We start from the raw sequence: 57,671 nt of genomic DNA, 5'->3' as shown, positions 1-57,671 counted from the left end.
CCCTATCAAGCAGACAGTTTTATTATTTCTTCTGTCTACCTAATAGGGAGCATATCAAGGAAGCATAGGGCTTTTCTGTTTTGCATTTGGGGGCGGCGGAGAATTTTATCGCCGGATACTGCTTCTCGTAAAGCTCTTTGAGATTTTCAGCCATGGAGCATTCCAAGCGGCATTGATGCTGCTGTTGGAATCTTTCCGCGTAGGGGAGCCAGCCGATGATATCGCCCAGGGTACCTACGGGGAACTTGATCAGTACCGGCTTGTTCTTCAGGTCCAGCAGATGGTCGAGTACCGGCTTGTCCAGATTTTTCTTGTCCCAGACACGCAGACGGAAGGGGACGAAATATTTCTTGCTGCTGATGGCCCAGCCTTCCTGTGCGTCGCAGGCAAAGAGGATATTGCCGGAATCTTCATCTTCAATCTGCACATGCCAGTCGCCCTTTGGCAGCTTGATCCGCGCCCCGTCGTTGAAGTCAAAGCGGATGCCTCGCGGCCCTTTCTGTGTAGGCTCTGCCGGTGGCGGGATAAAGAACGGATCAGGGGCTGGCGCAGATGTGTTCTCTGGCGCAGTATTTTCTGCTGGCGCTGAGCCAGCGGTAGTTTTCGCTTCGTTTTCCAATAGAAAGCCTCCGTTTTCACAAATAAATTTAGTCCTATAATATTTCTTTAATTCGTGATGGCAGAAAACAAATCCTGTTCGGGGGGATTTTTTTTGAAAAAAGGGGCCTGCAGGCAAGATGTTATTTGTCAGCAAGGCAAATATCTGCTATAATGATTTTATTTGATTTATGAAGTCAAACTGTGTGTTATAAGACGGAGAACATGACGCGTTATTAGATAATGAAAGGGTTGGTTTTATGGCACAGACATTTACAATGGACGATTTAAAGCAGCGTTTGCAGGCGCGGCAGCATAAGATGACGCCGCAGCGGCAGACGGTGCTGCAGGTGTTTCTGGACCACCCTGGCGAACACCTTTCGGCAGAAGATGTCCACGGCATCCTGCGGCAGGACAAATCGGAAATTGGTCTGGCTACGGTTTATCGCAGCTTGGAGCTGCTGTCGGAATTGGAAATTCTGCAGAAGATGGAGTTCGGGGACGGCTGTAGCCGTTATGAGGTAAATACCACCGATCCGTCGGAACATCATCATCATCATTTGATTTGCACCACCTGTGGCAAGGTCACGGAGTTCGAAGACGACCTTCTGGACGACCTGGAAAGCGATATCCAGAAGAAGATGGGCTTCCATGTGCTGAATCATCAGGTGAAATTCTTCGGTACATGCAAGGAGTGCCAGCAGGAAAATTGAAGGTAAGAACTTTTACCCTGAACTCAAAAAAAGAAATCATCTCCAAGATCACCCGGGAAGTGCTGACGCTCTTCAAGGTGGAAATCGTGGGGAAAGAAGGCACGGCAGATCTTGCCCAGCTTTCCGTGGTCAATCACCGTTTGCCTGTGGAGGGCGAGCTACGTGAAGGGGCTAAGGTCTGCATGGAGACCACGTTGATGCTCTTTGGCGAGGATGGCGGGCTTAGAAGCTTTACCCGCAGGGAAAGCGGCAAGGAAGATGAGCTGGAGCGGGCGGCTGTCAACCGCACGATCAAGCTCAATCTCTACCGTATCTTCTGCGAGGAACTCGGCTATGAGCCAGCGCCCTGGGGCATTCTCCATGGCGTGCGGCCAACCAAGATCGTCCATCGCTGGATTGAATACGGCATGGACGAGGAGGGCATAGTCGCGCGCTTGATGCGGGACTTTGCCTGCAGCGAGGAAAAAGCGCGGATCATCACGCCGATGGCTTTCCGCCAGTTGCCATTCCTCAGGACTTCGGATGAAAAGACCATCAGCATCTATGTGGGCATCCCGTTCTGCCTGACGCGCTGCCTCTATTGCTCGTTCCCGGCCAATGTCCTGCCGGGGGCGAAGAAGCTTGCGGAGTTTATGACGGTGCTTCATAAGGATATCGAGGGGGCCAAAGCGGCAGTGGAGGCCCATGGGCTCAAAGTCCAGAATATCTATGTGGGCGGCGGTACGCCGACGGCTTTGCCGGACGATGAGTTCCGCACGATGCTGGGCTGGGTTTGCGAGGCTTTCTATCACGATGGCTTAGCTGAGTTCACCGTGGAGGCCGGACGCCCCGATAGCATTACGCCGGGAAAGATTGCGGCCATGCGTGACTACAAGGTCACGCGTGTCAGCGTCAATCCCCAGACCATGCAGCAGCGGACGCTCAAGGTCATTGGCCGCCAGCATACGCCGGAGGCCGTGGCCGAGATGTACCACGCTCTGCGCGAAGCCGGCATTCCCGAAATCAATATGGATTTGATTCTCGGCCTGCCCGGCGAGACGGCGGCGGATGTGGATGATACGCTGGCTAAGGTTACGGCTTTGCAGCCGGATGATATCACCCTGCATGCGTTGGCATTGAAGCGTGGTTCAAGGCTCAAGCTCATCATGGAAGAGCGCCATGTGGACCTGCCTGGGGCAGAAGTTACCCGTCAGATGGCCGAGGTGGCTATGGGCTATATGAAAAAATACGGCTATGAACCGTACTATCTCTACCGTCAGGGGTATATGGCGGGGGATTTGGAAAATATCGGCTGCTGCCGTAAAGGTGCCGAGGGGATGTACAACATCCAGATCATGGAGGAACATCAGACCATCATCGGCATTGGCGGCGCCGCCACCAGCAAGGTGGTTGATTTCAAGAACAAGCGCATGAAGTCATCGTTCAATGCCAAGGATTTGGTGACGTATCTGCGCGATATTGATATTTACATCGAAAAACGGCGGGCCTTGCTTGACGAAGCCTGCCAGGCTTAGGGGGAGTAAAACGAATGTTGACCAATGCCCCAAGAGGGACAAAGGATATATTGCCCGATACCGTCGGACAATGGACCTATGTGGAAGAAAAAATCCGTGACCTGTGTGCCCGTTATGGCTACAAGGAAATCCGTACGCCGATGTTCGAGCATACGGAACTGTTCCATCGCGGCATCGGCGAAGGTACCGATGTGGTGGACAAGGAAATGTATACCTTCACCGACCGCGGTGACCGCAGCATCACGCTGCGCCCGGAAAACACGGCTTCGGCTGTGCGTGCCTACCTGCAGAACAAGCTCTATGGCGACAACAGCCTGACGAAACTGTTCTACATCGGCTCCATGTTCCGCTATGACCGTCCTCAGGCCGGTCGTATGCGTGAATTCCATCAGTTCGGCGTAGAGGCTCTGGGTGAATCCAATCCGGCGGTGGATGCCGAAATCATTATGCTGGCTATGGATCTTTTGGGCGGTTTGGGCCTTAAGGATCTCAAGCTGTCCCTGAACTCCGTGGGCTGTCCGAAATGCCGTCCGGTTTACCGCAAGGTCCTGCAGGACTATTTCCGGGATAAGCTCGATGACCTCTGTGAGGACTGCCAGGACCGCTTTGAGCGCAGCCCGCTGCGTATCCTCGACTGCAAGGCCGATGCGGATAAGCCCTATATGGCCGATGCACCGAAGATCACGGATTGCCTCTGTGAGGAATGTCAGGAGCACTTCCACAAGGTACAGCATTTCCTGACGGAAGCTGGTGTGGAATTCGAACTCGATGCCCGCCTGGTGCGCGGTCTCGATTATTACACCAAGACGGCCTTTGAGATCAAATATCCTCCGCTGGGGGCTCAGAGTGCCGTAGCTGGCGGTGGCCGCTATGATGGTCTGATTGAGGAAATCGGCGGCAATCCGACGCCGGCCGTGGGTTTTGCCACCGGTTTGGAACGTGTCCTGCTGGCACTGGAGAAACAGAATCTCCTGCCGGAAATGGATAACAAGACCGATGCCTTCGTGGTCGCTTTGGGCGAAGAGGCTCAGGGTGCAGCCTTCAAGCTCTTGACGCAGCTGCGTCAGGCAGGGCTCAAGGCCAGCATGGACTATGCCGGTCGGAGCATGAAGGCCCAGATGAAGCAGGCAAACAAGGCCAATGCCCGTTTTGCGCTGATCATCGGTGAAGATGAAGTCAAGGAAGCATGTGTGCAGCTCAAGGATATGGAAAAGAGCGAGCAGCAGAAAGTTTCTTTTGATAATATTGTAAATACGCTATGTGCTGAGGTGAAAGGTTAATGGAAACATTACAAGGTATGAAGCGCGACCATCATTGTGGCGAGCTTCGTAAGGCAGACGAAGGACAGCAGGTTGTCCTCTGCGGCTGGGTGGCCCGCCGCCGTGACCACGGTGGTCTGATTTTCGTGGATATGCGTGACCGTTCCGGTTTCGTGCAGGTGGTATTTGACGAGGCTTCCATGGCGGAAGGTACGTTCCACAAGGCAGAATCCCTGCGCAACGAGTTCTGCATCGCTGTGCGCGGTACTGTGCGCGCCCGCAGCGAAGAGACGGTGAACAACAACATCGAGACCGGTGAAATCGAAGTGGTCTGCGAAGAGCTGCGCATCCTGAACAAGGCCAACACGCCTCCCTTCTACATTCAGGATGGAGTGGATGTTGACGAGAAGATTCGTCTGAAGTACCGTTATCTGGACCTGCGCCGTCCGGAGATGCAGAAGAACATCATCCTGCGTCATCGCGTGACGAAGATCATGCGCGACTACTTTGACCGCAACGGCTTCCTCGAGATCGAGACGCCGATGCTCTGCAAGAGCACGCCGGAAGGCGCACGTGACTTCCTCGTGCCGAGCCGCGTGAATCCGGGCGAGTTCTACGCTCTGCCGCAGTCCCCGCAGATTTTCAAGCAGATCCTGCAGGTGGCTGGCTTTGAAAAATACTTCCAGATTGTCCGCTGCTTCCGCGACGAAGACCTGCGTGCTGACCGTCAGCCGGAATTCACCCAGCTGGATATCGAGATGTCCTTCAAGGATCAGGACGAAATCCTGACGATCATGGAAGAGATGATCAAGGAACTCTTCGAAAAATCCATCGGTGCCAAGGTGGAAACGCCGTTCGAACGCATGGATTGGGATACGGCTATGGACAAATACGGTTCCGATAAGCCGGACCTCCGCTTCGATATGCCGCTCATGGACATCTCCGAATACGTCAAGGGTTCGGACTTCAAGGTGTTCAATGCCGTTATCGAAAACGGCGGCATGGTCAAGTGCATCAAGGTAGACGGCTATGCTGACATTCCCCGCCGCCGCCTGGATGAACTCGTCAAGTTCGTACAGATTTACGGTGCCAAAGGTCTGGCTTGGATCCAGTACAGCGAAGAAGGCATCAAGAGCCCGTTCAAGAAGTTCTATACGGATGAAACCTTCGCGAAGATTGCCGAAGCTACGGGCGCCAAGACTGGCGACCTGCTGCTCGTTGTGGCTGACAAGCGCCTCGTGGTTGACACGGCTCTGGGCCAGCTCCGCCTCGAAATGGGCAAGGAACGCGGCCTCATCGATCCGGACAAGCTCCGCTTCCTCTGGGTTGTTGACTTCCCGATGTACGAATGGAGCGACGAAGAGAAACGCTGGAAGGCCATGCACCATCCGTTCACGGCTCCGCGTGACGAAGATATCGAATTCCTGGGCACTGATCCGGGCCGCGTAAAGGCTAACGCTTACGACATGGTCCTCAACGGTGTCGAAATTGGCGGCGGTTCCCTGCGTATTTACAACGCAGAACTGCAGGAGAAGGTATTCGAATCTCTGGGCCTCACCTATGAAGAAGCTCATGAGAAGTTCGGCTTCATGATGGATGCCTTCCAGTACGGCACGCCTCCTCATGGCGGCCTGGCTTTCGGTCTGGACCGTCTGGTCATGATCATGGCTAAGCGTTCTTCCATCCGCGATGTCATCGCCTTCCCGAAGAACCAGAGCGCCCGCGACGTAATGTCCAATGCTCCTTCCAACGTCGAGGAAAAACAGCTCCGCGAGCTGTCCATCCGTACGGCTGTGAAGAAAAAAGAAGCCAAGCCGGAAGAAAACGCGTAAGATTATTTTTCCATAAAAAGCCATTATGCCTATTGACATGATAGGTGTAATGGTGTAACATAAGGTCATCGTTGCAAGACGAATGAACTGACTGGATAACCAGAGGTTCTGTGCAAGGGTAAATCCCTGCGCAGAACCTCTTTTTTGTATTTGTGATGAAAGGACGGTAGCGATTATGAAATGTGATTGTTGTAATATTGGCAAGATTCTTTTGAAACACGAACGAATGTGGATTTAACAGGAGGGATTTTTCATGATTGCCGCTCAGGAAAGTATGACTGCGAAACTGTGCTCCTTTGCCCGGGCTTATCATTCCATGCTGGGGAAGAACAAGATTTTCGATGACTATCTGGCCTATGACATCATCGGCAAGGATGCGTATGACGAAATCGGCGGCTTGCTCCGCGGACAGGCGGAAGCGGCCGGGCAATTGCCCCGTTATGGTTTTGAGAGCCTGCTGGTCTTTGAGGAGATGGATCATTATTTCTCGCCCATTGCCCTGTCACGGATTGCCTTTGCGGAGCGGGCCTTGTACCGTTTTGCCCGGAATCGTGCCAGCTGCCAGTATGTGATCTGCGGGGCGGGGATGGATACCTTCGCTTTCCGCAATACGGATGAAGCCGTGCAGATCTTCGAGCTGGATCATCCGGATACGCAGGCATACAAACTGCGGCGGATTCATGAACTTCGCTGGGAGATTCCTGCAAATACCCATTATGCGGCGATTGATTTTGAACGCGACGACCTGGGGAAAGTCCTGCTGCACAGCGGCTTTCAGACTTATGAGCCATCGTTCTTCTCGCTGCTGGGTGTGTCCTATTATCTGACACCGGAGGCCTTTCAGGAATTTGTGCGCAGCGTGAGTTCTTTGGCGTCGCCGGGCAGCCAGTTCGTGCTGGATTTTCCGGATGAATCCACCTTCGAACCGGATTCCAATTCCCGGGTGCGGCGGCTCGCGGAAATCACCGAGCAGCTGGGTGAGCCAATGCGGCATGGTTTCTCGTTGGCAGAGATGCGGGAAATCCTTTCCCGGGAAGGTTTTGTGATTCGCAATCATGAGTCCCCGGCAGACATTCAGCGGCATTTCTTCGATGAGCGCACGGACCATCAGCAGGCTATGGAAAACGTGCATTTTATCCTGGCGGAGAAGAAGCAGTATTGAGATAAACAAGGGAAGAAGATGATACTATGTGCAAATTTACGACGAAATTGATTCATGGCGGCATTGATGGGGATACGAAAACCGGCGCTGTGAATGTGCCGATTTACCAGACATCGACCTTCAAGCAGGATGGGCTGGGAGAATTGCGGGAGGGAACCTGGGAGTATGCCCGGACGGGCAATCCCACCCGGGCGGCACTTGAAAAATTGATTGCTGAGCTGGAAGGCGGCGAAGCGGGCTTTGCCTTTGCCTCGGGCATGGCGGCCATCACGGCGGTGCTGAGCCTTTTCCAGAGCAATGTCAAGGTGCTTCTGTCCAGCAATGTCTACGGCGGTACTTTCCGGGTGCTCGACAAGGTGTTCAGCCGTTTCAATCTGACCTATGCGCTGGAGGATACCACGGATCTGGAGAATTTGGAGAAGCAGTTCACGCCCAATGTCAAGGCCATCATCATTGAAAGCCCGGCCAATCCCCTGCTGACCATCACGGACATCCGGACTGTGGCGGAAATCGCCCATCGCCATGGGGCGCTGGTGATTGTCGATAACACCTTTATGACGCCGTACCTGCAGCAGCCATTGGCTCTGGGTGCAGATGTGGTCATCCATAGTGCCACGAAGTACCTGGGCGGCCATAGCGACCTGGTGGCTGGCCTGGCCGTGGTCAAGACCAAGGATTTGGCCGAGAAGTTAGCCTTTGTACAGAATTCCACCGGCGGGGTGCTCGGCCCGCAGGATGCCTTCCTGCTGATCAGAGGTATCAAGACCTTGGCGGTGCGCCTGGACCGTCATGTAGAAAATGCTGAGTATCTGGCCGACTGGTTGGCAGGCAATCTGGAAGTGGAGAAAATCTACTATCCGGGACTTACGAGCCATATCGGCTACGAAATCAACCAGCAGCAGGCGAAGAACGGCGGCGCCATGATATCCTTCGAGCTGACAGCCGATCACGATATCCGCAAGTTCTTCAAGTCCTTGCAGCTGATATCCCTGGCCGAAAGCCTGGGGGGCGTGGAAAGTCTCGTCTGCCATCCGGCAACCATGACGCACGCGGCCATTCCCAAGGAAACGCGCGAGAAAATCGGCATAACGGATAACCTCATCCGCCTGTCGGTGGGCATTGAGGACAAGGCAGATCTGCTGGCAGATATCAAGCAGGCCATTGAGGCCAGCCGCATTTAACAACGAAAAGGGAGCGAAGAACATGCACTATTATAAATCCATGCAGGAGCTCATCGGGCATACGCCGCTCGTTGAGCTGACACATTTCGATTTGCCGGAGGGCGTCCGGCTCTTTGCCAAGCTGGAGTTATGGAACCCCGGCGGCAGTGCCAAGGACCGTGTGGGCCGTCAGATGATTGCGGCGGCAGAACAAAGCGGTCAGCTGCAGCCCGGCGGCACCATAATCGAAGCTACGGCAGGCAACACAGGACTGGGGATAGCCTATGCTGCGCTGAATAAAGGGTATCGGATCATCTTCGTGGTGCCGGAGAAATTTTCGGCGGAGAAGCAGACGTTGATGAAATCTTTGGGGGCGGAACTGGTGCATACGCCCCGGGCTGGGGGGATGCTGGAGGCGGCGGCCAAAGCGGAGGAATTGCGTCAGAAGATTCCCGGGGCCATCACGCTGAAGCAGTTTGAGAATCCTGCCAATCCGCAGGCCCATTACGAAACCACCGGACCAGAGATTTATGCGGATTTGGATGGGCAGATTGATTATTTCGTTTCTGGTGCGGGCAGCGGCGGCACCTTTTCGGGGATTATGCGTTACTTGAAAGAACAGAATGCCGCCATTCAGGGGGTACTTGCCGATCCTTATGGCTCGATTATCGGCGGCGGGGAGCATGGTGATTATGAGATTGAAGGCATTGGCAATGATTTTATTGCCCAGACGATGGATACATCGTTTATCGATCAGGTCTATAAGATTAAAGATGAGGAAGCGTTTGCTGGCGTAAGGCAGCTGGCGGCAAAAGAGGGAATCTTTGCCGGTTCTTCCAGTGGTGCCTCCTTTGCCGCAGCGCTGAAACTGGCCCATTCCGGGGTTAAAGGCAATATCGTTCTGGCGGTCATCGACCGGGCAGAGCGGTATTTCAGCAAACATATTTTGGATTAGGAGTGATTCTATGGCATATCGGATTGCGGCAGCCTCCAGTGATGGCATCCATATTGACCGTCATTTCGGCGCCGCCGATGGCTTTGTGATCGTGGAAGTGGCTGATGACGGCACTTTTGCGGAAGTGGAACGGCGGCAGGCTAAATCGCCCTGCCAGCACGGCTATCATGATGAAGGTGCCATGCTGGCGGCGGTGCAGGCTTTGTCCGACTGCCGTTATGTGGTGGCCGAGGCCATTGGCCCGGGCGCACAGAAGGCTTTGGAGCGGCAGGATATCCTGCCCTTGGAGATTGAAGGGGAAACGGTGGCAGCGGCGCTGCCGAAAATCCATACCTATGAGGTAAATAAGCGCCGGGCAAGTGTTGCTTACTGATGGACTGTGTTAGGAGAGAAAGGGGCCATACCAATGGACGAACAGCGTGTCCGGGAGCTCCACCCGTGCTTTGGAGCAAAGCAGAACAGGGGGCGTATCCATTTGCCGGTATGCCCCGGGTGTAATCTGGAGTGCCGGTTCTGTGACCGGAAAATCAACGATGTGGAAAATCGGCCGGGGGTGACTTCGGCGGTCATCCGGCCGGAGGAGGCGGTAAGTTATGTGGAGCGGGCGCTGAAGTTCTGCCCGGAACTCAGCGTGGTGGGCATTGCCGGGCCGGGAGATACCCTGGCTTCGGACAGAGCTCTGCAGACCTTCCGCTTTATCGGCAATAAGTTCCCGCAATTATTGAAGTGCATGAGCACCAATGGCCTGCTGCTGAATGAGCGGGCCCAGGAGGTAATCGATGTGGGCATCGACACCCTGACGGTGACGGTGAATGCCGTAGATCCGGCCATTGAGGCCAGGATGATCAACGGACTTATCTATCATGGCAAGCGCTATACCGGTGAGGAAGCCGGAGCGATTATCATAAAGAATCAGTTGGAGGGCATCCGCAAGGTGGCGGCTGCCGGTGTGGTGGTCAAGGTCAATACGGTGCTGGTCAATGAGATCAACCGCTTCCATATTGGCGCCATCGCCAAAGCGGTCAAGGAAGCAGGGGCAACGATTTACAACATCATCCCGCTGATTCCCCAGCATGACCTCAAGGATTGCGAGGCCCCCAGCTGCGTGGATCTGGCGGTGGCCCGGAAAGAGGCGGGCAAACATATCGATGTGTTCCGCCACTGCCAGCACTGCCGGGCAGATGCGGTTGGTATCCCGGGGAAAAATAACTTCAGTCAGGAAGTTTACAAGGGGCTCCTGCAGGCGAAGGAAACTTTTTCCCACGGTTGATATATAAAAAGTGTTAGAAGGGGAGTTTTTTTATGGCAAAAGAAGGCTTACGACAAATTGCAATTTACGGTAAGGGCGGTATCGGCAAATCCACCACCACCCAGAATCTGACGGCGGGGCTCGCAGAACTGGGCAAGCAGGTCATGGTGGTGGGCTGCGATCCCAAAGCAGATTCCACCCGCCTGCTGCTGGGCGGTCTGGCCCAGAAAACCGTTTTGGATACCTTGCGTGACGAAGGGGAGGACGTGGAGCTCGACAGCATCTTAAAGACCGGTTATGGCGAGACTCGCTGCGTGGAATCCGGCGGTCCGGAACCCGGGGTAGGCTGCGCCGGCCGCGGCATCATCACCTCCATTGGCCTCTTGGAACGCCTGGGGGCCTATACCGATGATTTGGATTATGTGTTCTACGATGTTTTGGGCGACGTGGTCTGCGGTGGGTTTGCCATGCCAATCCGTGAGGGCAAGGCCAAGGAAATCTACATCGTGGCCAGCGGCGAAATGATGTCTCTCTATGCCGCCAACAATATTTCCAAGGGCATTGCCCGCTATGCGGAAAAGGGCGGCGTGCGTCTGGGCGGCATCATCTGCAACAGTCGCAACGTGGACCGGGAAATCGAACTGCTGCGAGCCTTTGCCGAAGAACTGGGCACACAGCTGATTCACTTCGTGCCCCGCGACAATATCGTCCAGCACGCGGAAATCAACAAGAAGACCGTTATCGAGTACAAGCCCGATGCACATCAGGCGGACGAATACCGTCAGCTGGCGCAGAAAATCGAGGAAAATGAGCTCTTCGTGATTCCCAAGCCCATGACGCAGGACAGGCTCGAAGAGATCTTGCTGGAGTACGGCCTGATGGATAACGTGGAAGACGATTATCGCATCTGACAGGAGGGAGAGCTTATGCCAAAGAAAATCAATCTGGATATTCCCTCCGTGGAGCAGCGCGAACAGCGTCTGGGAACCATCATCGCCTGGGACGGCACCACGGAGGAACTGCATAAAGAGTCCAGCTACGAACTGCGCGGCCAGCGGGAACGGGGCACGGGCTGCGGCGGCAACTGCCGTCTCTGCGAATTGCAGGGCCCCTTTACCCAAGGCTCTGTCTGCAGTGAGCAGATGGTAGAATGCCAGGCCGGCAATGTCCGGGATGCAGTGCTCATTCAGCATGCGCCCATCGGCTGCGGTGGCGGTCAGGTTCCCTATAACAACATCTACCGCAATGGTCTGGTCATGCGCGGTTTCAAGGCAGAAAACATCCGCATTATCAACACGAACCTGGTGGAAAGCGATATGGTGTTCGGTGCCGCCGACAAGCTGCGCCAGTCCATTGACGATGCCTGGGAACGCTATCAGCCCCAGGCCATCTTTGTGGCTTCCTCTTGCGCCACCGGCATTATCGGTGAGGATATCGAAAGCATTACGGACGAGAAGGAAGCAGAGCTGGGCATTCCGGTGATTCCCTTGGCCTGCGAAGGCTTCCGCTCCAAGCATTGGAGCACGGGCTTTGACGCCACCCAGCATGGAATCCTGCGGCAGATTGTGCGCAAGAACCCGACGAAGAAACAGGAGGATTTGGTCAATGTCATCAATCTCTGGGGTTCCGATGTGTTTACGCCCATGCTGGCCAATCTGAACCTGCGGGTGAATTATGTGGTGGACCTGGCGTCGGTGGAGGAGCTGGCCCAGATGTCCGAAGCGGCAGCCACCGTGGGCTTCTGCTACACGCTGTCCTCCTATATGGCGGCGGCATTGGAACAGCATTTCGGCGTGCCCGAAGTCAAGGCTCCCATGCCCTATGGCTTTGCCGGTACGGACGCCTGGCTGCGGGAAATCGCCAAGGTCACCCATCGGGAACATCTGGTGGAGGACTTCATTGCCAGGGAACACGCAAGAGTCAAACCGAAGATTGAGGAACTCAAGAAAAAACTCAAAGGCGTCAAGGGCTTCGTGGCCACAGGTTCGGCTTATGCCCATGGCCTGATTCAGGTCCTGCGGGAACTGGAAGTGGAGGTGGATGGTTCGCTGACCTTCCATCACGATCCGGTTTACGACAGCGGCGATTCCCGGGAAGATTCCTTAGGTCATCTGAACAAGCATTATGGCCAGGTAAAGAACTTCCATGTGTCCAATCGCCAGCAGTATCAGCTGTACGCCTTCCTGCAGGAGAATAAGCCCGACTTCCTGCTGATCCGCCATAACGGTCTGGCACCATTGGCAGCCCGCCTGGGAATTCCGGCAGCGCCCTTGGGGGATGAGCACATCGCCGTGGGCTATGACGGCATTGTGAATCTGGGCGAGACCATTTTGGAAATCCTGGCCCACAAGAAATTCCATGACGATATCAAGCGGCATGTCAAACTGCCCTATAAGAAGTGGTGGCTGGAGCAGAAGGATGCCTATATTCTGGCCAAACACCCGGAACTGGCAAAATTTGACGCCGATGAATTCCATGCCGAGCAGGAAAGAAAGGAGGCTGCCCATGCCTAAAATCAAGAAGGACCAGAACGGTCAGACTAATTCCATCAATCAGGTGCGCTATGGCTGCGCCTTGGGGGCACTCCATTCCGTCAGCGCCATTCCCGGCGCCATCCCCATCACCCACTGTGGCCCCGGCTGCGTGGACAAGCAGTATACCAGCCTGGTGTTCTACAATGGCTATCAGGGGGGCGGCTATTCCGGCGGTGCCGTACCGCCCAGCTCAAACCTGCAGGAAAAAGATGTGGTCTTTGGCGGAGCGCGGCATCTGGATGAACTCATTGCTGCATCTCTCAAAATCATGGATGGGGATTTGTTCGTGGTGCTCAACGGCTGTATCCCCGAAATCGTCGGTGACGATATCGGCGCCGTGGTGGCCCGCTATCAGGAGCAGGGTGTGCCCATCGTGTCGGCGGAAACCGGCGGCTTCAAGGGCAATAACTTCACGGGCCACGAGATTGTCACCGAGGCCATTATCGAGCAGTATGTGGATAAGTATGCCAAGGATAAAGACACGAAAAAGAAGGGCCTGATCAATGTCTGGTCGGAACTGCCCTTCCAGAATACCTTTTGGCGGGGCGATTTGACGGAACTCAAACGCATCTTGGAAGGGGCCGGTTGGGAGGTAAACATCCTCTTTGGCTATGGTTCCAAAGGCGTCAAGGAATGGCTGACCATTCCCAATGCCGAGTTCAACCTGGTGGTGGGGCCCTGGCTGGGTGTCAAGACGGCTAAGCTGTTGGAAAGAAAGTACGGCCAGCCTTATCTACACCTGCCAGTGTTGCCCATCGGTGCCAAGCAGGTGGCTGAATTCCTGCGAGCCATTGCTTCCTTTGCCAAGGAGAACGAAGTACAGACGGAAAAGTTCATCAAACAGGAGGAAAAGGAATACTACTATTATCTGGAACACTTCACCGACTTCTATGCCGAATACTGGTGGGGCCTGCCGGCGACCTATTCCGTGGTCAGTGATGCGGCCTATAATCTGGCCGTCAACAAGTTCGTGGTCAATCAGCTGGGCCTTATCCCGGTCAAGCAGTTCATCACCGACCATACGCCAGAAAAATACCGGGAAGCCATCCGGGAAGAGTACAAGCATCTGGCTGATGACGTGTCCGCCGAGGTGGAATTTGTGGAAGACGGCTATATCGTTGGCGAATTGCTGAAAAAAGAAGACTACGGCCATAAGCCGCCGGTCATCTTTGGCACCAGTTGGGAACGTGACGTGGTCAAGGAGCTGAACGGCCATATCGTGGAAGTCAGCTACCCGGTTTCCTATGACGTGGTGCTTAACAAAACCTATATTGGCTATCGTGGGGCGCTGACGCTGTTGGAAAAGATATTTACTACGGCTATCAGCAAATCTGCATAAATTACAAAATCCTTGTCTGGCTCTTTGGGAGCGGGCGAGGATTTTTTTAGTGCGTAGTGGCGCAGGTGCTTGCTTTTTGGCCTGCGCACTAAATGGCCCGCATGAAAGCAAGCACCTGCGCCAAGGTCACTTTCGTTCCTTGGCAGGATTATCATTGGGAGCGAAGAAAAATATACTTGTATCAGTTTGATTCTGTGAGGTGGGTTGTGGTGAATATTGTAATTGCGATAGATTCGTTTAAGGGTAGCATGACTTCTCTTGAGGCGGGGGAGGCTGCCTGCGTTGGTATCGAGCGGGTATTTCCGGATGCTAAGGTCAAGGTCATGCCTCTGGCCGATGGGGGCGAGGGCACGGTGGAGGCACTGACTTTGGGCATGGGCGGTGAGCTGCATAGAGTGAAAGTTACTGGTCCGCTGGGGGATAAGGTCGTGGCTGAGTATGGTATTTTGCCAGAGAGGAAAACGGCCATTGTGGAGATGGCTGCTGCTGCGGGACTTACTTTGGTGCCCCAGGACAGGCGCAATCCCCTCTATACCACTACTTATGGTGTGGGGGAAGTCTTGCGGGATGCTATCGACCATGGCTGCCGTCATTTTATCATCGGCATCGGCGGCAGTGCTACCAATGATGGTGGTCTCGGCATGCTGCAGGCCTTGGGCTATGAGCTGCTGGATGAAAATGGTGCGCATGTTCCTCGCGGTGCGATTGGGCTCAAGAAACTTGCCCGCATTGAAACGGGCAATGTTCTGCCGGAACTCAAGGACTGCACCTTCCGCATTGCCTGTGATGTGGCCAATCCCCTTTGCGGCCCGCAGGGGTGCAGTGCCGTTTTTGCCCCGCAGAAGGGGGCAAGTCCTGGTGATATTGCGGATATGGATAAATGGATGGCCCGTTATGCCGAACTATCCCGCGGGAAATTCCTCCATGCCGATGCTGAATCTCCCGGCGCCGGAGCGGCTGGCGGGTTGGGCTTTGCTTTTCTCACTTATACCAAGGCTAAGCTGGAATCTGGTATTGAGATCGTTCTGGCCGAAACAAAGCTTGAGGAGCAGATAGAAAAGGCTGACCTGGTGCTTACCGGGGAAGGGCGGCTGGATGGGCAGACCATCATGGGAAAGGCTCCCATTGGTGTGGCCAGGATTGCCAAGCGTCATAATAAGCCAGTCATTGCCTTGGCCGGCGGCGTGACTGCAGAGGCAAAGATTTGCAATGAGCACGGTATTGACGCGTTCTTTCCTATATTGCGGCAAGTATCGACGCTGGAAGAAGCTATGGATTCTGCCGTAGCCCGGCAGAATATGGTGGATAGTGTAGAGCAGGTGATGCGGCTGATAAAAGTTTACGATTTTAGAAAATAACATTTGACAAAATAGAATTTAGTAAATATAATAAACCCAGAGAGGAAAATTGACAATATATTTTTGGAGGGTTTGGAAATGAGCATTTACGGTTTGACGAAGGGCACGGAACTGGAACAGATGGTCAAGATGATCATGCAGGCAGAAGCCAATGGCACGATGATGTATTATGCTTTGGCACGGCTGGCCAAGGAGCAGGGCTTGGATGATGCGGCAGAGAAATTCATTGAATCTGCCAATCAGGAAGCCGTACATGCCGGTTTCTATGCCAACCTTAACGGCAGATATCCGCAGGATTTCTGGGGCCTTGTGCGTACAGTGCAGAAGGCGGAAGAAGCTGGTGAAGTCAAGGTTATGGCCATGGCTGCCAAGATGCGGGAAGCAGGCTTTGATGAAGCCGCTGACGAAATGGAAGTATTTGCTAAGCAAGAAGGTCATCACGGTGTAATGATGCAGGAACTTTTGGACAAGTACCAGCCGGAGGCACCGTCCCAGGCAGGCAAAGAAGTATATATCTGCCCGGTATGCGGCTTTGAACACGAAGGCAGCATGGATGATGAACCGGACGATTACGTCTGCCCACTCTGCGGCCAGCCGAAAGCGGCATTTAAAGCTCGTATGTAAAAAATAGGTAAAAAATTGACAGGTCAAAAGTGATTGACCTGTCAATTTTTACTTAATTATGCAGTCTTTTCATTAACCAGCAGCCTTTCCCCAGTGCGTGTTGGTATGACAGCGATAACGGAATTTTCCATGATATTCGGGAATGTCCGGGTTTTTGACGCGGTAAGTGTACGCTTTGTAGCCGCCTGCGGGAACGTAGATGTCGTTCACATAGTGGCGGATGCCGGTATCTGCCCACATCTGCTGCCCGTTGCTGGCGATGAGCGTGATATCAAGCTCTGTCCATTTGACGTATGCCCCTTGGTCACCGGTATTCTCGAAATAGCCGACGATTTCCACTTGGCCCGCTTGACGCATATGGACGCGTTCAATGCTGAATTTGATATGCGGTTTGGCCTCTGCTCCTTGAGGGAGTGCGGCAGCGCAGAACAGAGCCAGCGCAATCAAAGCCAGAAGCCTTAATGTGAGAGCCTTCATAGAACATACCTCCTTCATAAAGGTTAGAACACCTACACATTTATTTATTCGCCATACTACTCAATAATCCTGCTAAAATTCAAAAGATTCTAAAACTCTATACTCAAAGTGATGTGAAATTCCCTTGCTTTTGACAAATCAACTCCATAATACAATATCAGGGCGGCCTGACCAGTCAATTTGACCGGTCAGGCCGCCCGTTTTGTACCTGATTTTCAGGTTGACTTTAAATTTTCTCGTGCTCGAAAGCCGGTTCGGCGATAAGCTGTGATGATGCGTCCTCGCTTTCATCCTGGAACATATTTTCCATGCGGGCCACGGCCAGGGTGCTGACCACGTCGCCGGTTACGTTGAGGGCGGTGTGGATCATGTCGATGGGGCGGAAGATGCCTACGATCATGCCCATGATGGCGGTGGGAAGGCCCATGGTGTTCAGCAGCATGATGGCCAGCACGATGCCGCTGGCGGGGATGCCCGGGGTGCCGATGGAAATCAAAGTGGTCAGGAAGATGAACATGGCCTGCTGGCCCAGCGTCAAATCAACGCCGTAAATCTGGGACACAAAGATGATGGTGACGGCATAGTAAACTGCGATGCCGTTCATATTGATGGTAGCACCCAGCGGCAAGGAGAAGGACGCCAGCTCGCTCTTGACATGGAAATCCTCTTCCGTGACTTTGAGGCTGACGGGCAGGGTGCCGGAACTGCTGGTGGTGCTGAAGGCCACCAGCCAGATGCTGACAATCTTGCGGAAGAATTCCGTCAGCGGCACCTTGGCAATGACCTTGATGATGAAGAGATACAACAGCACGATAACGGAGAATGCCCCCACATAGTGCGTCAGGATGAACATGCCCAAAGCGCTGAACATGGCCGTGCCGTATTCGCCTACACTGCAGGCAGCCAGGGCCAGCACACCCAGCGGCGTGACCTTCATGACCAAATCCGTGAGTTTGAACATGATCAGCGTGCCTTCTTCGACGAATTTTTTCACGGTGCAGACCTTATTGCCCAGGATGGTCATGACGATGCCCAGGAAAGCCGCAAAGACGATGACCTGCATGATATTGCCCTCGCTGAGCGCGTGCAGCGGGTTAGAGGGAATCATGCTCAGGATGGTGCCGCCCACCGTCATGGGGTCTGCCTCTTTGATGGGCTCGCCTGTGGCGACAATCTGGTCAGCGCTGAAGCCTTTGCCCGGCTGCATAAGATTGGCGACGGCTAAACCGATGATGGTGGAAAGGATGGTGGTGATGACGTAAAAGCCCATGACCTTGGAGCCGATGCGCCGCAGCTTGCGGATGTCCCCGATATTGGCGATGCCGCCGATGATGGAAAAGAAAATCAGGGGAACGACGATCATCTGGATCAGCCGCAGGAAGATGTCACCCACAGGCTGCAGGAACAGGATGTCCTTCTGGAAGATGATGCCGAGGACTGTGCCGATGACAAAGGCAATCAGCACCTGAGTGGCTAGATTTAGTTTTTTCATAATGCCTCCTTGATAAAATAAAATGACTCCTTGAAAAAGATACACCTGTACGAAAATAATGAAATAATGGATGTTTATAATACCAAGAGTATATACCTTTTACGATTGACATGTCAATTTGTAAACCTATACAATTAAATGCCTATTGACATAATAGGTTAAAAGATATAACATTAGGCCATTAATGACAGTGAAAGAGAGGAAGAACATTTTTATATGAGCAGAGGCAAGGTAATTGTAGGCATGTCCGGTGGTGTGGACAGTGCGGTAACGGCATATTTATTGAAGGCGGCCGGTTTTGAGGTCATCGGCATCACGCTGAAATCCTGGACGGCGGGCAGCAGCAAGTGCTGTGAGATTGACGAGGCCAGCCGGACGGCGGCCATGCTGGGCATCACATACTATCCTTGGAATACGGTGGCTTGTTTTCACGATTATGTGACCAAGCCCTTTGTGGCCGATTATGAGGCAGGGCGCACGCCCAACCCCTGTGTGGAATGCAACCGCTATGTGAAATGGGATCAGCTGCTGGCAGTGGCGGCCTCCATGCAGGCGGATTATGTGGCCACGGGCCATTATGCAGTGATCGAGCAGCTGCCCAATGGGCGTTACACCTTGAAGCAGGGGGCCGATGGGCGCAAGGACCAGTCCTATATGCTCTACAAGCTCACCCAGGAGCAGCTGGCTCGTACCATCCTGCCCCTGGGGCGGCTGACGAAACAGGAAGTGCGGGATATTGCCCGCAAGGCGGGGCTGAATGTGGCAGACAAGGAAGAGTCCCAGGAAATCTGTTTTGTTACCGAGGGCAGTTACACCGATTACATCGAAGAATACAGCGATAAGGATTTGACGGCAGCAGGAAATTTCGTGGATGAAGCGGGCAAGGTCTTAGGCCGCCACAAGGGGATTATCCATTACACCGTGGGGCAGCGGAAAGGCTTGGGCTTGGCCCTGGGCTATCCGGCCTATGTCAAGGAGATAAGAGCCGCCGCCAATGAAGTGGTGGTCAGCCGGGAAGAGGGGCTCTATACAGATGAAGTATTGTGCGAGAATCTCTGCTTTATGTCCCTGACAGATATTGCACCGGGAGAAGTCGTATCCGCTCAGGTAAAGATACGCTATCACCATGCGGGGGCGGCGGCCCGCCTTCAGCGGGTGGGCGAGGACAGGATACAGATAAGATTTGCCGAACCCGTCCGCGCGCCGGCACCGGGGCAGTCGGCGGTGTTTTATGACGACGAAGGCCGTATCATTGGTGGCGGGAAAATATTTTTGGCAAATTAAGTTTACACCTATTGACATGATGGGTGTAATAGTGTAACATTAACCCAACGTCAAAAAGAAACTGACTGGAAGACCAGAGGTTTTGCTGAGAATTTTTCTGGGCAAAACCTCTTTTCTATGCCAGCAGAAAACCTATGGGGAAGGTCGTGATGATATGGAGAAACAGTATGTCAGCCGCTTCAGCAATAATTTGCAGCACAATATGGGGATACGCATCTACGGGCAAGGGGGGACACCGGTGCTGGTGTTTCCCACCCAGGATGCCATGAGCGATAACTTTGAGAACTTTGGCATGCTTGACACGCTGGCGGATTATCTGGACAGGGGACGCATCCAGCTGTTCTGCGTGGATACGGTGGATATCGAGACCTGGTCCAATGTCTGGGGGGATAAGGACTGGCGGGCCGGTCATCAGGAAGCTTATTATAACTACATCATTGATGAGGTGCTGCCTTATATCCGGGAAGTGAATGGCACGGGAGAATTGCCGCTGGCTGCCGGCTGCAGCCTGGGAGGGATGCATGCGGCTATCGTCTTTTTGCGCCGGCCGGAGCTCTTTGGCGGGATGCTTTCCCTGTCCGGTGTCTATGATGCCAAGTTCTTCTTCGATGGCTGGCTGAATCCTGTCCTCTATGACAATTCGCCCATCGATTTCCTGAGCAATATGGATAACAATCATCCCTATATCGCTCAGTACAACGAAAAGCCCCTGATCCTCTGCGTGGGGCAGGGGGCCTGGGAGGATGAGGGGCGGCGCACCACCGCCATCATGCGGGACATCTTTGCCGCCAAGGGCATCCAAGGCACCGTGGATTTCTGGGGCTATGATGTGGACCATGACTGGTACTGGTGGAAGCAGCAGATTCGCTACTTCCTGCCCCAGCTGTTGCATGAAAATTAATTGGGAGGTCTTTTTGGAATGAATTTTGTGTATATCTCGCCGCAGTTTCCCAAGCATTATGAGCATTTTTGTGACCGGCTCAACAAGAACGGTGTTACCGTGCTGGGCATTGGGGACACGCCCTATGAAAATCTTTCGGGGGAATTGAAGGCGTCTTTGACGGAATACTACTTCGTGCCGGATCTTTCCGACTATGATGCAGTGTTCCGGGCCGTGGCGTTCTTCTCCTTCAAGTACGGGAAGATTGACTGGCTGGAATCCAACAACGAGTTCTGGCTGGAACAGGATGCCCGCCTGCGGACGGATTTTCACATTACCACGGGAGAACAGTATGCCAATATCTCCCGCATCAAGCATAAGTCCGCCATGAAGGCGTATTATGCCAAGGCCGGGGTGCCCACGGCCCGCCTCGCCAAAGTCACGGACTATGAGGCGGCTCAGGCCTTTATCGGTCAGGTTGGCTATCCTGTTATCGTCAAGCCCGATACCGGGGTGGGGGCTACGGATACCTATAAGCTGGAAAATGATGAGGATCTGAAGCGCTTCTTTGCCAATAAGCCTGATGCGCCCTATGTGATGGAGGATTTCATCACAGGGGATATCTGCTCCTACGATGCCATCCTGGATAATGAAGGCAATCCCTTGCTGGAGTCCATGACGGTCTGGCCGCCTTCGGTCATGGATATCGTCATCAAGCAGCTGGACCTGTCCTATTATACGGTAGACCATGCGCCGGAGGCCTTGAAGAAAATGGGGCGGGCTACGGTCAAGGCCTTTGACGTCAAGAGCCGGTTTGTGCATCTGGAATTCTTCCGCCTGACCAAGGCCAAGAAAGGTCTGGGCGAGGTGGGTGACTTCGTGGGCCTCGAAGTGAATATGCGTCCCGCGGGCGGCTATACGCCGGATATGATTGACTATGCTCATTCCACGGATGTCTATCAGATTTGGGCGGATATGATAACGGACAATGAACGGAAAATCCCCGACAGCGGCGAGCATTGCTACTGCGTCTATGCGAGCCGCCGGGACTGCCACAACTACGCTCACAGTCATGAGGAGATACTGGAGCGTTATGGTGACAGCATGGTGATGTGCGAGCGCATGCCGGAGATGATGGTGCCGCAGATGGGGAATCAGATGTATACGGTCAAAACACCCGATAATGCAGCTACCCAGGAATTCATTCATTTTGTGCAGGCGAAAGCCTGAATATAAACCGGGCAAACGGATCAGCAGATGAAAGTGAGGAATCAAGCCATGAAAAATCCCCTGCGTTATCAGGTATCGGAATATGACTGCGGCCCCACATCGCTGCTGAATGCCGTTTCCTTCCTCTTTGAGCGGGAGGAGATACAGCCGGAAATCCTGCGCAATATCATGCTTTATTCGCTGGATTGCTACGGCAAGAGTGGTGTCCAAGGCCAGAACGGCACTTCCCGCATGGCCATGATGTTTTTGTCCCGCTGGCTTTCCGGAGCAGGCGAGGCGGGGCTTTTGCCCATCGAATGCCAGTACCTTTCCGGCAAGCAGGTCTATCTCGGGGAAAACAGCCTCGTGACCGATGCCCTATGCCGCAGCGGCGCCGTGGTCATGCGGCTGCATATGGACGGGGAGCATTATGTATTGCTGACGGGAAGAGAAGGGGAGAGGATTTACCTCTTTGATCCCTATTACATGGAGGAAAATCCCTTCGGTCCGGAGATTGAACTGGATTTGCAGCATCCGCTTAAGTACAACCGCATTGTGCCCTTTGCCTGCTTCAACCGGGAGGGGACGCAGCCCTATTCCCTGGGCAAGGTGGAGGAGCGGGAAGCTGTGTTGCTGTTTGACACCCGTACCAAACTCACGGCGGAGAGAACGATTGAATATTTCATATGATTTACAAAAAATCAGTTTCTGCCTATTGACAGACTGGGTGTAATAGTGTAACATTAACCCAACGCCAAAAAGGCGAGCAAACTGACTGGATAACCAGAGGTTTTGTGCAGGATAGTCCTGCGCAAAACCTCTTTTTTGTGTTTTAGGTTAGGGGGAATGCTAATGGGAATGACTGGTAAAGAACGGCTGACGGCGCTGCTGTCTGGAAAGGATGTGGACAGGATACCTGTCCTGAGCGTCTGTCAGTATGTCACCTATGGCCTGATGGAAAAGACCGGCGCGTACTGGCCGGAGGCGCATTATGACGGGGAGAAGATGGCCAGGCTTTCGGCCGGGGGCGCCGAGATCCTCCATTTGGATGCGGTGCGGGTACCTTACTGTCAGACGGTGGAAGCCGAAATCTATGGCTCTGCCATCAAGGACGGCGGGCGAACCCATCTGCCCAGCATAGCAAAGCCGGCCTTTTCTCTAGGGGAGGAGCCCCGGATACCGGAAAACTTCACGGCCAAAGGACGCATACCAGCGGTGCTGGATGCGATCCGGCGGCTCAAGCAGACGGTGGGGGCAGAAACCCTGGTGATGGGCAGTCTGGTGGGGCCCTTCAGCGTGGCCGCCAATATCATCGGCGTATCCGCTTTGCTGAAGGCCAGCCTCCGCAAGCCTGAACAGCTGGTGCCTTATTTCGAGGCAGCGGAAAAGACTGCGGAACAGTATGCCCAGGCCATAATCGATGCCGGCGCGGATGCCATTGTCATCGAAGACATGATGGCCTCGCTGGATATGATCAGCCCGAAGACTTATCAGGCCATGGCGGCTCCCTATGAAAAGCAGCTGATTGATTTCATCGGCGGCAGGGTGCCGGTCATCATTCATATCTGCGGCAAGCTGGATCAGGTGATGAAAGATGTGGCGGCCACCGGTGCTGCGGCCATCAGTGTGGAATCGGCGGTAGATATTCCGGCGGCGAAGGAAGAGTTCCGGCAGGCAGGGATAACGACTCCCATCCTGGGGGCGGTTCACCCCATCGATGTGCTGCTGGAAGGCAGCCGGGAAGATGTGCGCGAGGCGGTACAGCAGTCCGTGGCGGCTGGTGTGGATGCCATTTCGCCCGATTGCGCCATCGCCCCGGATACGCCGCTGGAAAATCTGCTGGAGCTGACCAAAGCAGCCGCCGAATTGGATCTGTAATTTCGTGTTTGGGAAAGAGAGGGAATGAAAATGGCAGACAAGGATATTTTAAGCGAACTGAAGCAGTCCATATTGGACTTTGATGAAGATGCTGCGCTGGAGCTGGCCCAAGAATCGCTGGCGCAGGGCATTGATCCCGTAGAAGCGGTGGGAGTGCTGGCGGACGGTCTCAATGAATTGGGCGTGAAGTTTGAACGCATGGAGGTATTCCTGCCGGAAATCATGCTGGCCTCCGATGCCTTCAAGAATGCCCTGAGCGTACTGGAGCCGGAAATCAAGAAGAAGAACACCGAAGGCAAGAAGGCCATTCCTATTGTCATCGGCACGGTGCAGGGGGATATCCATCAGGTGGGCAAGGACATGGTGGCAACCTTCCTGGCTACGGCTGGTTTCGAGGTCTACGATCTGGGTGTGGATGTGGCGCCGTCCCGCTTCCTCGAAGAGGCCAAGCGTCTGGGGGCCAAGGTAATTGCGGCGGCATCGCTGATGTCAACCACCCGTCCGGTGCAGAAGGACCTGATAGACTTTTTGGAGGCCAAGGGCGTGCGTGACCAGTTCATCGTGCTGGTGGGCGGCGGCGTAGTCACCCAGGAATGGGCGGACCAGATAGCCGCTGACGGTTACGGTCAGGATGCCATCGCCACTGTAAACTTAGCTAAGCGGTTGCTGCATGTAGCCTGAAGCTAAAAGCAAGATCCGTGATGTTAGATAAGAGTGCATAAGCACCAGTGTTTTGGGGAACGGAGGAAATGACTATGAGCCATGGTTCAAAAGGTAAATTCATCGAGTATTGGGGGCGCGGTGAGACTGGCCCCATCACCTTCCAGAAGGAATTTGACACGAAAGTATATTGGCCGAGACTGAAAGAACTCACCAAGAAATACGGCATTGAGTACGCTGAAGGCAAAGTGGTTCCTACGGACGATGACGAGCTGGATGCCATCTGGCAGGCCGGCAAGGAACTGCTCTTGGACGTGGGTATCCTGAATGTATCCACGGAACGACGCATTCTCTTTACCGAAGAGGAAATCGACGCGGCTTTGGAAAACCTGCCCCGCAGCGTGACTTTAGGGGAAGGGCAGGACGCGATAACCATTCCGCACCGGGGCTTTGAGGATTACGACAACGGGCCAACCCCGGTGGGCACCATGGGCCGCATCTTAGGACCGATTTCCGATGACCTTTATGAGAAGATTGCCCTGTCCTATGCACAGGAACCTTTGGTGGATTATGTGCATTTCCAGGGCGTGAAGACGGAAATCAACGGGATACCCATCAAACCGGGTTCTCCCTTTGAAATGATGGCTGAACAGCAGCATGTGGCAGTCGTCAATGATATAAAACGGCGGGTGGGCCGTCCGGGACTTCCCGATGGCGGCTCCACGCCAGTGAATCTCCAGGCGGAAATGGCAGCAGCCAATCCCCTCTGGGGCGTGAAGAAGGGCGATGTGCGCCATGTCTACATCATGCCTCAGCTCAAGACGGACTATGACCAGATGAGCCGCGCTTATTTCTGGCATTCCTATGGCGCCAACATCTGGGGCATCTTGCAGGCCTATATTGGCGGTGCCGCCGGCGGCCCGGCAACTTCAGCCGTAAATGGCGTGGCCGACCTCCTGGCTTATGTGATGCTCTACGAGCCCACGCTTTTGGGCACCTGGCCGACCGATGCGCTCTACTTCAGCAACTCCAGCAAGTACGCCCTCTATGTGGCCAACTACGGCGGGGCGGCTTTCAGCAAGCACACCCACTTCCCGGCACTGGTCGGTGCCGCCTGGCAGATGACGGCAGGCATCAACAGTGAGGAATACTTCTGGGAGACGGCAGCCGGAGCTATCGGCAGTGCGACATTGGGCTTCCTGGTGGCTGGTGGCACGGGGCATCAGAGTGCAGGCCTCGACCAGGCTGGCGGCTTAGGTGCAAGATTTGCCGCCGATGTGGGCAAGGCCGTGGGCAAAGCGCGGCTGACGCGTGTACAGGCCAATGAACTGGTCAACCGTATCCTGCCCAAGTATCAGCCGCTGATTGACAACCGCACCCTGCATACCGTGGGCGGGGACTTCCGCACGGCTTACGATTTGAAGACCGTACAGCCCAAGCCGGAATATCTGGCCATTTACAACAAGGTAAAGGCCGAGCTGCGTGAAATGGGCCTGCCCATCCAATAAGCAAGCCTGTGGAAAGGAGAGGATGATGTGGCGGATACTGTAGAGATTGTATTCCAACCCTCCGGCAGGCGGGGCAGAACGCTGGCAGGGACAACCCTGCTGGCGGCAGCCCAGGAGCTGGGGGTGGGCATTGAAGCCGTCTGTGGCGGCAAAGGTGTCTGCGGCAAATGCCGGGTTATCGTGGAAGAAGGCCGTTTTGAGAAACTGGGCATTGCATCCAGCCGGGGCCATGTGTCAGCGCTTTCGCCGGTGGAAGAAAAATTCTTCAGCCGGGAGGAGCTAGAGCAGGGCTACCGGCTGGCCTGCCTGGCCCAGGTTAATGCGGATTTGGTGGTGACGGTGCCCGAAGAAAGCCGCACGGCCAAGCAGGTGATCTTGGAACAGGGGAAGACGCGTGCTTACAGCCTCAATCCGGCGGTGAAGCAGTACAGCCTGACCATCGAGCCTGCTGCGCTGGACGACGCCCGGGATGACAGGCAGCGCCTGCTGGATGCACTGGCACAGAGCTATGGCCTGGAGCATCTGACCGTTGACTATAACGTACTCCGCGACCTACCGCAGGTTTTGCGCCAGCAGGACTGGCAGGTTACGGCCACGGTCTGGCAGGGGCAGGAAGTCATCCGGGTAGTGCCGGGCAGAGAAGCCGCCCCGAGTCTGGGCATCGCTATTGACATTGGCACCACTACGCTGGCGGCATTCCTCTGTGATCTGACCACAGGGGAGCTTTTGGGGCGGGCCTCCCGCATGAACCCGGAAATCGGCTATGGGGAAGACGTGCTGGCCCGCATATCCTATGCCATGAGCAATGAGGATGGCCGGGACAAGTTGCAGCAGGTCATGCTGAAGGCTATCAGCGAACTGGCTGCGGAGATGACGGCGAAGATTGGCCGCAAGCCCCTGGAGGTGGATGAAATGGTGCTGGTTTACAATACGGCCATGCACCATTTCACTTTGGGGCTGGAGCCGAAGTTCATGGGGCGTTCGCCCTTTGTACCGGCGGTCAGTGAGCCTTTGGATATCAAGGCCAGGGATTTGGGAATTGCCATCAATCCTGCGGCCAATATCCATTCTCTGCCGGTGGAAGCGGGCTTTGTAGGGCCGGACAATGTGGCGGTGCTGCTGGCTGAGGAACCATATAAGAGCGACAAGGTAAAACTCATCATCGACATTGGTACCAATGGCGAGATTGATTTGGGCAATAAGGACAGGTTGTTATCCACCTCCTGTGCCACCGGCCCGGCGCTGGAAGGCGCTCAGATTGCCTTTGGCATGCGGGCGGCAGCCGGCGCCATCGAGCGGGTGGAGATAGACGCGGAGACCAAGGAACCCCGCTATAAGGTAATCGGACAGGAGACCTGGTATCCTGAATTGAAATTCACCGGTGCCCAAGGCATCTGCGGTTCCGGCATCATCGATGTGGTGGCGGCCCTCTATACGGCGGGCATCATTTCCAAGGCCGGCCGTATCAACGGCAGGCTGGAAACGCCCCGGGTGCGCAAGGATGAGAATGGCCGTCTGGAATATGTGCTGGCCTGGGCGGAGGAAACCGCCATCCATAAGGATATCACCATCAAGCAGGGAGATATCCGGGCCGTGCAGCTGGCCAAAGGAGCCATCTATACGGGGGCGAAATACCTGATGGAAAAATACGGCATTGAGCAGGTGGAAGAAGTCATCCTGGCCGGGGCTTTTGGCAGTTATATCAACAAGCAGAGTGCCCTGACCTTGGGACTGTTTCCCGACTGTGATCTGGATAACGTCAAGGCCGTGGGCAATGCCGCCGGGGATGGTGCCCGCATTGCCCTGTTGGATATCGACAAGCGCCGGGAGGCGGCCAGTGTCGCAAGGCAGGTGGAATTTGTGGAAACGGCGGTGGAGCCGGACTTCCAGACGCGTTTCATGGAAGCGCTGGCCATTCCCCATGCCAAGGATAGTTTCCCCCATCTGACATAGGGGAAATCCGATTGACGGGAAAGGAGGAGCCTATGAGAGAGGAGGATTTTCCCTGCCTGGGAGAGCCGGAACGCCCCATCACTGAAGACCTCTGCCGCAATGCCGGAGCAAGATATACCTCGGTGTTCAGCAAGGCGGAGGATATGGTGCGGGCGGCCTTGGAAGTCAAGCGGCTGAACCGCGATGTCTGGGTGAAGCTGCCCTTCTGTGTAACCATCGAGGCCGAGGCCCTGGGGGCGGAGGTATCCCTTAATTCTCTGTACGGCGTGCCGGCGGTTACCCGTTTCCGTTATGAGCGGCTGGCAGATATTGAGGAATTGCCTCATTTGGATTTTTCCCAGGGGCGGCTGGCGGAGGTCTTGCGGGCGGCTGCCATTTTGCAGGCCCAGGGAGAAAATATCATGTTGAATATCGAAGGCCCCTTTACCGTTTTAGGTCAACTGATTTCGGCCAAGGAAATATACAAGGGGCTTTACCGGCAGCCCGGAAAGCTCAATCAGATATGCGCCCGGATTGGCAAGGAACTGGCCCGTTATGCCCAGGAGGCAGAGTGCCATGGGGTAAGCCTGCTTTCCTATGCGGACCCCACGGTGGCCAGCAGTCTGGTCTCGCCGCAGATTTACCAACAGATCTGCGGCAGGATCTCCTGGGAAGTGCTGAAGGAAATGGAGGCGGCCACGCAAAGGGTAGCCATACATCTTTGCAATGTCACTTCGGTGGGCTTTGAAAAAGCCGGCTTTTGTACCTCGGATAAGATAGCATTTGATGTGCTGCAGCTGACTTATGGAGAAGCCTTGCTGGAAGCTATCCATAAGTCCCGCGGGCGTTTTTGGGGGCATGGCTGCGTGCAGCGGTCCTACAGTCCTCTTTGCAATGGGGGCGTGTATCAATTACAGCTTAGGGAATCACTGGCTGATGAGGAGGAAAGAAATTATGGCAACTGAGCAGGAACTGCACCAGGGACTCTATGAGGCTGTGGTGGACATGGATGAAGACCGGGCGGCAGAACTGGCCCGCCAGGTGGTAGCAGAGGGTTATGATGCCTATGCGGCCATCGAAGATGGCCTTTCCCGTGGCATGGACAAGGTGGGGGAGCTTTATGAGCAGGAGGAATATTTCATCCCGGAACTGCTGCTCTGTTCCGATGCCATGTATGCGGGCATCGATATCCTGAAACCCCATATTGTCCGTCAGGAAAACAGCGAAAGACATGTGGTGGTCATTGGCGTGGTGGAAGGGGATACCCATGATATCGGCAAGAACCTCGTGAAAATCATGCTGGAAAGCGCCGGTTTTGAGGTTATCGACCTGGGGCGGGATATCAAGCCCCAGGCCTTCCTGCAGGCAGCCAAAGAGCATGAGGCCGAGATCATTGCCCTGTCCACCCTGATGACCACAGCCATGCCGGCCATGAAGGAGGTCATTGACCTGCTGGAAGAAAAGCAGCTACGAAAAAACTACAAGGTGGTCATTGGCGGCGGTCCCATCTCGCCAGGCTTTGCCAAGAAAATAAAAGCCGATGCCTATGCGGTGAATGCGGCTGAAGCCGCCCGCATTGCCAAGGAACTGGTGGGACTGGAAGAAAAGGTCAGACAGACGGCTTAGGAGGATGCCTATGAATGAACTATCGCCGAAAGAAAGACTGGACCGGGTGCTGGCAGGAAAAACGGTTGACCGCCCGCCGGTCATCTGCCCCGGCGGCATGATGAACAGTGCTACCACCGATGTGATGGATGAATGCGGGCTGTTTTTCCCGGAAGTGCATAAGAGTGCGGCGGACATGGCCAGGCTATCCACGGCGGTGCAGCAGCGTACGGGTTTTGAGAACTTCGGTATTCCTTACTGCATGACCGTGGAAGCGGAAATCCTGGGCAGCGAGATCGACTTTGGCAATCACGACTGCGAACCCAAGATTGCCAAGGAATACTATGCACATAGCGCCGATGTCATCCAGCGTGATCCGAAGGAATTGGTGAAAGAGGGGCGGATTGCGGCTATTGCGGAGGCTGGTTTTGCCATCAGCCGTCAGCAGCCGGATATTCCCGTTATTGGCAGCCTCACGGGACCGGTATCTACAGCGGCTTCCATCGTGGACCCCATGGTGTTCCTGAAGGAGCTGCGGAAGGATAAGGAGAATGCCCATCGGGTGCTGGATTATGTGACGGATTTCCTGATCGAATATGCCCGGGTGCTGGTGGACAGTGGTTTTTCGGTGATCACCATTGCAGATCCCACGGCCACGGGAGAAATCCTTGGCCCCAAGATGTTCGGTGACTACGCCGTACCCTATCTCAACAAGCTGCTGGATGCCATCCATGCCATGGATACCAAGGCCATCGTGCATATCTGCGGGCGGCTGGACGCAGTGAAAAAGCCATTGTCCGCTATCCGGGGGGATGCCATCAGCACCGATGCCATGGTCAATCTGCTGGATATCAAAGAGGTGCGGGATGGCGGTGTGGTCATGGGCAATGTCAGCACCTTTGCCCTGCAGCTGCAGACACCAGATGTGATACAGCAGGTGACGGAACGGCTGGTGAACAATAAGATTGATATCATCAGCCCGGCCTGCGGCCTGTCTACCAAAACTCCGGTGCAGAATATTGCGGCCATGACAGGCACTGTAAAATACAGTTGAGGAAAAATTTTTGGGCAAATTTTGTTTACACCTATTGACATGATTGGTGTAATAGTGTAACATAAGGTCATCGTCAAGCGAGGAAACTGACTGGAAGAACCAGAGGTTTTGCATAGAAGCATTTTCTGTGCAAAACCTCTTTTTACTATGAACACTTAGCGAGCACAAGCCAAAGGCGCAGTGGGAGCTTAGTGTTCGTGTAAGGGCGCAGTGCGAAACACTGTTTCGCATGAAGCTTGGGTTTCCTGAAAGAAATGAGGTGACGGATATGCAGCATTGCGATAAAGAATTTGCCCAGGAGAGCCGTCGGTATCTCCATCAGCACCCGGAGCTCAGCGGGCAGGAATACGACACAGCCAAATTTATCCGGGAAAAGCTGCGGGAGTTTGGCATTGAGTATCAGGCTGTCGGGGAGACGGGGACTTATGGCTGGATAAAGGGCCATCAGGATAATGGCCGGAAGATCCTGCTGCGGGCGGATATCGATGCCCTGCCCATTGAGGAACAGACGGACCTTCCCTATAAATCCGTGAATCCCGGCATCATGCACGCCTGCGGCCATGATATCCATACAGCGGCGCTGCTGGCAGCGGCCAAGAAACTGGCAGAGTTGAAGGATAGCTTTTCCGGCACGGTGCTGCTGGCTTTCCAGCAGGCGGAGGAGTTTGGTCATGGCGCCCAGTATTTTCAGGAGCAGGGGCTGACCAAAGGTTACGAACGGGCCTTCGGGGTGCATATCGCGCCCGATGTGCCGGTGGGCAAGGTGGTGCTCTCGCGGAAAGCCGATGCGGCTTCCTGTGATTTCTTTCGCATCACCCTTACGGGCAGGAAGGCCCATACATCCAAGCCTCATCTGGGACGGGATGCCCTGCAGGCCGGGGCTTTGCTGGTGGGAGAAATCGCTAAGCTCCCCGGCAGACTGTTGCCAGCCTCGGAGCCCATCAATATCGGCATCGGCACCTTCAAGGCGGGCACTTCCTACAATATCATAGCGGACCATGCCGTTATCGAAGGCAGTTTCCGGGCCTTTTCCGAAGACAGCCGCCAGCAGCTCAAGAAAAAGATCAGTGAGCTGGCTGACAGTGCGGGGCTCAGCTATGGCGTGCAGGTACTCTGCGAATACGATTGCTTTGCCCGGGCGCTGATTAACGATGAGACAGCTCGGCAGGAGGTGGCTCAGGTGGCCGAAAACCTCCTGGGAAAAGACAAGGTGGAGATCAGCGAGGCACCCATCTTTGGCTTTGCCGGGGATGATTTTTCCGAATACCTGCAGGAAAGCCAAGGAGCTTATGCTCATGTGGGTGTCTATCTGGAAGGTTCTGCATCTGCCAGGGTGCTTCATAGCGAGAAGCTGGCACCGGCAGAAGAAGCGGTGGACATCGCCGCAGATTTGCATATTAATTACGCGCTGGAATACTTAGGGCGGAATGATTAATAGAAGAAAATTTGAAAGAGGGTTGATTTTATGAAGAAGTTAGCAAAGGGATTATTGCTTGCTCTGGTATTGGTAATCGGCGTGGTGGCCGCTGGCTGTGGGGACAACAAGAGCGCTGACATACAGAAGGTGCGGATTGGCGTATCCAGTTCTGCCGAGGAAGTCATCTGGAAGCCCATCATCGACAAGTTCAAGGAGAAGAACGTGGACATCGAGCTGGTGGTCTTTACGGATTACACCCAGCCCAACGCAGCACTGGCCAATAAAGAAATCGAGCTTAATGCCTTCCAGCATTACAAGTTCCTGAACAATGAGATCAAGAAGCATGGCTATGAGATTACCGCTATCGGTGACACCATGCTGTCGGCTTTGAACCTCTATTCCAAGAATATCCATGATATCAAGGAAATCAAGCCAGGAGACAAGATTGCCGTGCCTAACGACACCGTAAACTTTGGCCGTGCGCTGACTGTCCTGCAGGCTGCTGGCCTGATCCGCCTCAAGAGCACGGCAGGCACGACGCCGGAGCTTTCCGATATCGAGGAAAACATCGCCAAGATTGAAATCGTGCAGGTGGATGCGTCTCAGACGGCCTCCCTGCTGCCGGATGTGACGGCGGCTATCGTCAACGGCAACTACGCCGTAGATGCTGGTTTGGACCCGGATAAGGATGCTGTTTTCAAAGACGGTGTGGAATACTACAAAGGCAATGACTACTTCAATGTGATTGCCGCCAGAACGGAAGATAAGGATAAGGAACTCTACAAGGAAATTGTCAAAGCCTACCAGTCGGATACGACCAAGGAAATCTACAAGAAGGATTTCCACGGCCAGTATATTCCCGCTTGGGAGCGCTGATGAAATGAGGTGGCAGGGATGATTGTACTGAAAGATATCAACAAGACATTCAAGCTCAAGGATAAGGAGGTCACGGCGGTTCGCGATGTGAACCTGACCATTGAGGATAAGGAAATATACGGCATTATCGGTTTCTCCGGGGCTGGTAAATCCACCCTGGTGCGCTGCATCAATCTTTTGGAGCGTCCTACCTCCGGCCGCGTCATTGTGGGCGGTGTGGATATGCTGACATTATCTCCGAAAGAATTGCGGGAACAGCGCAAGAAAATCGGCATGATTTTCCAGCAGTTCAATCTGATGCCCTCCCGTACCGTGGCTCAGAATGTTGCCCTGCCCATTGAAAACAGCGGCTTGTCCAAAGAAGAGATTGCCCAAAAGGTCAATAAGCTGTTGGCCTTTGTGGAGCTGGAAGACCGGGCGGCAGCCTATCCCTCACAGCTTTCCGGCGGGCAGAAACAGCGGGTGGCTATTGCCAGAGCGCTGGCTACTGACCCGGAAATCCTGCTCTGCGATGAAGCCACGAGTGCATTGGATCCGCAGACCACGAAATCCATCCTGAAACTCCTGGCCCGGCTGAATACGGAGCTGGGCATCACCGTGGTGGTCATCACCCATGAGATGGATGTCATCAAGAAACTCTGCCATCGGGTGGCGGTCATGGAACATGGACGGGTGGTGGAGGAAAACACCGTGTATTCGCTCTTTGCTCATCCCGTGCAGGAAATCACGCGTAACTTCATCAATACCACTTCCAATCTGTCAGAAATCTATCAGCTTATTGAGGACAAGGCCGAGATTGTGGCGCTTGACCATGATGAACAGCTGGTGAAGATGCGCTATCAGGAAACCAATGTATCGGAGCCCCTGATTTCGTATATTTCCAGGAAGTTCGAGGTGACGGTGAATATCCTGTTCAGTGATGTGGAACTGGTCGAGGGGAAACCTTTGGGCGGCACCGTGGCCATCATCAAGGGGGGCAGAGGCCAGTTGAAGCAGGCCTTGAAATATGTAAGCCAGCGTAATGTGGATGTGGAGGTAATCAAAGATGGAGCTGCTGAATCTGTTGTTTCCAAACCTTATGCAGAAATTGCCTGAGTTCTATCAGGCGATTATCGATACTTTTGTGATGGTGGGGATTTCCGGAGGCATATCCTTTGTTTTAGGCATTATCTTAGGGGTGACCTTGATTGTCACCAAGTCCGGCGGTATCTTGGAACGCCGGGAGGTCTATCAGTTCATCGACAAGGTCATCAATACATTCCGCTCCATTCCCTTCATCATCCTGTTGACGCTGCTCCTGCCGGTCACTAGAATGGTAGTAGGCACCGGCATTGGGGTAAAGGGCGCCATCATTCCACTGGTCTTTGGCATTGTGCCCTTCTTCTCCCGGCAGGTGGAGTCAGCGCTGACGGAAATCGGCACCGGGGTTATCGAAGCAGCCCAGGCCATGGGGCTGAGTCCTTGGGAAGTGATTTTCAAGGTGTATCTGCGGGAAAGCATTGCGCCTTTGGTGCGGGCTACGACACTTACCACCATCAGCCTGATTGGCCTGACGGCCATGGCTGGGGCGGTAGGAGCTGGCGGTCTCGGTGACTTTGCCATCCGCTATGGCCACAACCGCTTTCAGGAGGATGTGACTGTGGGCACGGTCATCGTGCTGGTGGCTATCGTCTGCCTGATCCAGTTCCTGGGCAACCGGCTGGCCGCGAAGAACACACATTGATTACGCAGGGGGAATGAATATGGGAAAAAATCTGAATACCAGTCTGAATCATACCGGGGATGGGCAGTTCTACAAGCAGGTAGCCAAATCTTCCTCCGTGCCGGAGGTGCTGCCCATCTACCGTACTTCGGTCTTTGCCTTTGATGATGTGCCTTCGGTAGACCGCATCTATGAGGGGGAGGATGATGGCTATATCTACAGCCGCATCAAGCATCCCAACACGGAGGCGGTGAGCGAGATCATTGCCGCCGCTGATGAGACGGAAGCCGCCCTGGTGTTTTCATCGGGCATGTCGGCCATTGCCCTGAGTATCCTGACCTTTGTGCAGCAGGGCGACCATATCATTTCCTCGCCGGTGCTCTATGGCGGCGTCCATGATTTTTTAGCGAACGAACTGGCCCGGTTCGGTGTCAGCGTGACCTTCGTGGATTTCCTGCATGAAAATATCGCAGACTTTATCCGGCCGGAGACGAAACTCATCTATACGGAATCCATATGTAATCCTTTGATGGAAGTACCGGACTTGACTGCGGTGGCCAAAACAGCTCATGAGCATGACCTGCTCTTTTTAGTGGACAACACCTTTGCCACGCCGGTGGTGGTCAAACCCGCGGCCTTGGGGGCTGATGTGGTGCTCTACAGTGCTACGAAATATCTGGGCGGCCATAGTGATATCGTGGGCGGCGCTGCGGCAGGCTCGCAGGAACTTATCGATAAGATCCATAAGACACTGACTCTTTACGGGGCGGTGCTGGGAGCCGAGGATAGCTGGCTGCTGGCCCGGAGCCTGCGCACCCTGAATCTCCGGGTGACGGCGCATTCCCGCAATGCCCTGCAGGTGGCAGAGTTCCTGGAAAAACATCCCAAGATCGAGAAGGTCTTTTATCCCGGTCTGCCCTCATCACCCAGCTACAAGCGGGCCACGGCCCAGTTTGCCCCGGGGCTTTACGGCGGCATGCTGAGCTTTAATCTCAAAGGTGGCGAGCAGGAGGCGGCTACTGTTATCCGGGAACTGCTGACAATCAAATACGTACCCAGCCTGGCGGGGACGGCTACCACGCTTTCCTATGCGGCCAAGACCTCCCATCGCTTTTATCCGCCGGCGGACCTGGCGGCGGCAGGCATTACCTTAGGGCAGCTGCGCCTGTCTGTGGGGCTGGAACAGGTGGAAGACATCATCGCAGAACTCGATGCAGCATTGGCAAAGATTTGAGGAGGAATGGATATGCCCAGGTCAGACCGGGTTAAGCTGAAGGAAAAGATCAAACGCCGGGCCAAGGCCATGGATATCAATATGCTGGGGATAGCTCCTGTGGAACGCTGGGAGCAGGAGCCTCATCAGAGTCCGGACTTTTGGCCCCAGAACATCTGGCCCTGGAGCCGCAATGTCATCGTCATGGGCATGCAGATCTTTCCTTCGATGATTGAGACAACCCCTTCCGTAGTTTATTCGGAGTTATATAATACGACCAACCGTCTGTTGGATCATGCCGCCTATCGCATCGCGAACTTTCTCAATGAGGAAGGTTACCGGGCCCATTTCTTTCCCCGGGATTGCTACGGGGATATATCGGCGCTCGTGAAGCGGCCCGAAGCGGCTTTTTCCCAGGTATTGGCGGGGCTTTATGCGGGATTGGGTACGGTGGGCATGAACCACACCCTGCTGACGAAGAAATACGGCTCCCGCATCCGGCTGGTGTCCGTGATCACGGACGCCGACCTGCCCGCAGATAAGATGCTCAAAGAAGATATCTGCCTGGGCTGCAAGATCTGTGTCAAGGCCTGTCCCATGCAGGTGTTCTCCCCGGTCAAGGGGCAGATCATCGCCCGCATGGATAAGCATAAATGTGCACTCTGCCATCAGCAGCTCAAACAGGAGTTCCATTACCCCTGCGGCCGCTGCATCGCCGCCTGTCCGGTGGGCGAGGATAAGGGCAGATACGGAAAGGAGGCGATCAGTAAAGAGGGCATCCTGCACTGCCGGGATTTCGGCGCTGCAGATGCCGGTCAGGTTATAGCCTGAGTATACACTCTCCTGCTCATTCCCTGAGGAAATACGAACTTGTATTTCCTTAAGGGAAATTTTTTTGCGTGGGCATAATTAGCAGGAAAAATCCTGAAAAAAGGTTGACAGGTAAGTATGGCTTATGGTAAACTATCAAAGTCGTGAACAAGAAGAAGCCACCGCTTCTCACCTACTGACGGTTGGATTGAGTCAGTCGGGTTTATAGCATGAGTTTTATTGAAGGTGGCTTTGTGCCGCCTTTTTCTTGTTTTATAAGAGACGTAGACTTTAAGCAGGAGGTGTTTTACTATTAGCAGAGAATCCTTACGCATCAATGAGGAAATTCGTATTCGTGAAGTGCGCGTGACCAGCGCCGAAGGCGAACAGCTCGGTATCATGGCTACCCGCGATGCCCTGCGCATGGCAGAGGAACAGCATCTTGACCTCGTGGAAATCGCGCCGAAGGCCAAGCCGCCGGTTTGCCGCATCATGGATTTCGGTAAGTACCGCTACGAACAGCAGAAGCGGGAAAAGGAAGCGAAGAAGAAGCAGAAGGTCATCAACATCAAAGAAGTGAAGCTTCGCCCGAATATCGAACAACACGATTTTGACGTCAAGTTGAAGAATGCACTTCGTTTCGTAGAGGAAGGGAACAAAGTCAAAGTTACGATTATGTTCCGTGGCCGTGAGCTCTCCCATCCGGAACTGGGCAAAACTGTCCTGGGCCGCGTGGCAGAAGCATTGGGCGACCGTGTTTCCATTGAACGCAATGCCAAACTTGAAGGAAAAAATATGACGATGATCGTTGCGCCCAAAGCGCAGAAAGCATCGAAGCCCAAACAGCCTGCACAGGAATCCTGATTTTGCAAGGCTAATTTAAGGAGGAAAATGTAATGCCAAAGATTAAGACTCGCAGAGCAGCAGCTAAACGCTTTACCGCAACTGGTAGTGGTGAATTCAAACGTAACAAGGCTTTCAAAAGCCACATCCTGGAGAAGAAGTCTCCGAAGCGTAAACGTAACCTGCGTAAAGCTGCTATGGTTACTGCCGCTGATTTCGGTCGCGTAAAGAGAATGCTTCCTTACGCATAATTAAATCGTAATTTTATCGTTCATTTTGATTTTTTAGGAGGATGAAACCATGCCAAGAGTAAAAGTAGGCGTGACTGCACATAGACGTCATAAGAAAATCCTGAAGCTCGCTAAGGGTTACAAAGGTTCCAAGAGCAAACAGTTCAAGAAAGCTAACGAGACCGTAATGAAGGCTCTCTACTACGCTCGTCGTGACCGTCGTGCGAAGAAGGGCAACTTCCGTCGTCTCTGGATCGCTCGTATCAACGCTGCTGCACGTGTGAACGGCATTTCCTACAGCCGTCTCGTTTGCGGCCTGACCAAGGCTGGCGTTGAAGTTAACCGCAAGATGCTGGCAGACCTGGCCATCTCCGATGAGAAGGCTTTCGCTCAGCTCGTTGCTGTTGCTAAAGAAAACCTCTAATTTTATAGCTGGTTTATGCAAGCCGTCCCTGCGGGGGCGGCTTTTTTGACAGGAGGAATCTTGGATGGAACGAATTGACAGTCCGGCCAACAAGAAAGTCAAATTGGCGGCGGCATTGAAACAGCGCAAACAGCGGGAAAAGAGCGGCCTGTTTGTGGCTGAGGGCATCCGTCTATGCGAGATGGCGGCAGGATCTGACTGGTCAATTTCCTATGGCCTGCTGACCGGTCAATTGACGAGTCAGCCGCGGGGCAGGGATTTGACGGAAAAGCTTTCCGCTAAGGGCGTGCCCCTTTTCGAAGTGCCGGAAAACATCTTTGCCAAAGCCGCAGGCACGGATACGCCGCAGGGCATCCTGCTGGTCATGGAGTCAAAAAATCCGTCCCTGCCTATGCAGAAGGCAGGGACGGAAAAGCCTCTCTATGTCATTATGGATGGCGTGCAGGACCCGGGCAATGCGGGGACCATCATCCGCACCGCTGATGCCGTGGGGGCTGATGGCGTGATCATGCTCAAGGGTTCCGTGGATGCCTTCGCCGACAAAGTGGTGCGTTCCACCATGGGTAGCATCTTCCATGTGCCGGTTTATGCAGGCATCAGTGCCGCAGAATTGCAGGCTTTTGTCCAGGCGCAGGATTTGCAGCTTTTGGCCACGGCATTGGACGAAAATGCCAAACCACATTTCCAGCAGGATTTTACCCGGGGCACGGCAGTGGTGCTGGGCAATGAGGGCAATGGCGTGTCGGCAGAAGTGCTGGCAATGGCACAGAAGACCTATATCCCCATGTATGGGCAGGCCGAATCCCTGAATGTGGCCATGTCGGCGGCCATCGTACTCTACGAAGCCCTGCGCCAGCGGCGGTTCTGATTTACCGCTCACTCGCAAACCAATATGCCCAGCAGGCTCAGAGCCAGGATGATGCCGCCGATGATAGCTATATATTTGCCGATGGTCTTGGCTTCAATCCTGGCCCTGGCAAGTGGCATGGATGTGATGGGGTGTATGGGCGTAAAGAAGGGCAGTTCCCGCGGGTCTTTCACGGAAACGATGATCAGTGCGGACAGTAACAGTGATGCTCCAAAGATGGCCATCAGGATAAAGGCAGGTTCTTCCATAAGCTCAAATCCTTTCTGAAATATATCGATAAAGGATAAATTCTGCTTGGGACAGGTATATCCCTGCAAAAGCGGTTGTCATTTCCTCAGGATGAATATGATTTTCGTTGAATCGTTTCAAGAAGCTGGCCAATGGCAATAGAGACCTAAAATGCCCTGGCGTACCTGACAGGTCAGAGTTGACTGGTCAGTCAGCAGTTCATTGCTGACGGCATTGGGCATTGACTGGTTAAGATCAGCATCCATAAGCGGCCAGCGGACGTTATCGAGGCATACGCCATGGCATGTTGCGGTGACAGGCAGCAGGGAAATGGCAAGCGGGCGCTGCGTGAAGGACAGAGTAAGGGATTCGTTGTCTTTCACAAAGCACAGGAATTCCTGTTCGTCTGTCAATACGCAGGGCGTTGGCTGATAAGCACAGGAATACATCAGGCTGTAGAGGTGGTCAAGGCGGCCGCCAAAGGCACCGGTTATGAGGATGACCGGTGCTTTTGCCATTTTCTGCAGAGCCAGCTGCGTGTCGGTGTAATCCTTGGCCATGGGAAATTCCTCCATGGGCACGCCAAGGGATTTACCCCATTGCCAGGTGGCAGGAGCAGCACTGTCGCCATCGCCTAGGATATAAGTCGGGCGGAGCTTGTTCTTCCTGCAGGTGTCAAGTCCGTGGTCGGCGGCATAGATTTCCTCGACGGTTGGCAACTGGTTAAGCCATTCAGCTGCTGGCGGGCGTCCGCCGGTAATCAGCAGCCATGGCTGTTGGTCGTAACGTTTGCCATTGATGGTCAGCTGGGGCAGGGTAAGGCTATTGTGGGTGGAGTTGGTCATAAACAATCCCTCGATTTTATGCTATAATGATAGCTATAGCATAACATGAAGATTGTTTACAGGCAAATTGTGTAGAGAGGAGTTTTTGCGATGGTTCGTTTTACTTATTATGGTCATGCCTGCTTCCTGTTGGACGATGGCAAGTACAAGGTGCTCTGCGATCCGTTCCTGACAGGGAATCCCAAGGCGACCGTGAAGGCGGAAGATGTGGATGCAGATTTTATCCTGATTACCCATGCGCATGGGGATCACTTGGGCGATGCGCCGGAGATTGCTGACCGCACCGGAGCCGAGCTGGTGGGGATACCAGAGGTGCTGGGCGTCTGCGAGGAGCGCGTGCCAGGTTTGCGGCAGCATCCCATGAATCTGGGCGGCTCGCTGAATCTGCCCTTCGGCAAGGTGCGCATGACCTTGGCCCAGCACAGCAGCGGTGTGCCTGGCGGCATTGCCTGCGGCTATGTGATCTATATGGGCGGACTCAAGATTTATTTTGCCGGTGATACGGCGTTGTTCTCGGATATGCAGCTGATCGGCAAGAAGGATGATCTGGACTATGCCATCCTGCCTGTAGGTGATAATTACACCATGGGGCTTGAGGACGCAGCGATGGCGGCGCAGCTTTTGAATGCGCGTCATGTGATTCCTGTCCACTACAATACCTGGCCTATCATCAATCAGGATGTGCGCCATTATAAGGAGATTACGGAAGCGATGTCCCGGGCAGAGGTTCATATCGTAGAACCCGGGGCCACGCTTTCCATGTGAAGATGACGGATAAGACAAATAAGAAAGAAAAACTAATCGTGATATTGGGGCCAACGGCGGTGGGCAAGACGGATTTGTCCATCGCGCTGGCTCAAAAACTGGATACGGAGATTATTTCCGGGGATTCCATGCTCTTTTACAAGGGATTTGATATTGGTTCGGCCAAACCTACAATCGTGGAACGGGCGGGTATCGTGCATCACCTCGTGGATAATCTGGAACCCTGGGAGAATTTCAATGTGACGGATTTCGTGCGGGAAGCGCAAAGCCTGATTACAAAGCTCAACCAGCAGGGAAAGATTCCCATCATTGCCGGTGGCACCGGACTCTATATCAAGGCGCTTCTGGAAGGCTATGAGTTCAATGAAACCGCCGACCATAGCGAATTCCGGCAGGAAATGACGGCTTTGGCCGAGGAGCGGGGAAAGGAATATGTGCATCAATTGCTCGCCAAGCTCGATCCGCAGGCCGCGGAGGAAATCCACGCCAACAACCTGCGTCGGGTAATCCGGGCGCTGGAGGTGGCTCATTTCGGCGGGGAACAGATTTCCCGCGCAAAGGAAAGCCGGGCAGATGATGAGGCTTCCCTCTGCTACGATGTTTATGTCGTGGGGCTCAACCGCGAACGGCAGGGGCTTTATGCACGCATCAATCAGCGCGTGGAGCTCATGTTTGCTGCCGGCCTGGAGCAGGAGGTAAGAAGCCTGCTGGACAAGGGGATTACCCGGGAGATGCAGGCCATGCAGGGCATTGGTTACAAGGAGACCGCCGCCTGGCTGAATGGGGAAATGACCAGGGAAGAAGCTGTAGAACTGATTCAGAAGAGCACCCGCCATTTTGCCAAGCGCCAGCTGACCTGGTACCGCAAGATGCCCTATATCCATTGGTATATGGCCGATGAAATGACCGGTGCTGAACTGCTGGCTGCTGTGACAGCGGATATCCAAAATTATTTTAACAATGAAAAATAACGATTTCTCTGCTTTTGTGCACTTGTCAAATACAGGCGTTTTAGGTAAAATGGTTATGGAAGAATTTATGAATCACTATGTGAGCAGGGAGTGGGTTAGAAAATGATTATCGGCAGTATGGATACACTCGATGAAAATCATGTGGATTATCCGGCGATTATTCAAAAAGCACTGGCGTTTTTGCGTGAGCATGATTTCACCAAGATGGAAGACGGCAAGTATCCCATTGAAGGCGATAAGTGCTTTGCTAATCTGCAGCGCTACAATACCCGTCCGGAGGATGATTGCAAGCCGGAGACTCACAGAAAATTCGTGGACATCCAGTATATGGTTGATGGAGAAGAGTTTATGGGCTGGTGCCCGTTAAGCCCTGATTTAGAGGAAAGCGCTCCCTATGATGAGGAGCGGGATGTGACATTCTATAAGGCATTGGTTCCCGATAGCAGCATCGTGCTCTCGCCGGGCTGTTTTGCCGTGCTTTATCCTGAGGATGTGCATCGTCCCCAGGCTTCTGTGGGAGAGGAATCCTGCAGGGTAACCAAAGTGGTCGTGAAAGTGGCCATTGACAGTTTGTGATATACAGGCATAGAGACACTATTGCGTAGGTGTCTCTATGCCTGTTTGTCTATATAAAGCTTTATGTATTTATTCTATTTATTGTCTGGAGGAAAAGAAAGTTCATGACTGTTAGAAGAATTTTCGTAGAAAAACGACAGGGATATTTTGATATTCCCGCCCAGCAGCTGTGCGATGACCTCAAGGAAACCTTCCGCCTCGATGCGCTGAAGGCCGTGCGCATCATCAAGCGTTACGATATTGAAGGGCTCAGCGATGCGGAATACGCTGCGGTGAAAAATGTTGTTTTCTCCGAACCGCCGGTAGATGTTGTCTATGAGGAAAAGCTGCCCAAGTTCACCAATTCCCGCGTATTTGCTGTGGAATTCCTGCCGGGACAGTATGACCAGACAGCGGATTCGGCCGCGCAGTGCGTGCAGCTGATTACCCAAAAGGAACGTCCGGAAATCCGGGTGGCCAAGGTCATCGTCATTGTGGGCGATATCGACCTGGAGACCTTCGGGAAAATCAAGGAATATTGCATCAATAAGGTGGAGAGCCGGGAAGCCAGCCTTGCTAAGCCTGCTTCCTTGCATAGCGAATATGAAGAACCTGCCGATGTTGAAGTGCTGGAAACCTTCAACAATCTGGATGCCGAGGGTTTGCAGGACTTTTGGCGTCAGCATGGTTTTGCTATGAGCCTTGCCGATATGGCTTTCTGTCAGATTTACTTCCGAGATACGGAAAAGCGCCCGCCGACGATCACGGAACTTCGCGTCATTGATACTTACTGGTCTGACCATTGCCGCCATACGACCTTTACCACGGCGGTGGATGAGGTGCAGATCGATGAAGGCTACTACAGCCCGAGCCTGTCCAAGGCTTATGCAAAATACATGAACTATCGCGATATGCTCTACATCGGAGAAGAGCGCGATGTAACATTGATGGATATCGCGGTTATCGGCATGAAGGCCCTGCGCCGTCAAGGCAAGCTCGAAGACCTCGACAAGTCCGAGGAGATCAATGCCTGCAGCATCGTGGTGGAAGCCGACATTGACGGCAAGCCTGAGGAATGGCTTGTGATGTTCAAGAACGAAACCCACAACCATCCGACGGAAATCGAGCCCTTCGGTGGTGCGGCAACCTGCCTCGGCGGTGCCATCCGCGATCCGCTGTCTGGCCGTTCCTATGTCTATCAGGCTATGCGCGTGACCGGTGCAGCAGATCCGCGCCGTCTCTTGAAAGACACGCTGCCGGGCAAGCTGCCCCAGAAGAAGATCACGTTGGGCGCAGCTGCCGGTTACTCTGCTTATGGCAATCAGATTGGTCTGGCGACCGGTCAGGTACGCGAAGTCTATCATGAAGGCTATATGGCCAAGCGCATGGAAATCGGTGCTGTCATCGCAGCCGCTCCGAAGGAAAATGTCGTGCGTGAGCGTCCGCTGGCCGGCGATATCGTCGTGCTCGTAGGCGGCCGTACGGGGCGTGATGGCTGTGGCGGTGCTACGGGTTCCTCCAAGGAACATACGGAAGAATCCCTGACCTCCTGCGGTGCTGAAGTGCAGAAGGGCAATCCGCCGACGGAACGCAAGATCCAGCGCCTGTTCCGCAATCCGGAAGTCAGCCGCATGATCAAGCGTTGCAATGACTTCGGTGCGGGCGGCGTGGCCGTGGCCATCGGTGAATTGGCGCCGGGCCTGACTATCAACCTCGATGCAGTCAAGAAGAAGTACAAAGGCCTCGATGGCACGGAACTGGCTATCTCCGAATCCCAGGAGCGCATGGCGGTCGTCATCCGTCCGGAACATCTGGAACGTTTTGCCAAACTGGCTGATGCCGAAAACCTCGAAGCAACCAAGGTAGCCGAAATCACCCAGGAACCGCGCCTGATCATGAAATGGCGGGGCAAGGCAATCGTACAGATGAACCGCAAGTTCCTCGATACCAACGGCGTGCGCCAGCACGTAAAGGCCAGAATCACCTGCCCGGATGAAAAGCAGCGTTATCTGCATGAGATTCCCCAGGCACTGCAGGATGATAAGGCTGATCTCGAACAGCTTTGGCTCAGGAATCTGCAGGACCTCAATGTCTGCAGCCAGAAGGGCTTGGCTGAGCGCTTTGACTCCACGATTGGCGGCAACACGGTACTGATGCCCTTCGGCGGCAAGCGCCAGCTGACGCCGGCAGAAGGCATGGTAGCTAAACTGCCGGTAGAAGGTGCAGAGACCAATACAGCTACGGCCATGACCTTCGGCCTCAATCCGGCTTTGACGGAATGGAGCCCCTTCCATGGCGCGCTCTATGCTGTGGTTGAAGCTGCGGCTAAGATGGTCGCTCTGGGCGGCCGTGCGGACAAGATCCGTCTGACCTTCCAGGAATATTTCGAGAGCCTGGGCAAGGATGAAGTCAAATGGGGTAAGCCCTTCGCTGCTCTCTTAGGTGCGCTCTGGGCTCAGCACGAACTGGAGATTCCGGCCATCGGCGGCAAGGACTCCATGTCCGGCACGTTTGAAGACATCCATGTACCGCCTACGCTGGCTGCTTTTGCCGTGGATGTGCTCAAGGCTGACGATGCCGTATCACCGGAATTCAAATACCCCGGCAACAAGGTATACTTGGTACCGGCGCCGAAGGATGCGCAGGATCTGCCCGATTTCCCGAAGATGCGCGAGAACTGGTCCATGGTCACGGACCTCATGGAAAAACACCGCGTCTTTGCCGCTCAGAGCATTGGCGTAGGCGGTATCGCCGCTGCCGTGTCCAAGATGGTGCTCGGTAATGGTGTGGGCTTCAAGTTCACAAAGTCCATGAGCAAGAGCAAGCTCTTTACGCCGGATTATGGTGCGCTGATTTTGGAAGTGGCCGCTTCGGAAAAACTGGCCGAACTCCTGCAGCAGGCTGGCTGCCAGGAACTCGGCGAAACCACCGATGGACCGAGCGTGGTTTGCGACGATACGGTCATCATGTTGGCGGATATCGAAACGGCTTACACCAAGCCGCTCGAGAAGATTTTCCCGACGCAGGTGAAGCAGTACAGCAAGGACAGAGCTGTCGATATGACCTATACCAAGGGCAACGCCATCCGCAATCAGATCAAGATTGCTAAACCGAAGGTCTTTATCCCCGTATTCCCGGGCACGAACTGTGAATACGATTCGGCAAGAGCCTGGCAGCGGGCTGGCGCCGAAGCGGAAACGCTGGTGGTGCGCAACCTGACGCCGCATGCTGTTGAGGAGTCTGTCGAAGCCATCGTCAAGGGCATCAAGGATGCCAACATCATCATGCTGCCGGGCGGCTTCAGCGGCGGTGACGAACCGGATGGTTCCGGCAAGTTCATTGCGGCCATGTTCCGCAATCCCCGCATCAAGGAAGAAGTCCACAAACTGCTGTTCAAACGCGATGGTTTGATGCTCGGTATCTGTAATGGTTTCCAGGCTTTGATCAAACTGGGACTTGTTCCATACGGAGAAATTCGTGATTTGGTAGACAGTTCGCCAACTTTGACGTATAATAACATAGGTCGGCATGTTTCCTGCATGGTCAAGACTAAGGTGGTATCCAATCTTTCCCCGTGGTTCAACAATGTGAATGTGGGGGATATCCATACCATTGCAGTTTCCCATGGTGAAGGACGCTTTGTTGCCGATAAGGAAGTTCTTGCCTCCATGCGGGTGCGCGGTCAGATTGCCACTCAGTATGTGGACGAGCAGGGAAATCCGTCCTTGTTCATTCCCTATAACCCCAATGGTTCCGTCAGCGCCGTGGAGGGCATCACGAGCCCCGATGGCCGGGTACTGGGTAAGATGGGACATTCCGAGCGTATCGGACAGGACATCGCCCGCAATGTGCCGGGTGAGAAAGACCAGCAGCTCTTTGAGGCTGGCGTAGCTTACTACAGCTAAGATTTACAATAAAATAACAGGTGTGCGGTCGGTCTATTTATAGCTGGCCGCATTTACCTATTGGAGGAGGTATTCATTTTGGTAGGGATTGTTGTGGTATCCCATAATGTAAAGATTGCCGAAGGCATCAAGGAAATGGCCGAGATGATGGCCCATAATGTGCAGATTGCCGTGGCAGGAGGCCTCGAGGACGGCATTATGGGTACAAGTTATGAGAAAATCAGTGAAGCGGTGGAACTGGTTTGTGGCCGTGATGGCGCTGTGGTCATCATGGATATGGGCAGTGCCATCATGACTACGGAACTGGTGCTGGAAAACCTCAAGGACGATGCCGTGCGCATGGCAGACTGTCCGCTGCTTGAAGGCACAATGCGGGCGGCTGTCGTAGCAGCCAATGGCGGCTCCCTGGAAGAAGTGGTGGCAGCAGCTGAGGAAACCTGCGGCCAAAAGAAGCTTGCGTGACCAAGGTCACGGCTAAGTGTTGACAGGTCATCTATAATGGATAATAGAAAGCCATTTTCAATAGGAGGCTGAATATTATTATTTTCCAAACATTAACTAAAGATGACAAAAATTTATTGGATCGATATTATCGCAGTGGTTACTATGAGAATTCTCATTTTAATTTCACTAATCTTTTTATGTGGCGCAAGCCCTATAAGGTAAAACATGCAGAACAGGGAGAAATCCTTTATCTGACCTGTGAATGGGAAGGCGTGCTCTATGCCCTGCAGCCGGTCTGTGCTTCGTCCCGCTGGGAAGAAGCAGTTGCAACGCTGCGTGCTTATTTTGCCGAGCAGGGGACGGCTTTATACTTCACGGGCATCGAGAAAAATTTTGCGGATTTTCTGGCGGAACGCTATCCCGGGGCTTTTGACATCCAGTCTGACCGGGATAATTTTGACTATGTCTATCTGGCCGACAAGCTCATCACTCTCGCCGGGCGTAAGCTGCATTCCAAGAAGAATCATTTGAATGCCTTCCGGAAGCTTTACCCCGAGGCGGAGTATATGAAGATCACGCCGGCAATCCTGCCTGCCTGCAAGGCTGAACTCGAGAAGTGGTATGCGGCTCATATCGAGGCCATGCCGGATTCGAAATTCATTCCCTGGGAACGGGATGCAATCCTGGAACTTTTCGAGGATTGGGATTACTTCCAGCTCAAAGGCGGTGCAATCTGCCTGCATGGCAGGATTATCGCCTTTACCTTCGGGGAACAGCTCAACCGTGACTCCGTGGTGGTGCATGTGGAAAAAGCCGATCCCAATATCCGGGGAGCTTACCCGGCCATCAATCAGGGCTTTATTGAGCATGAGTGGAGCGGCATGACCTATATCAACCGCGAGGAAGATATGGGGCAGGAAGGTTTGCGCAAGGCCAAGGAGTCTTACAAGCCGGAAAAGATGATTGAAAAGTACAATGCGAGATATATCGCAGATTGATTTGCTAATATGCTAGAGGTGAACAGATTTTTTGCAGCAGGCATTAGAACGGAAAATTATTTTTCAGGACAATCATGAAGCCTTCGCTCTTCTGGGCGAGGGCGATGAGTTTTTACAGGTATTCCGCAGCGAGTTTGACTGCCAGTTTATCAGCCGGGGCACGCAGGTGGAAATCCTCGGTGAGGGTGCGCAGGTGGAGATGGCGGCCAAGGTGATGGAGGAGCTCCTCTATCTCTATCGGCAGGGCACGACTATCACCATGCATGAGGTGCGTTATGGTATCGGGCTCGTTAAGGGCGGCAAGGGCGAGGCTCTGCATACCCTGTTTGGAGATACGATCCTCGTCACGGCCCGGGGCAGGCACGTGCGCCCAAAGACACTGGGACAGCGGCGCTATCTGGATACCATCCGCCGGAATTCCATCACCTTTGGCATTGGTCCGGCCGGCACCGGCAAGACGTACTTAGCCGTGGTGATGGCCGTGGCGGCGCTGCGCAACCGCGAGGTGCGCAAGATCATCCTGACGCGTCCGGCGGTGGAAGCCGGGGAACGTCTGGGCTTCTTGCCCGGGGATCTGCAGGACAAGGTGGATCCTTATCTGCGTCCGCTTTATGATGCCCTGCAGGATATCTTAGGTCAGGACACCTATACGAAATTCATGGCCAAGGGCTTTATCGAGATTGCGCCACTGGCCTATATGCGCGGCCGCACTTTGGAAGATGCCTTTATCATTTTGGACGAAGCGCAGAATACCACGGACAAGCAGATGAAGATGTTCCTGACGCGTCTGGGCTTTGGCTCGCGCATGGTGGTCACGGGCGATTTAGGTCAGGTGGACTTGCCGCGGGGCGTGACGTCCGGCCTCAGGGAAGCGGCCAAAGTGCTCGAAAACGTCAAGGGAGTGGGCATTGTGCGGCTGGCACCGCTGGATGTCATCCGCCACGAAGTCGTAACTCGCATTGTCGAGGCATATGGTGCTTACGAAGAGAAGCGCAAGGCTGAAAAAGAGAAAGAAAAGGCGAAACAGGAACAGTAACATGGAAATCATCATCACTAGCGAACCGGAAGATTTACAGGTTCCGGAAGAATACATTGCGAATATCCGCACGGCCATCGAAACGGTGGGCAAACTTTATGGCGTCGAAAACAGTGAAGTCAGTGTGACGCTCACGGACAACGAGCATATCCATGTAATCAATCGGGAATACCGCGGGGTGGATCGTCCCACGGACGTCATCTCCTTTGCGTTCAACGAAAGCGAGGAGCCGGAGGTGGTCGGCGGCAGTGAAATCAATATGCTGGGCGATCTGATCATCTCCCTGGAACGGGCCGAGGAGCAGGCTGCCGATTACGGCCACAGCGTGCGCCGGGAAGTGGCATTCCTGACCGTACATGGCATGCTGCATCTTTTGGGTTATGACCATATGGAAGATGAGGAACGTGAAGAGATGGAAGCGGAACAGCGCTTCGTTATGGAAAAATTGGGAATTAGCAGAGACTGAGAAATAGGAAAGAGGCATATATGGAGCAGAAGATGAAATCCGGCTTTATCGCCGTTATTGGCCGACCGAATGTGGGCAAGTCCACTTTGATCAACACCCTGATTGGGCAGAAAATCGCCATCATGAGCGATAAGCCCCAGACCACGCGCAACCGCATCCTGTGCATTTTGACACAACCGGATGCGCAGATTGTCTTCCTCGACACGCCGGGCATCCATAAGCCCAAGCATAAACTGGGCGAATACATGGTCAAAGCAGCCGAAGGCACTCTGCGTGAAGTGGACGCCATCTTCTTCGTGGTGGATGCCACGGAAAAGATGGGCCCGGGTGAGCATTATATCCTGGAGCGCCTGCAGGCAACGAAACGCCCGGTAATTCTCGTGGTCAATAAGCTGGATCTGATTGAACGGGAGCAGGCCCTGCCCATTATCTCGAACTATACCTCCAAGTATGAGTTCGCTGGTGTCGTGCCCATTTCAGCTAAAGAGGAAATGAACCTCGACAGCCTGCTGACCGAAGCCAAGAAGTATTTGCCGGAAGGGCCGCAGTATTATCCCGAGGATATGGTTACTGACCAGCCCGAACGCCTGATCGTGGCCGAACTGATTCGTGAAAAGGCACTGCAGCTCACCCGCGATGAGATTCCTCATGCCATCGCTGTGGATGTGGATGAGATGACCACCCGCCCCAATGATGATGTCTATATCCGTGCCACCATCTATGTGGAACGCGATTCCCAGAAGGGCATCGTAATTGGCGCCAAAGGGGCCATGCTCAAGGAAATCGGCGCCCTGGCTCGCACGGATATCCAGAACCTCTTAGGCTCCAAGGTCTTCCTTGACCTCTGGGTAAAGGTCAAGAAGGACTGGCGCGACCGTGACGGCATTCTGCGCAATTTCGGCTTTGGTGACGAGCGATGAAGGAAAGTTGTTCCAAACGGATTTCCCGCCGCTTTATCAATGGCCTGATCATTCTCGTACCCTTAGCCATCACCATCTTTGTGGTGTTGGAAACCCTGAACTTTACGGAAGGGGTGCTGGGCAAGCACCTCCCGTTCTATTTCCCGGGCATGGGGATTGTCACGCTGCTGTTGGTCATCTATCTGACGGGCTGGGCTTCGACCTATTGGGCGGCCCGCCGGCTGATTCATATCGGCGAGACACTGCTGGGCAAGATTCCTGTTATCAAATTTATCTATAACAGCGTCAAGCACCTGTCTACGGCGGTATTCGAGTCCAACAATATGTTTGACCATGTGGTGCTGGTGCCCTTTCATCAGTCCCAGGCATTGGGCTTCATCATGGCCGATGTACCCCAGACCTTGAAGGATAAGCTCGGGGATGATTATGTCTGTGTCTTTGTGCCTTGGAGTCTCAATATGACCTCCGGCACCAATCTCTTTGTCAAAAAGAGTGATGTGACCTATCTGGACATCAGCAGCGAGTCGGCCCTGCAGTATATGCTGACCGCCGGTGCAGTCATGCCCAAGCGCATCAGCGATGTCAAACCAGAGGAGAATAAATAATGGGAAGTTACCAAACGGCCGCTGTCGTCTTAGGTTCCAGAAACTGGGGCGAAGCGGATAAGATGGTGACGCTCTTTACAGCAGACCGCGGCCTTGTTGAGGCCGCGGCTTTTGGCTGCCGCCGTCCGAGAAGTCCCCTGGCTGCGGGCATGCAGATGTTTTCCAGCATCGAGGTGCAGCTCTCCGAGGGCCGGCGGTTGGATACGGTGCGGCAATGTACCCTGAAGCGTCACTATAAGAAACTCACGGAGGATTTGGAGGTCATGGCCTATGGCAGCTTCGTGGCCGAATTCCTGCGGGAATTCCTGCCGCCGGGACAGGCCGAGCCGCAGATGTTTGCGAGGCTTCTTTACATCCTCGATTCCTTCGAGGTGCGCAACCCCAGAGTGACGGCACTGATGGCAGTGATCCAGCTTCTGGAATTCACCGGTATGCAGCTGCACTTCGAGCACTGCGTCCATTGCGGGAGCGATGTCAGCGATGATGCCCTGTTCAGCATGACCGCGGGCGGCATCCTTTGTACAGATTGTCAGGAACCCGGCGCCCAGCCCTTCCCAGACGAATTGCGCCGCTTTATACTGATGCTCAGGGACTACAATTGGGAAAAGCCACAGGAACTCAAGATAACCGGAAATCTCCTGATGCAGGCCGAGCAATTGTTCCTAAACTATTTGCAAAGTTTATTGGGCAGGCCGCTCAAATCACTGGCCTTTATTCAGCAGTTAGCGTAGGTATTTAAGTTGATAACCTGCTGGAACCTGTGCAGTTGCGGCAGGTCGTGGGTGATGACGATAACGGTTTGACCGGTCAGATTTGACCGGTCAATTATATTGTCCAAAACTTTTTCGGCAGTTGGTGTGTCAAGGCCTGCGGTGGGCTCGTCGAAGAGCAGGAGGGGGCATTTGCTGGCGAGAATCAGGGCGGTGATCAGGCGATTGCGTTCGCCGCCGGAGAGGGTGCAGGCGTTGTCGCCTAAGGGCGTGTCAATGCCTTTAGGGAGGCTCTTTATGAGTTTTGACAGTTGGGCGGCCTGCAGGGCGTTTGTGATGTCAATTTCGCTGATGTCAGGGTGCAGGCGCAGGAAGTTTTCGCGGATGGACTGGCTGAACAGGAAGCTTCCCTGAGGGAGGGCACAGATAGGCGACGTGGCTGTTGGAGTATAAGAGATTGTGCCATTGGTGGGCTGCCAGAGGCCGGCGAGCAGATAGGCCAGCGTGGTTTTGCCGCTGCCGCTGTCACCGATGATGGCGGTATGGCAGCCGGATATGATGGAAAAACTCAGGTCTGTGAAAATAGCCGGACTTTGGGGATAATGGAAGGCAAGGTCTTGCACGGTCAACAGTTCGCTGGCCGTAGCGGGAGCAGAGGCTTTCGGAATAGCTGGGGCCTGCAAAGCCTTGGCCGCTAGTTTTGCTTCCTGGAAATGTCGGACAGCAGGCGGCAGTTGGGCAAGTTCCTGCATAAGGGCCAAGAGCACCAACAGCCAGAGGGAAAGCTCGATGCCGCTGATGATTTCCTGTTGGACGGCATCAATCAGCAGAGCAAAAATCACCAGCAGAGTTAGGACGCGCAGAAAACCTAAAGAGAGGTCAATCTGATCCTGCTTTTTTTGACTGGTCAGCAGTTTTTGCTGCCACATCCCTGCTGACCAGTCAAGTTCGGTACAAGCAGTGCCAAGTGTCCCCGCCGTAAGCAGTTCATGGCTGCCCTGGGCATAATCCAATAGCGTATTGCGATAAGCCCGGCTGAAACGGGCTTTTCCTGTCGGGGAAAGCCAAAGAGGCAGAAGATGGCTGATATAGAGCAGAGGTAGCAGCAGGACGCCATAGCCCAGGACGGGACAGAGCAGCAGCATCAGGAGCATGGTGGTCAGCAAAATAGCCGCAGGGGGCAGCAGGCCGCGCAGGAAAAAGTCCTGCCAGATGGCGGCATTGGTCAGCAGGGCATTGAGCATGGTGCCCTGCTTTGCCTGCTTCAAGGGCTGATTCGCAAGGTTATTGGCGATATCGTAGAGACGCAGGCGTAAATTTTCGACTAATTGGAAGGCTTTGGCATGGGTGAAATAGCGTTCGCCATAGCGTAAGACAGCCCGGCCGATACCCAAGGCACGTACTGCGGTGATGCCTAAGGTCAGGGCATAGAGGGGCGGCATCAGGGCGGCAGAGCTTATAAGCCAGGCGGCGGCACCGAGCAGGCCGAGATTGGCAAGCATGGCGCTAAGGCTCAGTACCAGCAGCAGGCAGAGTTCAAAGGGGCGCAGCATGGTGAAGATTGCTCTTAACATGATTCGTCCTCCTTTGGCAGGTAGTTATTGAGGTTGATGATATGGTCAGCCAGCGCTCTTACGGCTTCGTGATGGCTGCTGATGACCACTGTGCGGCGTTTGGCCAAGACCGAGATGGCCTTGAGTACGAGTTTTTCTGTGTTTTCGTCCAGTCCCGTGGTGGGTTCGTCCATAAGCAGGATGGGATTGTTCTGCAGGATCAGCCGGGCAAGTCCCAGCCGTTTCAATTGTCCCTGGGAGAGCTTCTGCCCGCCGTCGCCAATGATGGTTTCGAGGCCTTGGGGGAGCTGCTGGTAAAAATCTTCCAGCTGGGCCAGCCGCAAGGCTTGGATGCAGCGCTCGACAGGGGCTTCCTGAAAGAGCAGGAGATTTAGCAGTAGTGTTCCCTGATAAAGATGCGGTTCCTGTGGCAGATAACCGATGAGTTTTGCTTTGCTCGCCGGGTGCATGGTGGGCAGGGGCTGGTCTTCAAGCAGGATTTTGCCGCTGGTGGGGGCATGAATTCCGGCCAGCAGGCTCAGCAGGGTGCTTTTGCCGCAGCCGCTGCTGCCGGTGAGCAGGGTGATCTTTCCCGCGGGAATCTGCAGGGTGATCTTTCCCGCGGGAATCTGCAGGGAAAGATCGGTCAGTGTGGGCGTATGGCGTTGGGGATAGGTGAAGGTGAGATTATGGACGGAAATCATTGGGGGCACGCGCAGGGATTCGTGGTGTTCTCTTGGAGGACGGTTCTCTTTCGTTAGGAATGAATCGATCTTAGCGGCAGCGGTATTGCTTTCCATAGCGGTATGGAAGGCTGTGCCGCTTTGGCGCAGGGGACGGTAGAATTCTGGCAGGAGCAGCAGGATGAAGAAGCCGGTGGCAAAGTCAAGCTCGCCATTCAGCAGCCGCAGGCCGATGGTGACGGCAATCAGGGCGATGGCCAAGGTGGTGATGAGTTCCAGCACAAAGCTGGCGAGAAAGGCCAGTTCCAATACGTTCATAGTGGCCCTGGAAAAATCCTGCATCAGCATTTGGGCATTTTTGCGCTGCATTTTATCCTGCTGAAAGATTTTCAGCACGGGGATGGTTTGGATGAGCTCGTGGAAATCATGGGTAAGCTGCTGCAATTTTTCCCAGGCGGTTTCGCTGCGCTTTTTGGTCAGGCTGCTGAGAAGATAGAGCAGGAATGGGGCGATGGGCAGCGTGAGCAGGCAGATTAGGGCGGTCAGCCAGTCGCTGAAGAAAAAGATTAGCAAGAGGAACGGAATATCGATAAGCAGGGAGAGGATGGTGGGGATTAGTATCTGCCAATCGGCGTCCAAGGTTTCCGTGCTTTCGCAGGCCAGTGTGAGCAGAAGGGGGCTGTTCTCTGGTGCCTGAGGATTGGCTAGGATGCGGCGATGCAGTTTTTGCCGCAGGCCTTGCCGGAAGGAGAGGGAGGCTTTGTGTTGCAGTTGTTTTTGCCGATAGCGGACAATTTCCCGTAACAGAAGCAAGAAAAGCAGCACCAGCAAGACTGGCGCTGCTTCTTTTAATGTATTTTTCTGCAGAAAGACAACAGCCGTGATCTGGCTCAGGGCTTTCATGGCAGCGGCAAAGAGGCCTGCTGTCATGAATTGTCCCAGGGCCAGCATCAGTAAAGTTTTTTTATCGTTGTGCAGATAGAGTTGGAAACGTGGTGGAATCATAGCGGCCTTTCTGTATGGAGAGTGAATCAATAATGAGCGGTATCATCTGCCGTCAGGCGTTTGCGGAAGATATAGTAGGTCCAGATCTGGTAGCAGAGGACGATGGGCACGAGGATAAAGGCGGCCACCGTCATGATGGACAGGGTGTACTCGGTGGATGAAGCATTGGTGATGGTCAGGCTCCAGTCCGGATTGAGGCTTGAGACCATGAGCCGCGGGAACATACCTGCAAAGAAGCCAAAAGTTACGCTGGCAATGGCCAGTGCGCCCAGGATAAAGCTGTTCTTGCCAGGCTTTTTGGCAAAAATGCAAAGGCTCAGCAGGAAGAACACGGCTGTGGCCAGGAACAAGACCAATGCACAGGGACGGGCCAGAAGGTCCGTGTTTTCCATGGTAAGCAATAAATAGAGTACGTAGGCAATCACGGCCGAACCGCCGGCGCATTTGCCAAGGCCCTGAATCTTGTAGAGCAGGCCTTTATCCACCAGCCGCAGCTGCAGGAAGGAGGCACCGTGATAGGCGAAGACCAGTACGAAGACCAGGCCGCCGAGAATAGAGTAGATGCTTAATAGATTCAGGAAGTTGCCTTGATAAATCATATTGTGGCCAATCGGCAGACCAGCAGCCAAATCCGTCACGGCTACACCCCAGAGGAAGGCTGGCACGATACTGCCGATAAAGATGGCGGCATCCCATGCTTTTTGCCAGCAGGGGCATTTTTCCTTCGTGCGCAGTTCAAAGGCCACGCCGCGCAGGATTAGGGCCACGAGCATCAGGAACAGCGCCAGATAGAAGGTGCTGAACATGGTGGCATAGACATGGGGGAAGGCGGCAAAGAGAGCACCGCCGGCGGTAATCATCCAGACCTCATTGCCATCCCAGACGGGGCCGATGGTGCGCAGGATCAGACTGCGGTCTTCGGGACGTTTGCTGACGAAAGGAAAGAGCATCCCCACGCCGTAGTCAAAGCCCTCGAGGAAGAAGAAGCCGGTGAAGAGCACGGCAATCAGTATGAACCAAATCACTTGATAATCCATTATGCGTCCCTCCCTTCTGCGGGAATGGAAGTTTTCCGGATAAAGCGCACAGCCACATAGAGGGCGGCGATGATCAGGACTAAGTAGAGCAGCGTGAAGCCGACCATGGTCAGGAAGACTTCAAGGCCGGTCAGATTCGGCGACACGGCTTCAGCCGTTTTCTGCAGGCCGACTACGATCCAGGGCTGACGGCCGCCTTCGGCAACGAACCAGCCGGCGGTGTTGGCCAGGAAGGGCAGGGGCAGAGCTAAGGGCAGGAATTTCAGCAAGCAGGGATAGACATCCAGCTTGTTTTTCCAGGCCAGCGCTGCTACGGCCAGGGCAATCAGCAGCATGGCACCGCCGCAGCCCACCATGATGCGGAAGCTCCAGAACATGCCAAAAACATCGGGACGGTAATCACCATTGCCGTACTTGGCGACCATTTCCGCATTGACTGTGTTGATGCCCTTGACTTCCCCGTCCGGTTTATTGTAGAGCATCAGGGAGAACAGGGCGGGCACCTTGATCTCGCAGGCATTCTTATGATTGTCCTGATCGATGACCGCCATCACGGCGAAGGGCGCCGGATCCTCATTTTCCCAAAGGGCTTCCATCGAAGCCAGCTTCATGGGATTGGCCTCAGCCAGATACTGCGTGTGCATATGGCCGCTGCCCATGACGCCGAGCACGCCGATGGCCAGATAGATGGCGCCGGCTTTGAGTACATGGCGGAAGACATCCTGCGAGGCTTGGTCGTGGACGTATTTCCAGGCGGCGACAGCCAGCACGAGCACGCCTGCCGTGGAAATGCCCGAGAACAGGGCATGGGAATATTCTCCGACCACGTAAGGATTGGTGACGAGTGCGAAGAAGTCATTCATCTCAGCGCGCCCGTTCTGTACCACATAGCCCACGGGATGCTGCATGAAGGAGTTGGCCACGAGAATCCAGAAGGCCGACAGATTGCTGCCGATGGCAATGAGCCAGGCACAGAGACAGTGGGCCTTAGGTGAGAGCTTGTCCCAGCCAAACATCCAGATGCCTAAGAAGGTGGACTCAAGGAAGAACGCAGTCAGTGCTTCCAGTGCCAAAGGCGCGCCGAAGATATCGCCCATAAAGCGGGAATACTCGGACCAGTTCATGCCGAAGTGGAACTCCTGCACGATACCAGTGACCACGCCTAAGCTGAAGTTGATCAGAAACAGCGTGCCGAAGAACTTCACGAGCTGGCGGCAGGGTTCCTTCCAGTGTGGCCGCTGCGTCTTTACATAGCAGGTTTCCAATAGGGCCACCCAGATGGTGAGTCCCAAGGTCAGCGGCACAAAGAGAAAGTGGTAGATCGTCGTAATGGCAAATTGCCATCGCGACAAAAGCAAAGCCTCCATACAAATCCCTCCTAACTGATATGGTATGAATTCTTAGTGAGAATATTCGTGATTAAGCACTTGAATCCTTTTATTTTAGAAGAAAAAATTGCAGCAGACGGCAGGTTTTAGGCAGAAAATAAAGAATATAGTCAGTGAAGATGACAAAGGAGGAGGGCAAGCTTATGCATGATGTAAAACGCCCGGTTCGGGAGGCCTTGCAGCAGTTGGAGAAGATGAAGATGCTGGAGAGCAGCTATGCAGAGGTAAATAAGTATCAGAGCATTATCAATCTGTTTGCAAATCTCAGCTATGCCTGCGAATTGATGGCTGATGAGCTCAGTGAGCACACCGGACAGAAGCCGGAAGAAGTGTTGGCAGAGTATTATAATCGGGCTGGTATCGAGGTAGATGTGACCTGATGAGATCCCCGCAGGCCAGTTTTACGGCCTGCGGGATATTTTTTGCTTTTTTTCCCAAAAAAGGTGTTGACAGGGAAGTCTTTGTCGTGTAATATAATACAAGTCGCTGGGAGCGAGAGCAAAAAACACAGTTCAGCAAGCCTTGACTGGCAAGGGATTGTAACAGATTGCTTTCGAATTAAGACAAAAAAGAAAAATTAAAAAAGTTCTTGACAAGTCAAACCCGATACGATATGATAAATGAGTCGCTTGAAGCGAGAGCCGATAACGACAAAACAGATTGTTCTTTGAAAACTAAACAATGCAAATAATCATGCAACATGATTAAAGCCAGATGTTAAAGAAACTTTTAAGTTTCTTATCAAACATCGATTGGTATGAACAACATAGCAATCGGCAATTTCTTTAATAGATAATTGAGAGCTTGATTAAGTTCTTCATAAATTTTATGGAGAGTTTGATCCTGGCTCAGGACGAACGCTGGCGGCGTGCTTAACACATGCAAGTCGAACGAGACGA

Annotated in this window: 56 protein-coding genes and 1 rRNA gene; 48 read left to right on the top strand and 9 right to left on the bottom strand. The window is 54.0% G+C overall.

The window, feature by feature from the left end:
* Positions 1–22: 22 nt before the first annotated feature.
* Positions 23–619, bottom strand: coding sequence for a glycosyltransferase family protein (locus BLQ59_RS10720; protein WP_074572886.1), 597 nt, complete (start codon positions 617–619; stop codon positions 23–25).
* A 238-nt stretch (positions 620–857) separates the two neighbouring features.
* Between BLQ59_RS10720 and BLQ59_RS10715 the strand changes: the two genes are divergently transcribed.
* From BLQ59_RS10715 to BLQ59_RS10650, 14 genes are all read left to right on the top strand, one after another.
* Positions 858–1,310: a Fur family transcriptional regulator gene (locus BLQ59_RS10715; protein ID WP_074572885.1), complete on the top strand. Its 453-nt coding sequence runs from the start codon at positions 858–860 to the stop codon at positions 1,308–1,310.
* Positions 1,307–2,824 (top strand): coproporphyrinogen dehydrogenase HemZ, encoded by a 1,518-nt coding sequence (gene hemZ, locus BLQ59_RS10710; protein WP_074572884.1) that lies wholly within the window; start codon positions 1,307–1,309, stop codon positions 2,822–2,824. Before BLQ59_RS10715 ends, hemZ begins: the two co-directional genes overlap by 4 nt.
* 14 nt (positions 2,825–2,838) lie before the next feature.
* Positions 2,839–4,104 (top strand): histidine--tRNA ligase, encoded by a 1,266-nt coding sequence (gene hisS / locus BLQ59_RS10705; RefSeq protein WP_074572883.1) that lies wholly within the window; start codon positions 2,839–2,841, stop codon positions 4,102–4,104.
* On the top strand, positions 4,104–5,915 hold the full coding sequence (gene aspS, locus BLQ59_RS10700) for an aspartate--tRNA ligase (protein WP_074572882.1): 1,812 nt from the start codon (positions 4,104–4,106) through the stop codon (positions 5,913–5,915). The genes hisS and aspS overlap by 1 nt, the downstream gene beginning before the upstream one ends.
* A 253-nt stretch (positions 5,916–6,168) precedes the next feature.
* Complete coding sequence (locus BLQ59_RS10695) at positions 6,169–7,077, top strand: class I SAM-dependent methyltransferase (RefSeq protein ID WP_074572881.1); 909 nt, start codon at positions 6,169–6,171, stop codon at positions 7,075–7,077.
* A 26-nt stretch (positions 7,078–7,103) separates the two neighbouring features.
* On the top strand, positions 7,104–8,258 hold the full coding sequence (locus BLQ59_RS10690; RefSeq protein ID WP_074572880.1) for a trans-sulfuration enzyme family protein: 1,155 nt from the start codon (positions 7,104–7,106) through the stop codon (positions 8,256–8,258).
* 22 nt (positions 8,259–8,280) lie between these two features.
* A complete protein-coding gene (locus BLQ59_RS10685) occupies positions 8,281–9,192 on the top strand; it encodes a PLP-dependent cysteine synthase family protein (RefSeq protein WP_074572879.1) in 912 nt (303 codons plus the stop codon).
* Between the two features lie 10 nt (positions 9,193–9,202).
* Positions 9,203–9,565: a NifB/NifX family molybdenum-iron cluster-binding protein gene (locus tag BLQ59_RS10680; RefSeq protein WP_073090167.1), complete on the top strand. Its 363-nt coding sequence runs from the start codon at positions 9,203–9,205 to the stop codon at positions 9,563–9,565.
* 33 nt (positions 9,566–9,598) lie between these two features.
* Positions 9,599–10,462, top strand: coding sequence for a radical SAM protein (locus tag BLQ59_RS10675; RefSeq protein ID WP_074572878.1), 864 nt, complete (start codon positions 9,599–9,601; stop codon positions 10,460–10,462).
* Positions 10,463–10,494: 32 nt separating this feature from the next.
* Entirely contained in the window at positions 10,495–11,352 is an 858-nt protein-coding gene (gene nifH / locus BLQ59_RS10670) for a nitrogenase iron protein (protein ID WP_073090165.1), read from the top strand.
* Positions 11,353–11,367: 15 nt separating this feature from the next.
* A complete protein-coding gene (locus BLQ59_RS10665; protein WP_073090164.1) occupies positions 11,368–12,954 on the top strand; it encodes a nitrogenase component 1 in 1,587 nt (528 codons plus the stop codon).
* Entirely contained in the window at positions 12,947–14,314 is a 1,368-nt protein-coding gene (locus BLQ59_RS10660) for a nitrogenase component 1 (protein WP_073090163.1), read from the top strand. The genes BLQ59_RS10665 and BLQ59_RS10660 overlap by 8 nt, the downstream gene beginning before the upstream one ends.
* A gap of 209 nt (positions 14,315–14,523) precedes the next feature.
* A complete protein-coding gene (locus BLQ59_RS10655; RefSeq protein ID WP_074572890.1) occupies positions 14,524–15,672 on the top strand; it encodes a glycerate kinase family protein in 1,149 nt (382 codons plus the stop codon).
* Positions 15,673–15,750: 78 nt separating this feature from the next.
* The gene (locus BLQ59_RS10650; RefSeq protein WP_074572877.1) at positions 15,751–16,296 is read left to right on the top strand and encodes a rubrerythrin family protein; all 546 of its coding nucleotides are present in this window, start codon (positions 15,751–15,753) and stop codon (positions 16,294–16,296) included.
* Between the two features lie 72 nt (positions 16,297–16,368).
* Here BLQ59_RS10650 and BLQ59_RS10645 read toward each other — a convergent pair whose 3' ends face one another.
* On the bottom strand, positions 16,369–16,773 hold the full coding sequence (locus BLQ59_RS10645) for a hypothetical protein (protein ID WP_074572876.1): 405 nt from the start codon (positions 16,771–16,773) through the stop codon (positions 16,369–16,371).
* A gap of 226 nt (positions 16,774–16,999) precedes the next feature.
* On the bottom strand, positions 17,000–18,265 hold the full coding sequence (locus BLQ59_RS10640; protein ID WP_074572875.1) for a dicarboxylate/amino acid:cation symporter: 1,266 nt from the start codon (positions 18,263–18,265) through the stop codon (positions 17,000–17,002).
* 216 nt (positions 18,266–18,481) lie between these two features.
* Here BLQ59_RS10640 and mnmA point away from each other — a divergent pair, with 216 nt between their 5' ends.
* From mnmA to BLQ59_RS10535, 21 genes are all read left to right on the top strand, one after another.
* On the top strand, positions 18,482–19,549 hold the full coding sequence (gene mnmA, locus BLQ59_RS10635) for a tRNA 2-thiouridine(34) synthase MnmA (RefSeq protein WP_074572874.1): 1,068 nt from the start codon (positions 18,482–18,484) through the stop codon (positions 19,547–19,549).
* 154 nt (positions 19,550–19,703) lie between these two features.
* Complete coding sequence (locus BLQ59_RS10630) at positions 19,704–20,450, top strand: esterase family protein (RefSeq protein WP_074572889.1); 747 nt, start codon at positions 19,704–19,706, stop codon at positions 20,448–20,450.
* A gap of 18 nt (positions 20,451–20,468) precedes the next feature.
* On the top strand, positions 20,469–21,659 hold the full coding sequence (locus BLQ59_RS10625; protein ID WP_074572873.1) for an ATP-grasp domain-containing protein: 1,191 nt from the start codon (positions 20,469–20,471) through the stop codon (positions 21,657–21,659).
* Positions 21,660–21,707: 48 nt separating this feature from the next.
* Positions 21,708–22,328: a peptidase C39 gene (locus BLQ59_RS10620; protein ID WP_074572872.1), complete on the top strand. Its 621-nt coding sequence runs from the start codon at positions 21,708–21,710 to the stop codon at positions 22,326–22,328.
* 162 nt (positions 22,329–22,490) lie between these two features.
* Positions 22,491–23,516: an MtaA/CmuA family methyltransferase gene (locus BLQ59_RS10615; RefSeq protein ID WP_074572871.1), complete on the top strand. Its 1,026-nt coding sequence runs from the start codon at positions 22,491–22,493 to the stop codon at positions 23,514–23,516.
* Positions 23,517–23,546: 30 nt separating this feature from the next.
* Positions 23,547–24,197, top strand: a complete 651-nt coding sequence (locus BLQ59_RS10610) for a cobalamin B12-binding domain-containing protein (RefSeq protein WP_074572870.1) — start codon at positions 23,547–23,549, stop codon at positions 24,195–24,197.
* A 74-nt stretch (positions 24,198–24,271) separates the two neighbouring features.
* Positions 24,272–25,684: a monomethylamine:corrinoid methyltransferase gene (locus BLQ59_RS10605; protein WP_074572869.1), complete on the top strand. Its 1,413-nt coding sequence runs from the start codon at positions 24,272–24,274 to the stop codon at positions 25,682–25,684.
* Positions 25,685–25,711: 27 nt separating this feature from the next.
* On the top strand, positions 25,712–27,637 hold the full coding sequence (locus tag BLQ59_RS10600; protein WP_074572868.1) for an ASKHA domain-containing protein: 1,926 nt from the start codon (positions 25,712–25,714) through the stop codon (positions 27,635–27,637).
* A 32-nt stretch (positions 27,638–27,669) separates the two neighbouring features.
* Entirely contained in the window at positions 27,670–28,581 is a 912-nt protein-coding gene (locus BLQ59_RS10595; RefSeq protein WP_074572867.1) for a uroporphyrinogen decarboxylase family protein, read from the top strand.
* Positions 28,571–29,242 (top strand): corrinoid protein, encoded by a 672-nt coding sequence (locus tag BLQ59_RS10590; protein ID WP_074572866.1) that lies wholly within the window; start codon positions 28,571–28,573, stop codon positions 29,240–29,242. The genes BLQ59_RS10595 and BLQ59_RS10590 overlap by 11 nt, the downstream gene beginning before the upstream one ends.
* A 10-nt stretch (positions 29,243–29,252) precedes the next feature.
* Positions 29,253–30,275 (top strand): uroporphyrinogen decarboxylase family protein, encoded by a 1,023-nt coding sequence (locus BLQ59_RS10585; RefSeq protein ID WP_074572865.1) that lies wholly within the window; start codon positions 29,253–29,255, stop codon positions 30,273–30,275.
* Between the two features lie 268 nt (positions 30,276–30,543).
* Positions 30,544–31,710, top strand: a complete 1,167-nt coding sequence (locus BLQ59_RS10580) for a M20 metallopeptidase family protein (protein ID WP_176756787.1) — start codon at positions 30,544–30,546, stop codon at positions 31,708–31,710.
* A gap of 30 nt (positions 31,711–31,740) precedes the next feature.
* Entirely contained in the window at positions 31,741–32,568 is an 828-nt protein-coding gene (locus BLQ59_RS10575; RefSeq protein WP_074572863.1) for a MetQ/NlpA family ABC transporter substrate-binding protein, read from the top strand.
* A gap of 18 nt (positions 32,569–32,586) precedes the next feature.
* Entirely contained in the window at positions 32,587–33,663 is a 1,077-nt protein-coding gene (locus BLQ59_RS10570) for a methionine ABC transporter ATP-binding protein (protein WP_074572862.1), read from the top strand.
* Positions 33,614–34,291: a methionine ABC transporter permease gene (locus tag BLQ59_RS10565; protein WP_074572861.1), complete on the top strand. Its 678-nt coding sequence runs from the start codon at positions 33,614–33,616 to the stop codon at positions 34,289–34,291. Before BLQ59_RS10570 ends, BLQ59_RS10565 begins: the two co-directional genes overlap by 50 nt.
* Before the next feature lie 19 nt (positions 34,292–34,310).
* Positions 34,311–35,504 (top strand): trans-sulfuration enzyme family protein, encoded by a 1,194-nt coding sequence (locus tag BLQ59_RS10560; protein ID WP_074572860.1) that lies wholly within the window; start codon positions 34,311–34,313, stop codon positions 35,502–35,504.
* A gap of 12 nt (positions 35,505–35,516) precedes the next feature.
* Positions 35,517–36,314, top strand: coding sequence for a 4Fe-4S dicluster domain-containing protein (locus tag BLQ59_RS10555; RefSeq protein WP_143005340.1), 798 nt, complete (start codon positions 35,517–35,519; stop codon positions 36,312–36,314).
* Positions 36,315–36,605: 291 nt separating this feature from the next.
* On the top strand, positions 36,606–37,157 hold the full coding sequence (infC, locus tag BLQ59_RS10550) for a translation initiation factor IF-3 (RefSeq protein ID WP_074572859.1): 552 nt from the start codon (positions 36,606–36,608) through the stop codon (positions 37,155–37,157).
* A gap of 32 nt (positions 37,158–37,189) precedes the next feature.
* Positions 37,190–37,387: a 50S ribosomal protein L35 gene (gene rpmI / locus BLQ59_RS10545; RefSeq protein WP_074572858.1), complete on the top strand. Its 198-nt coding sequence runs from the start codon at positions 37,190–37,192 to the stop codon at positions 37,385–37,387.
* Positions 37,388–37,436: 49 nt separating this feature from the next.
* A complete protein-coding gene (gene rplT / locus BLQ59_RS10540) occupies positions 37,437–37,790 on the top strand; it encodes a 50S ribosomal protein L20 (protein ID WP_014424100.1) in 354 nt (117 codons plus the stop codon).
* Between the two features lie 64 nt (positions 37,791–37,854).
* Positions 37,855–38,658, top strand: coding sequence for a TrmH family RNA methyltransferase (locus tag BLQ59_RS10535; protein ID WP_074572857.1), 804 nt, complete (start codon positions 37,855–37,857; stop codon positions 38,656–38,658).
* 8 nt (positions 38,659–38,666) lie between these two features.
* Here the strand turns inward: BLQ59_RS10535 and BLQ59_RS10530 are convergent, their stop codons facing one another.
* Together BLQ59_RS10530 and BLQ59_RS10525 are read right to left on the bottom strand one after the other, a co-directional pair.
* Complete coding sequence (locus tag BLQ59_RS10530; protein ID WP_143005339.1) at positions 38,667–38,906, bottom strand: hypothetical protein; 240 nt, start codon at positions 38,904–38,906, stop codon at positions 38,667–38,669.
* A 117-nt stretch (positions 38,907–39,023) separates the two neighbouring features.
* The gene (locus BLQ59_RS10525; protein WP_074572855.1) at positions 39,024–39,731 is read right to left on the bottom strand and encodes a thiamine diphosphokinase; all 708 of its coding nucleotides are present in this window, start codon (positions 39,729–39,731) and stop codon (positions 39,024–39,026) included.
* A 90-nt stretch (positions 39,732–39,821) separates the two neighbouring features.
* On the opposite strand from BLQ59_RS10525, the gene BLQ59_RS10520 reads away from it, so the two are divergent.
* From BLQ59_RS10520 to recO, 11 genes are all read left to right on the top strand, one after another.
* A complete protein-coding gene (locus tag BLQ59_RS10520; RefSeq protein ID WP_074572854.1) occupies positions 39,822–40,496 on the top strand; it encodes a metal-dependent hydrolase in 675 nt (224 codons plus the stop codon).
* Between the two features lie 2 nt (positions 40,497–40,498).
* Positions 40,499–41,467 (top strand): tRNA (adenosine(37)-N6)-dimethylallyltransferase MiaA, encoded by a 969-nt coding sequence (gene miaA, locus BLQ59_RS10515; RefSeq protein WP_074572888.1) that lies wholly within the window; start codon positions 40,499–40,501, stop codon positions 41,465–41,467.
* Positions 41,468–41,569: 102 nt separating this feature from the next.
* Positions 41,570–42,043, top strand: a complete 474-nt coding sequence (locus tag BLQ59_RS10510) for a NanQ anomerase/TabA/YiaL family protein (RefSeq protein ID WP_074572853.1) — start codon at positions 41,570–41,572, stop codon at positions 42,041–42,043.
* 104 nt (positions 42,044–42,147) lie between these two features.
* The gene (locus BLQ59_RS10505; RefSeq protein WP_074572852.1) at positions 42,148–45,927 is read left to right on the top strand and encodes a phosphoribosylformylglycinamidine synthase; all 3,780 of its coding nucleotides are present in this window, start codon (positions 42,148–42,150) and stop codon (positions 45,925–45,927) included.
* Between the two features lie 78 nt (positions 45,928–46,005).
* Entirely contained in the window at positions 46,006–46,389 is a 384-nt protein-coding gene (gene dhaM, locus BLQ59_RS10500) for a dihydroxyacetone kinase phosphoryl donor subunit DhaM (RefSeq protein WP_074572851.1), read from the top strand.
* A 68-nt stretch (positions 46,390–46,457) separates the two neighbouring features.
* Complete coding sequence (locus tag BLQ59_RS10495) at positions 46,458–47,369, top strand: DUF2156 domain-containing protein (protein WP_074572850.1); 912 nt, start codon at positions 46,458–46,460, stop codon at positions 47,367–47,369.
* A gap of 31 nt (positions 47,370–47,400) precedes the next feature.
* A complete protein-coding gene (locus BLQ59_RS10490) occupies positions 47,401–48,405 on the top strand; it encodes a PhoH family protein (RefSeq protein ID WP_074572849.1) in 1,005 nt (334 codons plus the stop codon).
* Position 48,406: 1 nt separating this feature from the next.
* On the top strand, positions 48,407–48,871 hold the full coding sequence (ybeY, locus tag BLQ59_RS10485) for an rRNA maturation RNase YbeY (protein WP_074572848.1): 465 nt from the start codon (positions 48,407–48,409) through the stop codon (positions 48,869–48,871).
* Positions 48,872–48,891: 20 nt separating this feature from the next.
* Positions 48,892–49,791, top strand: coding sequence for a GTPase Era (gene era, locus BLQ59_RS10480; protein WP_014424115.1), 900 nt, complete (start codon positions 48,892–48,894; stop codon positions 49,789–49,791).
* A complete protein-coding gene (locus tag BLQ59_RS10475) occupies positions 49,788–50,396 on the top strand; it encodes a DUF502 domain-containing protein (protein ID WP_014424116.1) in 609 nt (202 codons plus the stop codon). Before era ends, BLQ59_RS10475 begins: the two co-directional genes overlap by 4 nt.
* On the top strand, positions 50,396–51,127 hold the full coding sequence (gene recO / locus BLQ59_RS10470; protein ID WP_074572847.1) for a DNA repair protein RecO: 732 nt from the start codon (positions 50,396–50,398) through the stop codon (positions 51,125–51,127). The genes BLQ59_RS10475 and recO overlap by 1 nt, the downstream gene beginning before the upstream one ends.
* Here the strand turns inward: recO and BLQ59_RS10465 are convergent.
* From BLQ59_RS10465 to BLQ59_RS10450, 4 genes are read right to left on the bottom strand one after another with little or no spacing between them, the layout of a single operon-like run.
* Positions 51,112–52,680, bottom strand: coding sequence for an amino acid ABC transporter ATP-binding/permease protein (locus tag BLQ59_RS10465; protein ID WP_074572846.1), 1,569 nt, complete (start codon positions 52,678–52,680; stop codon positions 51,112–51,114). The genes recO and BLQ59_RS10465 overlap by 16 nt on opposite strands.
* Positions 52,674–54,347, bottom strand: a complete 1,674-nt coding sequence (gene cydD / locus BLQ59_RS10460) for a thiol reductant ABC exporter subunit CydD (RefSeq protein WP_081342537.1) — start codon at positions 54,345–54,347, stop codon at positions 52,674–52,676. Before cydD ends, BLQ59_RS10465 begins: the two co-directional genes overlap by 7 nt.
* 26 nt (positions 54,348–54,373) lie before the next feature.
* The gene (cydB, locus tag BLQ59_RS10455; RefSeq protein ID WP_074572845.1) at positions 54,374–55,384 is read right to left on the bottom strand and encodes a cytochrome d ubiquinol oxidase subunit II; all 1,011 of its coding nucleotides are present in this window, start codon (positions 55,382–55,384) and stop codon (positions 54,374–54,376) included.
* Positions 55,384–56,751 (bottom strand): cytochrome ubiquinol oxidase subunit I, encoded by a 1,368-nt coding sequence (locus tag BLQ59_RS10450; protein ID WP_074572844.1) that lies wholly within the window; start codon positions 56,749–56,751, stop codon positions 55,384–55,386. The genes cydB and BLQ59_RS10450 overlap by 1 nt, the downstream gene beginning before the upstream one ends.
* A gap of 164 nt (positions 56,752–56,915) precedes the next feature.
* Here BLQ59_RS10450 and BLQ59_RS10445 point away from each other — a divergent pair, with 164 nt between their 5' ends.
* Both BLQ59_RS10445 and BLQ59_RS10440 read left to right on the top strand, forming a co-directional pair.
* On the top strand, positions 56,916–57,152 hold the full coding sequence (locus BLQ59_RS10445) for a hypothetical protein (protein WP_074572843.1): 237 nt from the start codon (positions 56,916–56,918) through the stop codon (positions 57,150–57,152).
* A gap of 445 nt (positions 57,153–57,597) precedes the next feature.
* Positions 57,598–57,671: ribosomal RNA gene (locus BLQ59_RS10440) — 16S ribosomal RNA — on the top strand; the annotation flags it as partial.

Origin of the sequence: Pseudoselenomonas ruminantium (genome assembly GCF_900104055.1) — a bacterium.
GTDB classification, from domain to species: Bacteria; Bacillota; Negativicutes; order Selenomonadales; family Selenomonadaceae; genus Selenomonas_A; species Selenomonas_A ruminantium_C.
The sequence above is the reverse complement of the archived record's forward strand: the minus strand, read 5'-3'. Positions and strand labels throughout refer to the sequence as shown.

What these genes read in the sequence shown, in the direction of transcription:
- BLQ59_RS10715 (WP_074572885.1), top strand. Translation starts at nt 858, where the DNA reads ATGGCACAGACATTTACAATGGACGATTTAAAGCAGCGTTTGCAGGCG.
- hisS (WP_074572883.1), top strand. Translation starts at nt 2,839, where the DNA reads ATGTTGACCAATGCCCCAAGAGGGACAAAGGATATATTGCCCGATACC.
- aspS (WP_074572882.1), top strand. Translation starts at nt 4,104, where the DNA reads ATGGAAACATTACAAGGTATGAAGCGCGACCATCATTGTGGCGAGCTT.
- BLQ59_RS10695 (WP_074572881.1), top strand. Translation starts at nt 6,169, where the DNA reads ATGATTGCCGCTCAGGAAAGTATGACTGCGAAACTGTGCTCCTTTGCC.
- BLQ59_RS10690 (WP_074572880.1), top strand. Translation starts at nt 7,104, where the DNA reads ATGTGCAAATTTACGACGAAATTGATTCATGGCGGCATTGATGGGGAT.
- BLQ59_RS10685 (WP_074572879.1), top strand. Translation starts at nt 8,281, where the DNA reads ATGCACTATTATAAATCCATGCAGGAGCTCATCGGGCATACGCCGCTC.
- BLQ59_RS10680 (WP_073090167.1), top strand. Translation starts at nt 9,203, where the DNA reads ATGGCATATCGGATTGCGGCAGCCTCCAGTGATGGCATCCATATTGAC.
- BLQ59_RS10675 (WP_074572878.1), top strand. Translation starts at nt 9,599, where the DNA reads ATGGACGAACAGCGTGTCCGGGAGCTCCACCCGTGCTTTGGAGCAAAG.
- nifH (WP_073090165.1), top strand. Translation starts at nt 10,495, where the DNA reads ATGGCAAAAGAAGGCTTACGACAAATTGCAATTTACGGTAAGGGCGGT.
- BLQ59_RS10665 (WP_073090164.1), top strand. Translation starts at nt 11,368, where the DNA reads ATGCCAAAGAAAATCAATCTGGATATTCCCTCCGTGGAGCAGCGCGAA.
- BLQ59_RS10660 (WP_073090163.1), top strand. Translation starts at nt 12,947, where the DNA reads ATGCCTAAAATCAAGAAGGACCAGAACGGTCAGACTAATTCCATCAAT.
- BLQ59_RS10650 (WP_074572877.1), top strand. Translation starts at nt 15,751, where the DNA reads ATGAGCATTTACGGTTTGACGAAGGGCACGGAACTGGAACAGATGGTC.
- BLQ59_RS10645 (WP_074572876.1), bottom strand. Translation starts at nt 16,773, where the DNA reads ATGAAGGCTCTCACATTAAGGCTTCTGGCTTTGATTGCGCTGGCTCTG.
- BLQ59_RS10640 (WP_074572875.1), bottom strand. Translation starts at nt 18,265, where the DNA reads ATGAAAAAACTAAATCTAGCCACTCAGGTGCTGATTGCCTTTGTCATC.
- mnmA (WP_074572874.1), top strand. Translation starts at nt 18,482, where the DNA reads ATGAGCAGAGGCAAGGTAATTGTAGGCATGTCCGGTGGTGTGGACAGT.
- BLQ59_RS10630 (WP_074572889.1), top strand. Translation starts at nt 19,704, where the DNA reads ATGGAGAAACAGTATGTCAGCCGCTTCAGCAATAATTTGCAGCACAAT.
- BLQ59_RS10625 (WP_074572873.1), top strand. Translation starts at nt 20,469, where the DNA reads ATGAATTTTGTGTATATCTCGCCGCAGTTTCCCAAGCATTATGAGCAT.
- BLQ59_RS10620 (WP_074572872.1), top strand. Translation starts at nt 21,708, where the DNA reads ATGAAAAATCCCCTGCGTTATCAGGTATCGGAATATGACTGCGGCCCC.
- BLQ59_RS10615 (WP_074572871.1), top strand. Translation starts at nt 22,491, where the DNA reads ATGGGAATGACTGGTAAAGAACGGCTGACGGCGCTGCTGTCTGGAAAG.
- BLQ59_RS10610 (WP_074572870.1), top strand. Translation starts at nt 23,547, where the DNA reads ATGGCAGACAAGGATATTTTAAGCGAACTGAAGCAGTCCATATTGGAC.
- BLQ59_RS10605 (WP_074572869.1), top strand. Translation starts at nt 24,272, where the DNA reads ATGAGCCATGGTTCAAAAGGTAAATTCATCGAGTATTGGGGGCGCGGT.
- BLQ59_RS10595 (WP_074572867.1), top strand. Translation starts at nt 27,670, where the DNA reads ATGAGAGAGGAGGATTTTCCCTGCCTGGGAGAGCCGGAACGCCCCATC.
- BLQ59_RS10590 (WP_074572866.1), top strand. Translation starts at nt 28,571, where the DNA reads ATGGCAACTGAGCAGGAACTGCACCAGGGACTCTATGAGGCTGTGGTG.
- BLQ59_RS10585 (WP_074572865.1), top strand. Translation starts at nt 29,253, where the DNA reads ATGAATGAACTATCGCCGAAAGAAAGACTGGACCGGGTGCTGGCAGGA.
- BLQ59_RS10580 (WP_176756787.1), top strand. Translation starts at nt 30,544, where the DNA reads ATGCAGCATTGCGATAAAGAATTTGCCCAGGAGAGCCGTCGGTATCTC.
- BLQ59_RS10575 (WP_074572863.1), top strand. Translation starts at nt 31,741, where the DNA reads ATGAAGAAGTTAGCAAAGGGATTATTGCTTGCTCTGGTATTGGTAATC.
- BLQ59_RS10570 (WP_074572862.1), top strand. Translation starts at nt 32,587, where the DNA reads ATGATTGTACTGAAAGATATCAACAAGACATTCAAGCTCAAGGATAAG.
- BLQ59_RS10565 (WP_074572861.1), top strand. Translation starts at nt 33,614, where the DNA reads ATGGAGCTGCTGAATCTGTTGTTTCCAAACCTTATGCAGAAATTGCCT.
- BLQ59_RS10560 (WP_074572860.1), top strand. Translation starts at nt 34,311, where the DNA reads ATGGGAAAAAATCTGAATACCAGTCTGAATCATACCGGGGATGGGCAG.
- BLQ59_RS10555 (WP_143005340.1), top strand. Translation starts at nt 35,517, where the DNA reads ATGCCCAGGTCAGACCGGGTTAAGCTGAAGGAAAAGATCAAACGCCGG.
- rpmI (WP_074572858.1), top strand. Translation starts at nt 37,190, where the DNA reads ATGCCAAAGATTAAGACTCGCAGAGCAGCAGCTAAACGCTTTACCGCA.
- rplT (WP_014424100.1), top strand. Translation starts at nt 37,437, where the DNA reads ATGCCAAGAGTAAAAGTAGGCGTGACTGCACATAGACGTCATAAGAAA.
- BLQ59_RS10535 (WP_074572857.1), top strand. Translation starts at nt 37,855, where the DNA reads ATGGAACGAATTGACAGTCCGGCCAACAAGAAAGTCAAATTGGCGGCG.
- BLQ59_RS10530 (WP_143005339.1), bottom strand. Translation starts at nt 38,906, where the DNA reads ATGGAAGAACCTGCCTTTATCCTGATGGCCATCTTTGGAGCATCACTG.
- BLQ59_RS10525 (WP_074572855.1), bottom strand. Translation starts at nt 39,731, where the DNA reads ATGACCAACTCCACCCACAATAGCCTTACCCTGCCCCAGCTGACCATC.
- BLQ59_RS10520 (WP_074572854.1), top strand. Translation starts at nt 39,822, where the DNA reads ATGGTTCGTTTTACTTATTATGGTCATGCCTGCTTCCTGTTGGACGAT.
- miaA (WP_074572888.1), top strand. Translation starts at nt 40,499, where the DNA reads ATGACGGATAAGACAAATAAGAAAGAAAAACTAATCGTGATATTGGGG.
- BLQ59_RS10510 (WP_074572853.1), top strand. Translation starts at nt 41,570, where the DNA reads ATGATTATCGGCAGTATGGATACACTCGATGAAAATCATGTGGATTAT.
- BLQ59_RS10505 (WP_074572852.1), top strand. Translation starts at nt 42,148, where the DNA reads ATGACTGTTAGAAGAATTTTCGTAGAAAAACGACAGGGATATTTTGAT.
- ybeY (WP_074572848.1), top strand. Translation starts at nt 48,407, where the DNA reads ATGGAAATCATCATCACTAGCGAACCGGAAGATTTACAGGTTCCGGAA.
- era (WP_014424115.1), top strand. Translation starts at nt 48,892, where the DNA reads ATGGAGCAGAAGATGAAATCCGGCTTTATCGCCGTTATTGGCCGACCG.
- BLQ59_RS10475 (WP_014424116.1), top strand. Translation starts at nt 49,788, where the DNA reads ATGAAGGAAAGTTGTTCCAAACGGATTTCCCGCCGCTTTATCAATGGC.
- recO (WP_074572847.1), top strand. Translation starts at nt 50,396, where the DNA reads ATGGGAAGTTACCAAACGGCCGCTGTCGTCTTAGGTTCCAGAAACTGG.
- BLQ59_RS10465 (WP_074572846.1), bottom strand. Translation starts at nt 52,680, where the DNA reads ATGTTAAGAGCAATCTTCACCATGCTGCGCCCCTTTGAACTCTGCCTG.
- cydD (WP_081342537.1), bottom strand. Translation starts at nt 54,347, where the DNA reads ATGATTCCACCACGTTTCCAACTCTATCTGCACAACGATAAAAAAACT.
- cydB (WP_074572845.1), bottom strand. Translation starts at nt 55,384, where the DNA reads ATGGATTATCAAGTGATTTGGTTCATACTGATTGCCGTGCTCTTCACC.
- BLQ59_RS10450 (WP_074572844.1), bottom strand. Translation starts at nt 56,751, where the DNA reads ATGGAGGCTTTGCTTTTGTCGCGATGGCAATTTGCCATTACGACGATC.
- BLQ59_RS10445 (WP_074572843.1), top strand. Translation starts at nt 56,916, where the DNA reads ATGCATGATGTAAAACGCCCGGTTCGGGAGGCCTTGCAGCAGTTGGAG.